General features: G+C 37.7%; 52 protein-coding genes and 1 other RNA gene (1 of these 53 cut by a window edge). 9 read left to right on the forward strand and 44 right to left on the reverse strand.

All coding sequences use genetic code 11. From position 1 onward, the window contains the following. The 6 genes from tuf to BQ5341_RS08295 all read right to left on the reverse strand — a co-directional run. A protein-coding gene (gene tuf, locus BQ5341_RS08270; protein ID WP_071131531.1) for an elongation factor Tu crosses the window boundary here: on the reverse strand, positions 1–84 show its 5' portion. 1,104 nt of this gene lie to the left of the window's left edge; the window shows 84 of its 1,188 coding nt (coding positions 1–84); its start codon is at positions 82–84; its stop codon lies off the left edge, out of view. A 268-nt stretch (positions 85–352) separates the two neighbouring features. Beyond that, positions 353–802, reverse strand: a complete 450-nt coding sequence (locus BQ5341_RS08275; protein WP_071131532.1) for a NanQ anomerase/TabA/YiaL family protein — start codon at positions 800–802, stop codon at positions 353–355. A gap of 138 nt (positions 803–940) precedes the next feature. Next, entirely contained in the window at positions 941–2,287 is a 1,347-nt protein-coding gene (locus BQ5341_RS08280) for a glucose-6-phosphate isomerase (RefSeq protein ID WP_071131533.1), read from the reverse strand. A 102-nt stretch (positions 2,288–2,389) separates the two neighbouring features. Beyond that, a complete protein-coding gene (gene gdhA / locus BQ5341_RS08285; RefSeq protein WP_071131534.1) occupies positions 2,390–3,760 on the reverse strand; it encodes an NADP-specific glutamate dehydrogenase in 1,371 nt (456 codons plus the stop codon). A 33-nt stretch (positions 3,761–3,793) separates the two neighbouring features. Continuing rightward, positions 3,794–4,546 (reverse strand): type I 3-dehydroquinate dehydratase, encoded by a 753-nt coding sequence (locus BQ5341_RS08290; RefSeq protein WP_071131535.1) that lies wholly within the window; start codon positions 4,544–4,546, stop codon positions 3,794–3,796. Then, a complete protein-coding gene (locus tag BQ5341_RS08295) occupies positions 4,543–5,703 on the reverse strand; it encodes a class I SAM-dependent rRNA methyltransferase (RefSeq protein WP_071131536.1) in 1,161 nt (386 codons plus the stop codon). The genes BQ5341_RS08290 and BQ5341_RS08295 overlap by 4 nt, the downstream gene beginning before the upstream one ends. A gap of 254 nt (positions 5,704–5,957) precedes the next feature. Between BQ5341_RS08295 and BQ5341_RS08300 the strand changes: the two genes are divergently transcribed. Further along, complete coding sequence (locus BQ5341_RS08300; protein WP_071131927.1) at positions 5,958–8,036, forward strand: LTA synthase family protein; 2,079 nt, start codon at positions 5,958–5,960, stop codon at positions 8,034–8,036. A gap of 256 nt (positions 8,037–8,292) precedes the next feature. Next, positions 8,293–8,829: a hypothetical protein gene (locus BQ5341_RS08305; RefSeq protein WP_158661764.1), complete on the forward strand. Its 537-nt coding sequence runs from the start codon at positions 8,293–8,295 to the stop codon at positions 8,827–8,829. Here the strand turns inward: BQ5341_RS08305 and BQ5341_RS08310 are convergent. Together BQ5341_RS08310 and BQ5341_RS08315 are read right to left on the reverse strand one after the other, a co-directional pair. Further along, on the reverse strand, positions 8,826–10,316 hold the full coding sequence (locus tag BQ5341_RS08310; protein WP_071131538.1) for an ATP-binding protein: 1,491 nt from the start codon (positions 10,314–10,316) through the stop codon (positions 8,826–8,828). The genes BQ5341_RS08305 and BQ5341_RS08310 overlap by 4 nt on opposite strands. Next, entirely contained in the window at positions 10,313–11,029 is a 717-nt protein-coding gene (locus BQ5341_RS08315; RefSeq protein ID WP_071131539.1) for a winged helix-turn-helix domain-containing protein, read from the reverse strand. The genes BQ5341_RS08310 and BQ5341_RS08315 overlap by 4 nt, the downstream gene beginning before the upstream one ends. A gap of 150 nt (positions 11,030–11,179) precedes the next feature. Here BQ5341_RS08315 and BQ5341_RS08320 point away from each other — a divergent pair, with 150 nt between their 5' ends. Together BQ5341_RS08320 and BQ5341_RS08325 are read left to right on the forward strand one after the other, a co-directional pair. Beyond that, positions 11,180–11,950: a Cof-type HAD-IIB family hydrolase gene (locus BQ5341_RS08320; RefSeq protein ID WP_071131540.1), complete on the forward strand. Its 771-nt coding sequence runs from the start codon at positions 11,180–11,182 to the stop codon at positions 11,948–11,950. Between the two features lie 65 nt (positions 11,951–12,015). Further along, positions 12,016–12,450 carry a hypothetical protein gene (locus BQ5341_RS08325; protein ID WP_071131541.1) on the forward strand — a complete coding sequence of 145 codons (435 nt, stop codon included), beginning with the start codon at positions 12,016–12,018 and terminating at the stop codon, positions 12,448–12,450. Positions 12,451–12,635: 185 nt separating this feature from the next. Here BQ5341_RS08325 and ssrA read toward each other — a convergent pair. The 7 genes from ssrA to BQ5341_RS08360 all read right to left on the reverse strand — a co-directional run bounded on the left by ssrA (position 12,636) and on the right by BQ5341_RS08360 (position 16,584). Beyond that, positions 12,636–12,998, reverse strand: a transfer-messenger RNA (tmRNA) gene (ssrA, locus tag BQ5341_RS08330). Between the two features lie 72 nt (positions 12,999–13,070). Continuing rightward, a complete protein-coding gene (locus BQ5341_RS08335; RefSeq protein ID WP_071131542.1) occupies positions 13,071–13,568 on the reverse strand; it encodes a YehS family protein in 498 nt (165 codons plus the stop codon). Positions 13,569–13,811: 243 nt separating this feature from the next. Beyond that, positions 13,812–14,432, reverse strand: a complete 621-nt coding sequence (locus tag BQ5341_RS08340; protein WP_071131543.1) for an FMN-dependent NADH-azoreductase — start codon at positions 14,430–14,432, stop codon at positions 13,812–13,814. A 124-nt stretch (positions 14,433–14,556) separates the two neighbouring features. Then, a complete protein-coding gene (locus tag BQ5341_RS08345) occupies positions 14,557–14,751 on the reverse strand; it encodes a YwbE family protein (protein WP_071131544.1) in 195 nt (64 codons plus the stop codon). A 38-nt stretch (positions 14,752–14,789) separates the two neighbouring features. Continuing rightward, positions 14,790–15,719, reverse strand: coding sequence for an SDR family NAD(P)-dependent oxidoreductase (locus BQ5341_RS08350; protein ID WP_235836390.1), 930 nt, complete (start codon positions 15,717–15,719; stop codon positions 14,790–14,792). Between the two features lie 81 nt (positions 15,720–15,800). Then, positions 15,801–16,154 carry an OB-fold protein gene (locus BQ5341_RS08355; protein WP_083378651.1) on the reverse strand — a complete coding sequence of 118 codons (354 nt, stop codon included), beginning with the start codon at positions 16,152–16,154 and terminating at the stop codon, positions 15,801–15,803. A gap of 10 nt (positions 16,155–16,164) precedes the next feature. Next, positions 16,165–16,584, reverse strand: coding sequence for a MarR family winged helix-turn-helix transcriptional regulator (locus BQ5341_RS08360; protein WP_071131546.1), 420 nt, complete (start codon positions 16,582–16,584; stop codon positions 16,165–16,167). A 382-nt stretch (positions 16,585–16,966) separates the two neighbouring features. Between BQ5341_RS08360 and BQ5341_RS08365 the strand changes: the two genes are divergently transcribed. Continuing rightward, positions 16,967–17,953: an aldo/keto reductase gene (locus BQ5341_RS08365; RefSeq protein WP_071131547.1), complete on the forward strand. Its 987-nt coding sequence runs from the start codon at positions 16,967–16,969 to the stop codon at positions 17,951–17,953. A 251-nt stretch (positions 17,954–18,204) separates the two neighbouring features. Here the strand turns inward: BQ5341_RS08365 and hxlB are convergent, their stop codons facing one another. After that, positions 18,205–18,747, reverse strand: coding sequence for a 6-phospho-3-hexuloisomerase (gene hxlB, locus BQ5341_RS08370; protein ID WP_071131548.1), 543 nt, complete (start codon positions 18,745–18,747; stop codon positions 18,205–18,207). Further along, positions 18,744–19,370: an orotidine 5'-phosphate decarboxylase / HUMPS family protein gene (locus BQ5341_RS08375; RefSeq protein WP_071131549.1), complete on the reverse strand. Its 627-nt coding sequence runs from the start codon at positions 19,368–19,370 to the stop codon at positions 18,744–18,746. Before BQ5341_RS08375 ends, hxlB begins: the two co-directional genes overlap by 4 nt. A gap of 246 nt (positions 19,371–19,616) precedes the next feature. On the opposite strand from BQ5341_RS08375, the gene BQ5341_RS08380 reads away from it, so the two are divergent. Next, the gene (locus tag BQ5341_RS08380) at positions 19,617–20,606 is read left to right on the forward strand and encodes a LacI family DNA-binding transcriptional regulator (protein ID WP_071131550.1); all 990 of its coding nucleotides are present in this window, start codon (positions 19,617–19,619) and stop codon (positions 20,604–20,606) included. 166 nt (positions 20,607–20,772) lie between these two features. Here BQ5341_RS08380 and BQ5341_RS08385 read toward each other — a convergent pair whose 3' ends face one another. Beyond that, entirely contained in the window at positions 20,773–21,507 is a 735-nt protein-coding gene (locus BQ5341_RS08385; protein WP_071131551.1) for an ABC transporter permease, read from the reverse strand. Beyond that, positions 21,485–22,393: an ABC transporter ATP-binding protein gene (locus BQ5341_RS08390; RefSeq protein ID WP_071131552.1), complete on the reverse strand. Its 909-nt coding sequence runs from the start codon at positions 22,391–22,393 to the stop codon at positions 21,485–21,487. The genes BQ5341_RS08385 and BQ5341_RS08390 overlap by 23 nt, the downstream gene beginning before the upstream one ends. A gap of 520 nt (positions 22,394–22,913) precedes the next feature. On the opposite strand from BQ5341_RS08390, the gene BQ5341_RS08395 reads away from it, so the two are divergent. Both BQ5341_RS08395 and BQ5341_RS08400 read left to right on the forward strand, forming a co-directional pair. Further along, complete coding sequence (locus BQ5341_RS08395; RefSeq protein ID WP_071131553.1) at positions 22,914–23,111, forward strand: type II toxin-antitoxin system HicA family toxin; 198 nt, start codon at positions 22,914–22,916, stop codon at positions 23,109–23,111. A gap of 32 nt (positions 23,112–23,143) precedes the next feature. After that, on the forward strand, positions 23,144–23,530 hold the full coding sequence (locus BQ5341_RS08400; protein ID WP_071131554.1) for a type II toxin-antitoxin system HicB family antitoxin: 387 nt from the start codon (positions 23,144–23,146) through the stop codon (positions 23,528–23,530). Positions 23,531–23,689: 159 nt separating this feature from the next. Here the strand turns inward: BQ5341_RS08400 and BQ5341_RS10765 are convergent, their stop codons facing one another. Next, entirely contained in the window at positions 23,690–23,941 is a 252-nt protein-coding gene (locus tag BQ5341_RS10765) for a transposase (protein WP_106396189.1), read from the reverse strand. A 269-nt stretch (positions 23,942–24,210) separates the two neighbouring features. Next, entirely contained in the window at positions 24,211–26,040 is a 1,830-nt protein-coding gene (gene lepA / locus BQ5341_RS08405; RefSeq protein WP_071131555.1) for a translation elongation factor 4, read from the reverse strand. A 139-nt stretch (positions 26,041–26,179) separates the two neighbouring features. Between lepA and BQ5341_RS08410 the strand changes: the two genes are divergently transcribed. Next, positions 26,180–26,857 (forward strand): DUF2238 domain-containing protein, encoded by a 678-nt coding sequence (locus tag BQ5341_RS08410; RefSeq protein ID WP_071131556.1) that lies wholly within the window; start codon positions 26,180–26,182, stop codon positions 26,855–26,857. 55 nt (positions 26,858–26,912) lie between these two features. Here the strand turns inward: BQ5341_RS08410 and BQ5341_RS10720 are convergent, their stop codons facing one another. The 23 genes from BQ5341_RS10720 to alaS form a co-directional block, all read right to left on the reverse strand. Next, on the reverse strand, positions 26,913–27,038 hold the full coding sequence (locus BQ5341_RS10720; RefSeq protein WP_268873199.1) for a hypothetical protein: 126 nt from the start codon (positions 27,036–27,038) through the stop codon (positions 26,913–26,915). 80 nt (positions 27,039–27,118) lie between these two features. Beyond that, complete coding sequence (gene clpB / locus BQ5341_RS08415) at positions 27,119–29,737, reverse strand: ATP-dependent chaperone ClpB (protein WP_071131557.1); 2,619 nt, start codon at positions 29,735–29,737, stop codon at positions 27,119–27,121. Positions 29,738–29,853: 116 nt separating this feature from the next. Then, positions 29,854–30,885, reverse strand: coding sequence for a lysylphosphatidylglycerol synthase transmembrane domain-containing protein (locus BQ5341_RS08420; RefSeq protein ID WP_071131558.1), 1,032 nt, complete (start codon positions 30,883–30,885; stop codon positions 29,854–29,856). 9 nt (positions 30,886–30,894) lie between these two features. After that, positions 30,895–31,164 (reverse strand): DUF1294 domain-containing protein, encoded by a 270-nt coding sequence (locus BQ5341_RS08425; RefSeq protein ID WP_071131559.1) that lies wholly within the window; start codon positions 31,162–31,164, stop codon positions 30,895–30,897. A 15-nt stretch (positions 31,165–31,179) separates the two neighbouring features. Continuing rightward, positions 31,180–32,424 carry a peptidase T gene (pepT, locus tag BQ5341_RS08430; protein WP_071131560.1) on the reverse strand — a complete coding sequence of 415 codons (1,245 nt, stop codon included), beginning with the start codon at positions 32,422–32,424 and terminating at the stop codon, positions 31,180–31,182. Positions 32,425–32,456: 32 nt separating this feature from the next. After that, on the reverse strand, positions 32,457–33,446 hold the full coding sequence (locus BQ5341_RS08435) for a Nif3-like dinuclear metal center hexameric protein (RefSeq protein WP_071131561.1): 990 nt from the start codon (positions 33,444–33,446) through the stop codon (positions 32,457–32,459). Further along, positions 33,443–34,138, reverse strand: coding sequence for a tRNA (adenine(22)-N(1))-methyltransferase (locus tag BQ5341_RS08440; RefSeq protein ID WP_071131562.1), 696 nt, complete (start codon positions 34,136–34,138; stop codon positions 33,443–33,445). Before BQ5341_RS08440 ends, BQ5341_RS08435 begins: the two co-directional genes overlap by 4 nt. A 114-nt stretch (positions 34,139–34,252) precedes the next feature. Continuing rightward, positions 34,253–34,675 carry a hypothetical protein gene (locus BQ5341_RS08445; RefSeq protein WP_071131563.1) on the reverse strand — a complete coding sequence of 141 codons (423 nt, stop codon included), beginning with the start codon at positions 34,673–34,675 and terminating at the stop codon, positions 34,253–34,255. A 225-nt stretch (positions 34,676–34,900) separates the two neighbouring features. Next, positions 34,901–35,830, reverse strand: a complete 930-nt coding sequence (gene dnaI, locus BQ5341_RS08450; RefSeq protein WP_071131564.1) for a primosomal protein DnaI — start codon at positions 35,828–35,830, stop codon at positions 34,901–34,903. A gap of 4 nt (positions 35,831–35,834) precedes the next feature. Next, positions 35,835–37,178 (reverse strand): DnaD domain protein, encoded by a 1,344-nt coding sequence (locus BQ5341_RS08455; RefSeq protein ID WP_071131565.1) that lies wholly within the window; start codon positions 37,176–37,178, stop codon positions 35,835–35,837. 4 nt (positions 37,179–37,182) lie between these two features. Further along, positions 37,183–37,650: a transcriptional regulator NrdR gene (gene nrdR / locus BQ5341_RS08460; RefSeq protein ID WP_071131566.1), complete on the reverse strand. Its 468-nt coding sequence runs from the start codon at positions 37,648–37,650 to the stop codon at positions 37,183–37,185. A 131-nt stretch (positions 37,651–37,781) separates the two neighbouring features. Next, positions 37,782–38,387: a dephospho-CoA kinase gene (gene coaE, locus BQ5341_RS08465; RefSeq protein WP_071131567.1), complete on the reverse strand. Its 606-nt coding sequence runs from the start codon at positions 38,385–38,387 to the stop codon at positions 37,782–37,784. 3 nt (positions 38,388–38,390) lie between these two features. Further along, positions 38,391–39,218, reverse strand: a complete 828-nt coding sequence (gene mutM / locus BQ5341_RS08470; protein WP_071131568.1) for a DNA-formamidopyrimidine glycosylase — start codon at positions 39,216–39,218, stop codon at positions 38,391–38,393. A gap of 13 nt (positions 39,219–39,231) precedes the next feature. Then, the gene (polA, locus tag BQ5341_RS08475) at positions 39,232–41,877 is read right to left on the reverse strand and encodes a DNA polymerase I (protein ID WP_071131569.1); all 2,646 of its coding nucleotides are present in this window, start codon (positions 41,875–41,877) and stop codon (positions 39,232–39,234) included. Between the two features lie 80 nt (positions 41,878–41,957). After that, on the reverse strand, positions 41,958–43,295 hold the full coding sequence (murC, locus tag BQ5341_RS08480; protein ID WP_106396204.1) for a UDP-N-acetylmuramate--L-alanine ligase: 1,338 nt from the start codon (positions 43,293–43,295) through the stop codon (positions 41,958–41,960). Between the two features lie 231 nt (positions 43,296–43,526). Then, the gene (locus BQ5341_RS08485; RefSeq protein WP_071131570.1) at positions 43,527–44,393 is read right to left on the reverse strand and encodes a hypothetical protein; all 867 of its coding nucleotides are present in this window, start codon (positions 44,391–44,393) and stop codon (positions 43,527–43,529) included. Positions 44,394–44,451: 58 nt separating this feature from the next. Next, on the reverse strand, positions 44,452–46,290 hold the full coding sequence (locus BQ5341_RS08490; RefSeq protein WP_235836391.1) for a glycoside hydrolase family 13 protein: 1,839 nt from the start codon (positions 46,288–46,290) through the stop codon (positions 44,452–44,454). Positions 46,291–46,343: 53 nt separating this feature from the next. Beyond that, the gene (locus BQ5341_RS08495) at positions 46,344–48,740 is read right to left on the reverse strand and encodes a glycogen/starch/alpha-glucan phosphorylase (RefSeq protein ID WP_071131571.1); all 2,397 of its coding nucleotides are present in this window, start codon (positions 48,738–48,740) and stop codon (positions 46,344–46,346) included. Between the two features lie 9 nt (positions 48,741–48,749). Then, on the reverse strand, positions 48,750–50,192 hold the full coding sequence (gene glgA, locus BQ5341_RS08500) for a glycogen synthase GlgA (RefSeq protein WP_071131572.1): 1,443 nt from the start codon (positions 50,190–50,192) through the stop codon (positions 48,750–48,752). Then, positions 50,189–51,370 (reverse strand): glucose-1-phosphate adenylyltransferase subunit GlgD, encoded by a 1,182-nt coding sequence (glgD, locus tag BQ5341_RS08505; RefSeq protein WP_071131573.1) that lies wholly within the window; start codon positions 51,368–51,370, stop codon positions 50,189–50,191. Before glgD ends, glgA begins: the two co-directional genes overlap by 4 nt. After that, the gene (locus BQ5341_RS08510; RefSeq protein WP_071131574.1) at positions 51,360–52,502 is read right to left on the reverse strand and encodes a glucose-1-phosphate adenylyltransferase; all 1,143 of its coding nucleotides are present in this window, start codon (positions 52,500–52,502) and stop codon (positions 51,360–51,362) included. The genes glgD and BQ5341_RS08510 overlap by 11 nt, the downstream gene beginning before the upstream one ends. A 32-nt stretch (positions 52,503–52,534) precedes the next feature. Next, positions 52,535–54,493, reverse strand: coding sequence for a 1,4-alpha-glucan branching protein GlgB (glgB, locus tag BQ5341_RS08515; RefSeq protein WP_071131575.1), 1,959 nt, complete (start codon positions 54,491–54,493; stop codon positions 52,535–52,537). A gap of 293 nt (positions 54,494–54,786) precedes the next feature. Beyond that, complete coding sequence (gene alaS, locus BQ5341_RS08520) at positions 54,787–57,429, reverse strand: alanine--tRNA ligase (RefSeq protein WP_071131576.1); 2,643 nt, start codon at positions 57,427–57,429, stop codon at positions 54,787–54,789. Between the last annotated feature and the right edge of the window lie 242 nt (positions 57,430–57,671).

The following is a 57,671-nucleotide window of genomic DNA, read 5'->3' on the forward strand; positions in this document are numbered from 1 at the left end:
TAATGTTGTTTTACCATGATCGACGTGACCAATCGTACCAATATTAACATGTGGTTTTGAGCGGTCATAATGTTTCTTTGCCATTTTTCACAAACCTCCTAAAATTCATTTTGAAAAAAGATTGCGATTTCTTTTGCTTTCTTTATTCACTGTCTTAATTATAATCTTTTTACATTAAATGACAAAAATTTTGTCTCGAAAATGATGTTTCTTAAATCTATTTCTGGAGGCAAAAAAAGTCAGAGGAAAATTCATCCCCTGACCTAACAACTATCAATTGAAAAAAATGAAAATTTTTCTTTTGTTTATCGTCGCTTTTTTGAAAAATTGTTTTTTTGATTAAAAAACAGATTTAGCCAATTTTAAAGACGATTTTTTTAACAGAAACAACGGATTCTTCTTGAACGCCTGTCCGGTGAGCTTCGTGTGGGAACAAAAGTAAAAAATTATTTTTTTCATCTAAGCGAATCGTATCGGTTGGTTCACCAAAAAGTTCGTACATTTCTTTTTCTGGTTGGTAGACATCTTTTTTCAACGTGTCGTCAAAATTTAAATCCACCAGCTCAGAGCCTTCAAGAATATAATGGACGTCTACCATTTTTTCGTGCGCTTCCCAGAAACCTGCTGCCCGAGATTTTGTGTCATAAGAAATCAAGTTGGCTTTAATATTGTCGGCTACTTGAATCGAAGTGCCGGCAACAAAATCGCTCGCTTTAAATGAAGCCAAAAAGTCTTGGACCTTCTTTAATTCTGGTAAAATTTCGCTCACTTTTGTTAAATCTTTTGTACTTGAAAATAACATGAATCTTCCCCCTTAGTCATAATAACAGTATTTACTTTAGGTCAAAAAAATTGCTTTGTCAAAAAAAATTTAAGGCCATAAAAAAAAAGGACCATCAAAATGGATGATCCTTTTTTTTAAAATATTACAAAGATTTTTTTACAGACGTTCGTTCAATTCTTTAGCTAAATCTTCAAAGCCAGGTTTGCCTAAAAGGGCGAACATGTTCTTCTTATACATTTCTACACCTGGTTGGTCAAATGGATTCACAGCATTTAAATAACCAGAAACGCCAATGGCAATTTCAAAGAAATAAATCATGTAGCCTAATGTGTAGGCATCCATCTTCGGAATTTTAACTAATAAGTTCGGTACGCCACCATCTGTATGAGCTAAAAGAGTTCCTTCAAATGCTTTTGTATTTACAAAATCCATTTCTTTTCCTTGCAAATAACCAAGTCCATCTAAGTCTTCAGCAGTTTCAGGAATTTTTACGCTCTTTCTAGGTTCCTCTACTTTAATCACCGTTTCAAAAATATTGCGGCGGCCTTCTTGAATGTATTGGCCTAAAGAATGTAAATCGGTAGAAAAATTCGCTGAGGAAGGATAAATTCCTTTTTGGTCTTTTCCTTCAGATTCTCCGCACAATTGTTTCCACCATTCAGAGAAATATTGCATGCCTGGTTCGTAATTAATTAATAACTCAGTCACTTTCCCTTTACGGTATAAAATATTACGATATGCTGCATATTGATACGCTTCATTTTTTGACAAATCGTCATCCGCATATTCAACACTAGCATCAAGAGCTCCTTGCATTAAGGCATCTACGTCAGCTCCAGAAGCGGCAATTGGTAAAAGACCCACTGCAGTCAATACGGAATAACGGCCACCAACATCATCAGGAATAACAAAAGTTTCCCAACCTTGTGCGTCAGCTTCTACTTTTACAGCGCCACGTTCTTTATCTGTTGTGGCATAAATCCGTCCGTTCGCTTCTTTTTCGCCATATTTTTTTACTAGTAATTCTTTGAAAACGCGAAAAGCAATCGCTGGTTCAGTAGTTGTCCCTGATTTTGAAATTACATTGACAGAAAAATCTTTTTCGCCAATTACTTCAATCAAGTCGGCTAAATAAGTGGAAGAAATCGAATTGCCGGCAAAGAAAATTTGCGGCGCATTTCTTTTTTCACTTGGTAATAAATTATTAAAAGTATGATTTAAAAAGTCAATCGCAGCTCTAGCACCTAAATAAGATCCACCAATTCCGATTACAACGAGCACTTCGGAATCTGATTTAATTTTAGCAGCTGCTTGTTTAATCCGTGCAAATTCTTCTTTGTCATAATTTTTAGGTAAATCTACCCAACCGATATAATCGCTCCCGGCACCAGTACCTTGACGCAAAGTATTGTGAGCACTTGTTACTTGGTCTTGCATGTAGCTTAATTCGTGTTCTTTAACAAACGGAGCCACGGCTGAATAATCAAATTTAATATGAGACATTTTTTTCCTCCTCAAAATTATTTCTTACATTCCTTACATTAAAGTTTTTCGACTTATTTGACAAGCTAAAAGTCATTATTTCTACTAAAATCTTTTGCCTTTTTAAACGATTCCTTGTGAATCCATGGCAAAAGCAACTTTTTCTAGGCTGGCTAAGTTAGAGCCCATCAAAAAATTATTCGGGCAATCGTATGCGTTAGCCGTGTCACGACAAGTTTGATAAATGTTTTTCATAATCGCTGAAAGTTCTTGATCGACTTTTTCAATATTCCAAATCATGCGTTGACTATCTTGGGCCATCTCTAGTGCCGAAACTGCCACACCACCTGCATTGGCCGCTTTGCCGGGACAATAATAAATATTTTCTTGGGCAAAAAATGCGACAGCCGAGATTGCTGTTGGCATATTGGCGCCTTCTACGATAATTTTTAGGCCGTGATCGACCATGTTTTGAGCTTGCGATAAACTAATTTCATTTTGCGTAGCGCAAGGTAAAGCAATGGTAAAGTCAAAAGGTAAATCCCAAACTGATTTTTTTGAAAAATATTGAGCGTCTGGGCGATTTTTTTGATAAGCCGTTAATCGTTGGCGTTTGATTTCTTTGATTTCTTTTAAAAGGGTGACATCAATGCCGGCCGGATCATAAATTACACCATCAGAATCCGAGCAAGTTAAGACTTTCGCTCCTAGTGCCAATGCTTTTTCAATGGCATAAATTGCCACATTGCCAGAACCGGAAACGTGAACAGTATGTTGGGAGAAATCTTCGTGTAAATCTTTTAATAAATTTTCTACAAAATACACCAAACCGTAACCCGTCGCCTCTGTGCGCCCAGGAGAGCCACCATATAAAAGAGGTTTGCCGGTTAAGACACCAAAGTCCATCCCATTTAATTTTTTGTACATTCCAAATAAATAACCAATTTCTCGCGCGCCAACACCAATATCTCCGGCTGGCACATCAAAATTTTCTCCAATATGTCGTTGCAGCTCTAACATAAAGCTCTGACAAAAACGCATGATTTCCCCATCAGATTTCCCTTTAGGATCAAAATCTGCGCCCCCTTTGCCGCCGCCAATCATTAGTTGGGTTAAACTATTTTTAAAAATTTGTTCAAAAGCGAGAAATTTTAAGACAGACGCATTAACCGTTGGATGAAACCGCAAGCCGCCTTTATAAGGCCCTAATGCCGAGTTAAATTGCACGCGATATCCGCGGTTGACTTGGACTTGCTGCTGGTCATCCACCCAAGGAACCCGAAAAGAAATTAAACGCTCCGGCTCAACTAATTGACCGAAAATATTTTTTTCCAGTAAGTGTGGGTTTTTAGCGAAAAAAAGTTTGGCTGCTGGTAAAAATTCTTCGACCGCTTGCAAAAATTCTGTTTCGTTGGGATTTTGGACTTGTAATTTTTGAAAAACTTCATCAACGTACTGATTAGCTTCTTGTTTAATTTCTTGACTGACTTTCATGGTGGACACATCCTTTTATGAAATGATTTTAGGTTACTGGCTTTTTGTTTTTGGCACGACAGTGGATTGGCGGATTTTTTGAATCGTTGCTAACGTTAACTGACCGGGGGCTGCTGCTGTATTTCCAGCGACAAAAGTTGCACTTGAGGCAAATGTTTCTGGATAAATGCGACTGACCCAGCCACCATTTCCCATACCAATTATAATTTGTGGGGGATTTTTTTCTTGGCTATTTTCTGTTGCAAATATTTTTAGAGTCACCAAATCTTCTGGCTGTTGAATGGTGACGGCAAATTTTTCCACATCTGGCAGCACGGGTAAGGCGCGCATTCGTTGGCGAATCTCTTTTAAAATTACAAGTGACGGCGTGTAATCTACTTGATGAAAACTAGTAATCAATTTAACTGGAAATTTTCGGATAATCTCAATCAGTTGCGGCGCATCGACGCGATTTATTTCTAGATCAACAGATGAAAATATTCCGCTAGCTAAATATTTTTTCAAAAGCTTCTGATATATTGCAGCGCTGCCGACAAATTGGCCCCCTTCTATTTTCGTGCGGATGGTCAAAATAATTGGCATTTTCACAGGAGAAAAAATTTCCGCAAGCTCTTGTGAAGAGATTTCTTCTAAAAAACAATCGGCCCGCCACTCCACCATGGAAATTTCATTTTCACAATCTTCAGTGTTAGAAACTTGATTTTTAGAAATTTCTTCTGAAAGTTGGGCAATTTCAGCAGCTAACGCACTACAATCGGCGCCAACGAAAGAACGAATCCAAATCATAAGATGGAAACCACTACGACTTTAAGATAATTTTCTTCTGGCATTTCTTTAGGTGCTGGAAAATCAGCGGGCAAACGGAAAACTTCTTGGATCGCATACGCTTGTTTTTGGTCTTTCAACGTTGTTTCAATCATTTTTCTAAAATTCCCGTAACTAATATTGCTGGCATTTGTTGAACAAATCAGCAGCCCTTTTTTCATCACTTTCAAACTGGCTTCAATTAATTCGTTGTAATTTTTAGCCACAGAAAAAGTTTGCTTTTTATTGCGGGCAAAACTTGGCGGATCCAAAATAATACAATCGTAGTTTAATTTCTTTTTAGCCGCATAATCAAAGAAATGAAAAACACCCATGGCGTACATTTTTTCCTTGGAATCATCCAGTTCATTTACTTCAAATTGTTCTTTAGTCAAAGGCAAACTCCGCTTAGCTAGATCCACACTAGTCGTACTCTTTGCGCCGCCGACTTTGGCGGCCACGGAAAAAGCACCGGTATAACTAAAAGTATTTAGCACGCGACAATCTTTTGCCAACCCTTCTTTTAATGACTTGCGAACTTCCCGTTGATCAAGAAAAATTCCAGTCATCCAACCATCTTGCAAGTGAACATGATATTTCAAGCCATTTTCTAAAACGATAACATCTTCTGGAATCGTCCCGTCGAGAATTTCACTTTCACTGGCGGCGCCTTGATAACGATTTTTAGCGACAATTCCGACTAACTCTTCGCGAAAAGAACTAGCAAATGCTTCTTTAAATCCACGAATAATTTCTTTTTTCCAATTAGCAATCGTTTCGTTATACCAAGAAAAAACAGCATAGCCACCATAATAGTCAATAGTTAGCCCACCAAATCCATCGCCGGCACCATTAAATAATCGAAAAGCGGTAGTTTGCGCATCTCGGACTAAAAATTTTCGTTTCCCAATCGCTTCTAAAAATAAATTTGTAAAAAAAGTAGCGTCAGGCTTTTGTTGAGCGTTAGGAATCAGCCAACCGACGCCTTTATTTTGGACACCTAAGTAGCCTGCCCCAATTATTTTTCCGGCCACAGAAAATTCATGCCAGCCAGCCGAATCCGCTGAATCTTTTATACCGGCCAGATCATTTGCTTGGAGCAAAAAGCTGGTAGGTCTTTTTTTTAATTGAATTGTCAAAATATCTCCTCCTGAATCTTATTTTTACTTGGTTTCAGTATAGCAAACTTAAGGCATAAATTAAAACGTAATTTTTTCTAAACTACTAGTGAAAACAGCCATGAAAAGATGATTTACGTTGACATTTCTTGGAATGAACCGTAAAATTACTGTGACCATGAAAAAATACAGCCAAAAATTATGAATAGAAATCATTGAATAAAAGAAAGGGTGTTGATGCCTTGAAACACTTAACACAATGGGTCAATAAACGAATGGGGTTTTTCGCCTTACTCGTCGGTCTAATTTGGGCCAAATCAATTTTAGCTTATCTTGTTGATTTTAATTTAGGAATTGAAAATACTTTCCAATATTTTATTTTGTTCCTTAATCCATTTGCTACGACAATTTTATTATTATCCATCGCTTTGTACGTCCGCAAACCACTCCATTCTTATCTGACAATGCTGGTGATTTATATCGGACTTTCCGTTTTAATCTATGCAAATGCTAGTTATTACCGTGAGTTTACCGATTTTATTACTATAAATACGATGCTTGGTGCCGGCGCCGTTTCTTCTGGCTTAGGCGAATCGGCTCTGCGTTTATTACGACCTCATGATATTTTATACTTTTTAGATGTCGTGCTTATTCCTGTCTTGTTGATTTTAAAAAAAATCAAAATCGATCCAAAGCCGCTCCGCGCTCGCGTGGCCCTCGCTTTTTCGGTTTTAGGCGCTTTGTTATTTTCGGCCAACTTATCTTTAGCTGAAGCCGATCGCCCACAATTATTAGGACGAACATTTTCTAGAGATTATATGGTTAAATATCTCGGCTTGAATTTTTTCACCGCCTACGATGGCTACCAAACGTATCAAACCAATCAAGTCCGAGCAGAAGCAAGTCCGAATGATTTATTAGATGTTGAAAATTACGTCGACGATCATTACGCGGCTCCTGACGAAAATTTATTTGGCCTAGCTGAAGGAAAGAATGTTATTTACATTCATCTAGAAAGTTTCCAACAATTTTTAATTGATTATCAACTGACCGATGAAAATGGTGTCGCCCACACAGTAACGCCATTTATAAATTCTTTATATCACGACAATCAAACTTTTGCTTTTGATAATTTCTTCCATCAAGTAAAAGCTGGTAAAACTTCTGATGCTGAAACCTTAATGGAAAATTCCCTCTTTGGTTTAGCGCAAGGTTCGTTATTTACTCAACTCGGTGGGAAAAATACTTTCGAAGCAGCTCCAAATATTTTAAAACAAGAAGCTGGTTATACTTCGGCTGTTTTTCATGGTAATGCCGGAACATTTTGGAACCGGAATGAAACGTATAAAAATTTAGGCTTTGATTACTTCTTTGATGCTTCCTATTATGATGTCACTTCGGAAAATTCTTTCCAATATGGCTTGCATGATAAACCATTTTTTGATCAATCTGTTCAATATTTAGAACACTTGCAACAACCTTTTTACTCAAAATTTATTGCCGTTTCTAATCACTATCCTTACTCCACTTTTGAAAATGATGACGCCGGATTTCCAATCGCTGATACGGGCGATGAAACAATTAACGGATATTTTGCAACTGCTAATTATCTCGACACGGCCGTTGAAGAATTTTTCAATTATTTAAAGGCTTCCGGTTTATACGAGAATTCCGTAATTGTTTTATATGGTGATCACTATGGTATTTCTGATTCCCGTAATGCCTCACTTGCTGAATTATTAGGTCAAAGTGCGGAGACTTGGGATAATTATGACAATGCTAACTTGCAACGAGTGCCTTACATGATTCATATTCCTGGCCAAACTGGTGGTGGCATTAGTCACACTTATGGCGGTCAAGTAGATGCACTGCCAACGTTACTTCATTTGCTAGGCGTTGAAACGGATGATTATATTCAACTTGGTCAAGATATGCTTTCACCAGAACATGATCAAATTGTTGCCTTCCGTGATCGTAATGGCTTTATGACGGAAAAATATGTTTACTACCATAACACACTTTATTACACGGCTGATGGTTCATTAGTTCCTGAAGAAGAAGCCAACAGTGAACAAGTGCAAAAGATCCACGATGCAGTTGATCAACAATTAGCGGTCTCCGATAAAATCAATAACGGTGATCTCTTCCGTTTCTATACCGATTCAGGTTTAGAGCCAATTGAAGCGAGCGATTTTAATTATCAAAATCAATTGGAACAAATGGAAACCATCGAAAGTGATTTAGGGAGTGAATCGACTAGTCTCTATAGTCAAAATGGCGGACAGTCGACTATGGATTTGTATCAAACAAAAAGTTATCAAGAATATTTAGCACCAACGACACCAGAACAATAAGAAATATAGCATTGAATGAACGCCTTCCAGCAATGGAAGGCTTTTATTTATCCTTAAATTTTCATAAAAAGTTCACGACTTCTTTTTATAATAGACTTGAGGTGATTTTATAGTGCACATTTCTTCGACTTTAAAAAAACACTGGGCATTTTTTAGCGGCCTCAGTTTATTATTAGCTAGCCTGGCTTTTCTATTTAGTAGTCTAGTCGTCCTCCCTAAATTTTTATTGTCTCTAAGCCATTCTTATCAGCGGGAAATGAGTCAGTTTACTAGTACGACTGGCAAAATGGCTCCAGAGACATTTTTAAATTTCTTACAAGACTTGGAAAAATCGACGCAACACTTTTGGTGGTATCAACTGATTGTGATCGCCCTCTTAATTATTGGCTTAACTTTTTTTATTACCTATTACTATCACTGGCAGCGCCCTACGAAATCTTTTTGGGTAAAAAGTTGGCCAATCAATCGCTTTTTGTTATTTGTCGGACTTTTTTTATTTTGCTTATTAGTTTTAAGTCAAGAACAAATAAATACTTTTTTCAAAGACCAAATTGCCACAAATGTAGCTGAAAAAATTAATCAAACGTTACCGGCTAGTTTCACCCATGCCAATACAAATTCTGCTATGCTCCTGCCTTTTTCTTCTAAAAATTTCTTAACTCTCAATGAGTATTTACAATCAACACGACTCTCTTTGTTGCAACCTTTCGCCTTGATTTATTGTGGGGGTGTTGCCTATAGCAATCTTCTTTTATTTTTCCTACAACAAAAAAAAACCAGTGGAGCAATTTAAATTTGCTCTACTGGTTTTTTTGATTCTTGTAAATCATGGTCGGGTAAATCAATCGTAAAGGTCGTGCCTTCCCCTAGTTTTGAGTTGACGGAGATTTTTCCGTTATGCAATGTTACGAGTTGTTGAACAATCGGCAAGCCTAAACCTGATTCGCCAAATTTAGTATTTTTCCGAGACGGATCTACTTTAAAATAACGATCCCAAATATTTTTTTGCTGCTCTTCACTCATGCCAATTCCAGTGTCGCTAATAGATACTCGCGCCCCACCAGAAATATTTTCCAGCCGAATCGTAATCAGACCATCTGTTGTAAATTGAATCGCATTTTGAATAATGTTAACTAGCATTTGAATAAAGCGATCATAATCGGCATACACCGTTACGTCTTCTTGTGGTTCAAAAATAATTTGATTTCCGGCAGCTTTAGCTTTGGCTTGCATTTGCGTCACGATTGAATCCACGGCATTATTTCCGTCAAAAGCTTTAATGACCATAGAAATCTGATTGGTGCGAATTTTTTCATAGTCGAGATTTTCATTGACGAGTCGAATTAGTCGCTTCGTTTCATTTTCCATAAGATGAAGTGCTTTTTCTTTTCGCTCTTCCGGAATTGCGTTATGAGATAATCCTTCCAGCAAGCCATTAATAGTTGTCAGTGGCGTCCGCATTTCGTGACTAGCGTCGGCCATAAATTGAATCCGCCGCTCCTCTTGCTCTTCTACTTCATTGCGATAATCTGCAAGCGATTGGGCCATATGATTAAAATCATTTGCCAATTCTTCAAACTCATCGCGACGTTTCGGATTCACTTGGACATTCACTTCAAAATTTCCCGCCGCAATTTCATTGGTCGCTTTTTTCAAACGATTGATCCGCCGCACTTGCGCGGTAGCCAGCCAATAAGAAATTAGTAAAGCTACGATACTAGAAATAATAAAGGCCTTGAATAAATTTTCCGTCAAAGGCGCCAATGTATTTTCAATATTTTGCGCCGGCTGACTAACGATTAAAGCCCCCGCAAAGGCATCGTTTCCTTGTGTGTAAAATGGCTTCATAATGTAAGACGTTTCATTCCCCCGCCCAAATAAATCCGTTTTAGTGGTGGCGGCGATTTGCCCTTTAAAGTCAGCATCGGAAATTTTCGCCCAATCTTCAGCGTTAATTTGTAAAGTACTCGTTTCTTGCATCGGATAAATTACTTGTTGATCCGCATTTACAAAATAAAATTGCACATTTTGATAAGCTAAGACCGATTCGGTTAAAGAAAGGGAATCCAAAAGCGCTTCTTGCGGTGAGGAGTATCCATTTTGAGGAGCATATAAATTGATATAATTTTCTTGCATCCCCACAGCATAGCCAAAAAGCTGCGAATAATTATTTTCTTCTAGCGAGCGCCTAGTAAATTGAACAAAAGAAATCCCCACGATCAAAAGAACGACGACAATTAGTGACCAGAACGCCAAGAGCTGTTGATACAAATATTTCATGCACCGGCCTCGGAGTCGTCAAATTTATAACCAACACCCCACACTGTTTGAATGACTTGGGGTCCTACTTTCTCGATTTTTTGGCGTAATTTTTTAATGTGGGCGTCCACTGTTCGTTCATCGCCAAAATATTGATAATCCCACACGAGTTCTAGTAATTGTTCACGTGAGAAAACTTGTTTTGGTTTTTTAGCTAAGGTCAACAATAGGTCAAATTCTTTAGGCGTTAAGCCATCAATTAATTGATTATTTAAAAAAGCTTCGCGGGTTTTTAAGGAGATTTTAAAATGAGCCGTCTCCACATCAAATTCGCCAGGCTCACTTTGTTCAACGACTTGTTCCACTTGTTCAGCCCGGCGATGCAAAGCCTTCATTCTAGCAATTAAAGTTAACGGTGAAAATGGTTTCGTCACATAATCATCCGCGCCAATTTCTAAACCTAGCACTTGATCAGATTCAGAATCACGAGCGGTCAACATAATTAGCGGCACCGTTTTTGAAACTTCGCGAATTTTTCGGGCAACACTCATCCCGTCAAGCCCTGGTAAATTTAAATCCAAAGTAATCATATCCCATTTTTCTGGATCTTCTAAAAATGCAGCCAGCCCAGTCGTCCCATCGTATTTAAAAGTAGCCTCCCAACCTTCATTTAAAAAAAACATTTCCATCATTTCAGAAACTGATTCATTATCTTCAACCATTAAAATATTCATAAAAAACTCCTCCTTGTTTGTTCTAGTATACTCTATTTTCAAACATTCGGGCTAGTCAAAGCCCGCAAAGTTTGCTAGTATCAAGTAGATGACTTGATTTGATAATACGTGAAAACTTTTTTGAAAAGATGAATAAAAGGAGAATTTTTTGTGAAGCCAAAAGCAATTACTTTTTTTGATTTAGATGGAACTCTTTTAAATAAACAGTCGCAGGTCGATCCTGATGTGGCACAAGCCATGCAGACGTTGCGAAAAAATAATATTTTGCCGGTAATCGCCACCGGACGCACCAATCCAGAAATTATCGATATCGCCAAAGCCGCCGGGATCGACTCGTTTATTACGATGAACGGTCAATATGTAGAAATCGCGGGCAAAGAAGTTTATTCCGATATTCTTGATGTGGGTGTCGTGGAGCGGATGCTTCATTTTGCTCAAAGTCGCGGCGACGAGTTGGGATTTTATAATCACAAAAAAATCCGCGTCACTACCCACACAGCTCTGATGAAAAAAGCTTATGATTTTATCCATTCAGATTTGCCAGAAATTGATCCGGAATTTTTCCAAAAAGAAGAACTGAATATGTTATTGGTTCTAGGAACGGATGGCGATGACGAATATATCAAAAATTTCCCAGAGTTGAAATTTTTCCGCAACGGTCCTTTTTCTATCGATACGATTGATAAAGATGGCTCCAAAGGTCATGGCGTGCGGAAATTATTAGAGAATATGAATTATTTGGATGTGCCAACTTATGGTTTCGGCGATGGCCCTAACGATATGGAGCTTCTAGGTGCCTGCAAGTATAAAATCGCCATGGGCAATGCCCGCGATACGCTAAAAGAGCAAGCCGACTTTGTAACGAAAAAAAATACAGACGGCGGCATTGTCTATGCGCTACGTCATTTTGATTTGATTTAAATTAACAAAATTGATATAAAAAATAGCCAACAAACGAGCGTAAATAATTTTCTGGAGGAAAAAAGATGAAGAAATTTCTAGTTTTAGGATTGTTAGTTTTTTCCTTAACTGCATGCAGTAACGCCGGCGAAACTGCAGAATCAAAAAATTATGATGAAGAAAACACTGAAGCGAAAGAAACGGACGATACAGAAAATTCACGAGCGACTGCAATTGTTGAAAACGTGCTGGAAGAACATTACATGATTGATGATTTTGAAGTTAATTTTACGAATGATTCTTTTAAAGTCATTCAGATGCCCGATGACAAAAATGCAGAAACTGGCGAAGAATACAAAAATCTTTACAGCGCAATTGGCGACTATACTTACCAAGAAAAAACTTATCAGTTTGTCGCACTATACAGTTTAAAAGACGAGTCCGATTATTCAGTCCTCTATTTTTACACTCCACTTGATGAAGAAAAAAGTATTTCTGTGCCACTAGAAAGCGAAAAATAAAAAAAGATGAAACGAAACCAATAAAAAGGTTTCTGTTTCATCTTTTTTTTGAGTATTTTTCTGTAGTAGACGATGACATTGAGGCCTTTTTTTTCGGGTTAAACCAAAACTACCGAAAACAAAAAATGCTATAAAACCTATCAAAACAGGTCTTACAGCACTTAGAGCAATCTGGGAAAAACTTATTATGGAGATGGCGAGAGTCGAACTCGCGTCCAAATACGTTGCTACCACCACTTCTACGTCTATAGTTATTGATTTAAATTTCGCTAAAGGATTCGCTCAACAACCGGCATTCCCTTTAACTAGTCAAAAGGTTTCACTAATTTTGTTTGACGTGAAAATTAGCTAAGTCTGCTAAATTTGAGACCCTATCCTGCCCGCAGACAAAGAAAGACCGGATCTACGCAACTGTTTTTAGGCAGCTAAAGCGTAAGTGTTATTATTGTTTTTAGCAGTTATATTTAACTGGTAACGTTTTTTAAGAAGACGTAACCTTCTAGACGCCATGACAGCTCAACCATACCTGTCGAATCCGTAACATCCCCAGATTGGTATACATTAATTATAGCAGAATTATAGGCTTTTTTCAAGTTCCAAGTCTACTTAACGCAACGGTATTAATCTTGACGATAACGCATCGTAATTCCTTTTAGAAAATTGCGGGCATAACGGTCGCCACAAACCATATAATTTCTTTGGCCTTCTTTACGCAAAATGGCACTGATTTCACTGGGTGAAGCGTAAACTCCCGCCAAATGTAAAACGTCTAAAATATCATCACTAGTCATGGACAAAGCAATGCGCACTTTTTTAAGCAACACATTATTCACACTATCCTGATTCGTGATTTGAAAAGGTTTAGGCGGAGTCGTGCCAGGTTTTATTTCTTGTTTCCCACGTTTAAAAATGATCAGTCCATTTAAAAATGTTTCTAACGTTTTTGCATCACAAAACGCATCTCGCATCAGATCTTTGTCATCAGGTTGCTTAGTTAAAAGTTCTCCTAATTTAAGTGGATCAATTTTCATACCACCTAAATCAAAAATTTCAATCATTTCCTGATTTTTTAAATCTAAGGCATAACGTAAACGTATCAGTATATTGTTGTTGTTCATCTTTCCTCCTATTTAACTTTCTCACTTGTTTATTCAAATTAAATTTGAATATCTCATTTTCATACTATCCATGTCAATCATACATAACAAAAAAATATTTTGCAATTCAAATTTAGTTTAAGAAAATTGTATTCTAATCTATGGATAAAAAAATCTGACGCTGAAAATTCAACAAATAAATTTTAAAAAATCGCAGAGAAAAGGGATAAGTCCCTGACTCTGCGATTTTTTCATAGTTAACTCTTAAAAAGTTTTAGCTACTTCTTTGGCTTCTTTTTCGGCAGCTGCGATAATATCTTTTGCTTGGTCTGGGAAATGATCCATCCCTTCAACATTAATTTTAGCAACTCGTTTAGTTCCTAAAGATTCTAAGATAGCATGAACATACACACTGCCAGGATCTTTACCATCATATTTGCCACCTGCAGCTTGAATATGAACCATTTTTTTACCAGGTAATAAAGCAATATGACCGGTCTCAGTATAGCGGAAGGTTTCGCCCACTACAGTTATTGAATCAAACCACGATTTTAATTTACTTGGAATATTAAGATTCCACATAGGATTAGCAATAACAACTTTGTCAGCTTTTTTATATTGAGCTAAAGAAGCATTGAATTGATTTAAGTTTTTTTGAACTTGTTCAGAGAAGTCAGTAAATGCTGCTCCATTTGCCAATGCACCCCAAGCTTCAATCATTGGTCCATCAAGATCTGGAAATTCTTCGGCAAATAAATCAATTACTTCGATTTGATCGTCTTTATGTTCTGCTCTGTAGGCATCCATGAAGACATCTAAAATGTGAATCGTCCGTGATTTGTCTGCCCCGAAAGGATGGGCTTTTACTACTAATACATTACTCATAAGTTTTCTCCCTTTTAATAAATTATTTATTTGAAAAATTTCTACTTTTTTATTTTATGGTGTGTAGTCCCTATTGGCAAATATTATGATTAACTCAAAAAAGAAAATTTTTTATGTTTCTTCGTTATTTAAATACTTCTTGCACCCGTCCCACTTGCCCATCTGTCAGCATTACCTTTATCCCATGAGGATGGGTGCTACTGTTAGTGAGTAGTTTTGCAACTTGTCCTTCAGTACGTTTCCCGGTACGTTGGTCGGCTTTTAGTACAATGCTAACCTTGTCTCCGATGGCAATATTACTTCTCTTTTTACCGTCCATTAGTCACATCCTTTCAATTTTGTAGAAAAAATTATCAATTATGATGGTCCCCAACCATAAAAATTTGGATTATTTAATAATTTTGGTAAGGTTTCATCACGAACTAACTTAGTGTAAACAGCACTCATATTCCAAAGTTCCAAAGCATTTTCTTTATGATAAGAAAGCTCGGAAAATTCAATGGCCTCTGTGCTTCGGTCATAGTAATTTCCAGAAATATTCCCATAAGCATTTTCTGTCATAAGTTTAGCTAAAGCTGTTGAAGAATCTGATAGTGAACCGTTACGATCCATTAGCTTCACAAAAAATGACACTGGAATATTTGGCATAAAATTGGTATCTGTCATATAGCCTGGATTAAAAGCATTCACAGTAATGGTTGACTCAATATATTCCAACCTGTGGGCCAATTCGTAAGTAAAATAAAGATTACACAACTTAGAATAAGAATACCGCATTCCTTTATCAGCTAATTTTTCATCTGGCTTAGCTAACGCCGGCGTCCCTGTCCAACTAAGCTGTCGGCCGGGGGGATTATGCATATCACTACTGATTACCATAATCCGCGCAGACTCTGACATACATGGCAGAAGTAATGTCGTCAGCAAATAATGTCCTAAATGATTGGTTTCAAAAATAATATCAAAACCATCAGACGTTAATCCAGTATGACTGCCACTAATTCCAGCATTACAAATCAAACCATCGATCTGTGGCAATCCTAATTCTTGATATTGTTTTACAAAATTTCTTACGGATTTTATAGAAGATGTGTCTAAATCTAGATCAATAATATTTCGATTCCCCGTGCGCTCTATCAAATCATTTTTGGCTTTTTCAGCCTTTTCTTTATTACGGCACGCCAGGATTACTTGATAGTCTTCGGTCTGTTCAGCAATCTTTTCAGCTGTTGCAAATCCCAATCCGGAATTAGCGCCAGTGATAATGATTGTTTTCATTTCAGCCATAGATAAGCCCCCCTTTCCATGCGTTTAAAACGACAGTGAAATAGTTGAAATCAGCGAAACTATTTGAGTGCTACTTGACTGCTATATTACTTCTTTGACTTCACATTTTTTCATAACGACCGTTTTCTGGACAAAGCCATAGAAGTTTCCTAAAATAGTCACCTTGCTACCGATTTTTACATTTGCGTATTCTGGTTCAGCCAGGACACATAATATATTTGCACCGTCGTTCTTTGATGTTCCAAACTCGATAGACGGCAAGCCATACATATCTGGTCCGAGATATGTGGCGATTCCTTCTACTAAAATTTTTTCAGCAGATTGAGATTTTGCATCCGGACCATCTTTATAGCGATTGTAAAGTTCAGAACTCGTGATTTTTTCAAGCATCGTATTTATCTCCTTTATTTTTTTAAAATTATCATTGGTCAACATTTTTTAATAATTAGATTTCAGCGATTAATCGGTTCATTATTCTGCGTAAACTTTTTTGATCTTCTACGTCCAAGACGCTGAGTAATTTTTCTTCACTGACGTCTGGGATATAGGCATATTTTTCAACTATTTTTTTTCCAGCAGGTGTTAGAGAAAGTGCATAAGCACGACGATCATTTTCAGAAGGCTCTCTGGTGGCCAGCCCCTTTTTTTCTAATTTATCAATTACTTGTACCATCAATGTCTTATCTTTTTGCATTTTTTTAGCCAGCTCATTTTGGTTGATTCCCGAATTGGATTCAATCAATTGCATCATACTAAAATTTTTTACCGTTAAGCCCTCGGGACGTAAGGCAACTTGTAACGATTCAATCAACTTAAAATGTAATTTCAAAAATTGATAAGCCAAAATGTGATCAGCATCCCTCATCGAATCCCTCCTTGTTTAGTTCATTTTATAAACAGTTTATATACTACACTATGTATCCTATGCTGATTTTTCATCCTTGTCAACGATAAGCAATTGCTGCAATTTTTTTTATGATTTGCTGAAAAAAAATATCCTGTGCGATTGGACTTGTTTAGAATTGGAAAACGAAAAATTTATTCCTTTTACAAAACAGAAAAATTTCCCTACTCAAATTAAAAATTTTTGTCACATAATTTTTACAAATTTCCTTTAAAGCATCCTTATCAAATTTCTCACTTTGTTCAACTAGAAATTTTAATCCTTGACAGAAATTCGGATAGCGTATACAGTTTAGTTAACCGGTAAACGTAATTGGCTCACTAAAATTTAGGAGGCTATTTTTATGTATGAAGCAGCAGGTAAAAGATACGACACAATGACCTATCGCAGAGCGGGTGACACTGGTTTACAACTTCCCGCCGTTTCTTTGGGCTTGTGGCGCGGCCACGGCGATGAGGGTGTTCTAGCGAATACGAGAAATATGATTAGAACGGCTTTTGACAAAGGAATTATTCATTTTGATTTGGCAAATAACTACGGTCCTTCTGCCGGAAGCGCGGAGTCGGCTTTTGGACAAATTATGAAATTAGACATGATGCCGTATCGCGATGAAATGATTATCGCTTCCAAGGCTGGATTTGATATGTGGGATGGCCCTTATGGTTTTATGAGTTCAAAAAAACATTTAATTGCGAGTCTGGATCAAAGTTTGAAACGGACGAATCTAGATTACTTTGATATTTTTTATACCCATCGACCAGATCCGAAAACTAGTTTTGAAGAAACAGCCGAAACTTTAGACTTGATGGTTAGACAAGGAAAAGCACTTTATATTGGAATTTCCAATTATTCAGTTGCAGAAACTAAGAAAATGATTGACCTCTTCCAGAAAAAAGGTACACCATTTGTTATTCATCAAGTTTCTTACAATATGTTAAATCGGGAACCAGAAGATGGACTGCTAGAATTGCTAGCTGAAAATAATTTGGGCACAATTGCTTATGGTCCTTTAGCTGAAGGTTTGTTAACTGACGCCAGCAGCAAAAAAATTCCTGACAGTTTTCAAGCGCACCGAACGAATGCTTCCCTATTAACTCCTGCTGAAAAACCCCACACCCAAGAAAAACTACAAAGTTTGCAAAAAATTGCCGCCGAGCGTGGTCAATCCCTTTCACAAATGGCTTTAGCTTGGTTATTGCGCAATGAAGTTGTTACTAGCGTTGTTGTGGGAGCTCTCCAAGTCAAACACTTGGAAGATAATATTCAAGCTTTAGATAATTTGGCATTTTCAAAAGAAGAACTTCAGTCAATCAATCAAATTTTAAATTAAATATTACCAAAAAATCTGGAGAACAATATGCTCTCCAGATTTTTGTACACAATGATTAGACTTGGGCGGTTAAATTATTTCAAGTGACTGTTAATGAGAAAAATGTTCGTCACCAAAAACGTTACTTAAACTTTTTTTGACAAAACAGAACCCCTTCTCAGAGATAAAAATTACCTGATCAAGGGGAATTTTTCAAAAACTCGAGAGATTTTAAAATTTCCAGAGTTTCTGGTCGAAATATTTTTCGCTAATTATTCAACATTTACATGGGCTTTTAGCGCGGACTCTTTAGATACTTGATCACGTTGGGCAATTTTTTGAATCTGGGTGTCCAAAGTAATATGAACCGTTTGATCGAAAAGTGTGGAAAGCAATTGGCTTGATTGAATGCCGCTGCCGGTTTTTGTTGCTCCTGGAACGATAATGACTTGATTGGCTAATTGGGCTAGCGGTGATTTTGCCTCACTGGTGAAAACAACAATGTCTAAACCAATTTTTTGAGCAGCTTGGGTATCGGCGACAATTCCTTTGGTAGTCCCAGAGCCCGAAACAGCTACCCAAGTGTCCCCTTTTTCAATAGCCGGCGTAATGGTTTCACCCATGACATAGACTTGGTAGCCAATGTGCATTAATCTCATGGCAAATCCCTTCGCCTGAAATCCGCTGCGACCTGCACCAATTACAAAAATTCGTTTGTCCTTTTTAAAATAAGGTAATGCTTGATCTAATTGATTTTCATCTACTAATTTCATTACTTGATTGATTTCTTCCATAATACTTTCGATCGTGCTCATTTGTGGACCTCCTGGATAAATTTATCTAAGGCAATTTCAATATGGTCAGCTTTAGTAATACTGGAGCCAACGATGACAATTTCAACAATTTTTTGAGCGGCCAAAGATTTTGTCGTTTCTAAATCAATCCCGCCAGCAACCGCTAGATGCTTAATTTGTGGAAACGCGTGGTGAAAATAAGCCACCGTTTTGACTGCATCTTGATGATCCACTCGATCAATGGAATGATGAATACAAAAAATGGCCTCCTCAAATGCCAGCAGTGACGCAATCTTTTTTTCGTCAACTTCAAGTAAGTCAATCATCATGGTCTTTCCAGATTGCTGAGTAACGTCATAACAAATTTTCAGAGTGTCTAGTGAAGCGGCCCCCATGACCGTCAAAATATCTCCACCGTAGCGAAAACCTTGTTTAAATTCATAGCCGCCTTCGTCAATTGTTTTCATATCAACTAATAATTCAGATTCAGTTAAAACTTCTCGCAACTGTTCAATGGCAATTGTTCCGTAATCTTTAATTAAAGAGGTGCCCATTTCAAAAATATCTGTTTTCCCGTTGATTTTTTTAGCAATCATCAGCGCCTCTTCTAAGGTCACTCTGTCGATTGCCGTCTGCAATTTCAAAATTTTATCCCTCCGATTTTTTCAAAAATTAAGTTAGCATCTCATCTGTTAAAAATAATTCAGAAATTTCTTTAAGAATCAGATTTCTAAGCTCATGGTAAATCGGTTCACTAAATTTGTCAAGAATCTCATCAGCGGAAATTAATCCGCTAAACTCCTCATTAAATAAACCTTTTTAAATTTTACTTTACAAAACCTAGTCCATCAGATAAATTGAACACAATAGTTAAAATGGAGGTTTCCACCATGAAAAAAACAGTTACAATTTCCCGCGTGGCTGAAGAAGCCGGTGTTTCTAAGACGACCATTTCCCGGTATTTAAATGGAAAATACGAAAATATGTCGCAAGAAACAAAAGAACGAATCGCCGCCACCATTGAACAACTCGATTATCATCCCAATCGGCAAGCGCAATCGTTGAAATCAAAAAGAAGTTATCTCATTGGCGTCGTCGTTGCAGATATTTCTAATATATATTCCTCATTTTTGTTGAAAGGAATCGGCGATGTCTTGAAACAAAGTGATTATCAAATGATTATTATCGATGCTGGAAATTCCATTGAACAAGAAAATAGATTACTCCGGAAGCTGTTAGATCAAGGGATTGAAGGAATTATTTTGCAACCTTCCTGTCCAAGGACGAGCCAGTATGATTTTTTGATTCAACAAAATATTCCTTTGATTTTAGTTGATCGAGAAACTGAGCCGAATCAATGGCCGGTGATTACTATGAACAATGTTGAGGCCACTTCAAAGATTACCAATTATATTTTAGAGAAAAATTATGAAAAAATAGCTGTGGTGACTGAACCTTTAGAGGACGTCTTAACGCGGCAAATTCGTTATCAAACGATTCGGGAAAATATACAGTCCAAAAATAAAAAAGTTCAGTTAATCGAAACTCGACTAGACTCCACTTTTAAAGAAAGTATTTTAGCCGCCATTAGTAGCGAAGAAAAAACAGCTTTATTTGCCTTAAACGGAAAAGTCTTGTTAGAACTGCTAAAAGTTTTATATGAAGAAAAAATAAAATTTCCAGAAGATGTCGGGATTGCCGGCTACGATGATTGGAATTTCGCCTCTTTAATTGGACCAGGTGTGACAAGCGTTGTCCAACAATCAGAAGAAATCGGAATAGTTGCCGGTGAAAAAATGCTGGGACTTCTCACCGAAAATCTACCAATAGAATCTGAGATGATTATTCCTGCTAAAATTCATTTGCGGAATTCACTTTAATTGAATAGACCTTAAACGTTAGATCTAGACACTAACTTTTAAGGTCTATTTTTTAGGTGTATAACAAAAAAATTAAAATCCCATCGCAGTTAACTTTCTGCGATGGGGTTTCGTGGTGTAAATTATTTTTATTGATAGTCTTAAAAAATCTTCACTTTTTTTCTGACTAAGAAACATCCTCTCGTTTTCTTGAAATAAGAAACGAAATTCCCAAAAATACCACCCCGTACGAGATCATAATCAACACGGAATTTAGTGGCACCAAGCCATTTTCGATATAGCCCACAGCCAACTCTCGGAAATGATAAGTCGGAGTCAACTTGGAAATCGTTTGTAACCAACCGGGAAATTGGTCTGTCGGAAACCATAAACCACCTAACATCGCCAATCCTAAAAATAAAATATTGGCAAAGACAGAAACTGTTTTTTCATCTTTAAAGTTGCTCAGAAGAGTCCCTAGACTTAGAAAAATCGTTGCCCCAAACAACAGCAACAAAGCAGAAATGATCCATTGTTGAGCAGTCATCTCAACTTTTCTCACTAGAAATCCCGTCAGAAAGACAAGTAAAATCGCTAAAATGAATAGGAGCAGCATTTTAATTATTTTGATCAAATAAATTTCAAATGTCTTGATTGGTAGTCGATTTAAAAGAGTCCGCCAGCCATTTTTCTTGTCCTGAATGATTTCAAAAGGAAAAGTAAAAATAGAAAAGCTAGTTAAACTGAACGTCGTCATTGATATGAGGTATTCTTTCATAAATAGTTTTTGGCTTTCTGGATCAGGTATATTAATCACCGCTGTAAAGATGAGATAAAAGGCCACTGGCATCGCGATACTCATAAGCAAATATTTTTTGTTGCGGGTGATTCGCAATAGTTCAACTTTCATCAAGCTCTTCATTGCCAACGCCCCCTTTCTCATTAAAAATCGTATCTAACAAGGATGTATTGGTCAGCTCAATTTTTTCTAAAGGAAAATCGATTGCTAACAGTTCTTCAAGAATTCTACTTGCCTCTTCAGCTTGAAAGTGCCATTTCGTTAATTCATTCGTTTCCACCACGCGAATTTGATTTGCGGAAATTATTTTTTGGACTTTTTCTTTGTATGGCGAATAGTTATCCGACTCAATCCAAAGTATCTTCTCATGATCCAGCATTCGTAAGTGGTAAGGCGCGTCATCTGCAATCAGTTTCCCATCATCCAATAAAACCACCCGATCTGAACTATAATTCACTTCTTCAATATAATGTGTCGTAAAAACAATCGTAGTTTCATTTTTCATCAACTGTTGGATAATCTCCCAAAAGTGTTGCCGGGTGCTGGTATCCATGCCATTGGTCGGCTCATCCATAATCAGTAACTTAGGCTTATTGATGATCGATAAACAAAAATCAAGGAGCCGTTGTTGTCCACCAGATAATTTCGCGGCAAATTGATTTAATTGTTCAGGCGAAAACTTAAGAATATCATTTCTCTCTTCTTTTGATAAATGGTTCTGGCCATAGCTGGCTACAAGATGGATAAGTTCATCCACTTTTACATCTTCAGGAAAATTGGTCTTTTGCGGCAAAAAACCAATTTCATTTTTGGCAAAATTCATGGTCATGTTTCCGCTCGTTGGAAAATAATTTCCTAATATAATATTTAAAAGTGTACTTTTTCCGGCACCGTTTTTCCCCAATAAAGCAACACATTCATTTTCATTAATCGATAAATCAATACCGTGCAACGCAACATTATTGGAAAATTCCTTTTTTATTTTCTCAGAAACAATCACCGGCTTCATAAGATTCCCTCCTCTATCCAAACGATTTGCAGAAAAATCCTTACTTTAAGTATACAAGAGGTCAGAAATTTTTAGTAACTAAACGGGTTCTGGTTGTACAATGTGAATATGTATTATAATTTAGTGCAAAATCTTTATCAGTAGATATCAAATTTTTTTCATATTCTGATTAAATATTGCCATCTCTTCATCGCTCTGTTTGATAATCAATTTTAAAAACTGGCAAGAAAAAATTCACTAACATTAGCTTTGAAAATGCCAGTAAGTTAACAGCGCTAGCAAGTATTGAAATTGATAATCAACCTGAGTCTAGCGAGAGCTAGGCTTTTTTATTTATGCAAAAAAATCTGAGGTCAGATATTTTGCATTGCCCTGGCCTTGGCATATGCGTCCTCCTCAGACTTTTCAATACTACAATCATAACATCTTTTTTTGTGCCAAAATCCTATTTTTATGAATTAAACGTCTTGACAGTACGTCTTGGGCGTGCTACTATATTTTTGTCAGGAGGTATGTGCACATGCCAATGACAGTACGCGAAGCTGAACGACTTTTGATTTCCATAGGTTTTATTGAGGTGAAAGGTGGCAAAGGATCTCATCGCAAGTTTGAAAAAGCTGGTGAACGTCCAATAACACTGACTAGTCACAATAAAGAGCTCTCCAAGGTTGTTGAAAAAACAGTCAAAGCAGCTTTAGGTAAAGCGAGAGGGAAATAAACTCCCTCTCCATTTTAGAAAGGGTGGTATACATGATTAAAATTTATCCAGCGGTTTTTGAAACTGATCCAGTCGGATTTGGTATTTATTTTCCTGATGTTGATGGGGCCGTAACACAAGGAAACGATCTCGCAGATGCTTTAGAAATGGCCTCAGATGCTTTGGGAATTCAGTTAGCTTGGAACATCGAAAATGGTATTCCACTTCCAACGGCATCACCGCTAAATGAAATTAAAATTAATCCTGAAAAACAATTTTCAAGCCTTATTTCTGTTAATCTATCTGACTATTTAAAAGAAACTAAACCTGATAAAAAAACCATTAAAGTCCCTCATTGGCTAAATATTCGAGCCGAAAAAGAAGGAATCAACTTTTCTAAAACAATGACAGAGGCTTTGATGGAGAAGTTAGGCGTCTAACCTACAATAAGTAAATCTCACTCAATTAATTTTGGATCTTTATCAAACCTGCATGAATTCGCAAGCTTATTTACCCTGAAATATTGCCAATGAGCATATAGATAAAAATTTGATTTTAGATGAAATAAAGCACACCTTTCTAAAGTTTACGGCTCAATGTTAAATCGGACTAATATAACTATCTAAAACAGCTGAGATAGAATTCATTTTCTGTCTCAGCTGTTTTTTAATGAGATTATTGGTCAAGAAAATTCGAGCGCGCATATTGGAAAAATTTCGATAACCATAGCCGACTCTTTTCAGAACTTTAAAGTGGGTGTAGATATTTTTAAGTTTTCCATTGGGATAAGATTTTTCTAAGGATAAAAGAATACCCGCCTTTTTTATCGTTTTTGCGTCAATTCCTTGGATTTATATATTTGTGTATTTTATTCTAAGAATCTTTTTAATATCATTTGATTCTGGTATACAGATTTTCCTCTTCAGAATGTGATTGTTGCGATTCTATTCTAACGGAAAATTTGTATGCTTTTTTTTTTTATAAAAATATGGATCGATAGAATTTTTATTCTATCGGTCCATATTTTTATAGAGCCCAAAAAATCTTCGCCCAAGCAAAACTGTGGGCGAAGATTTCCTTTTTTTATAAACTTTTCCGAACTATTTCCAACAAAACCGCGCTACTTCTTAGGTTCGTCATCATCCATTTTCAAAACGGCCATGAAGGCTTCTTGTGGGACTTCGACGGAACCGATTTGTTTCATGCGTTTTTTACCGGCTTTTTGTTTTTCTAATAATTTACGTTTACGAGAAACGTCACCGCCGTAACATTTGGCTAAGACATTTTTCCGTAATGCTTTAATATCAGAACGAGCAACAATTTTTTGCCCGATAGCCGCTTGAATTGGCACTTCAAATTGTTGACGAGGAATTAATTTTTTCAATTTCTCCACAATAACGCGACCGCGTTCATTAGCAAATTCTTTATGAACAATGAAACTTAAGGCATCGACGCGCTCGGCATTCAGTAAAATATCCATTTTCACCAGTTGGCTTACTCGGTACTCTGCCATTTCATAATCAAGTGACGCGTAACCTTTAGTGGATGATTTTAATTTGTCGAAGAAGTCATAGACAATTTCAGATAAGGGAATTTCATAAATCACATTGACGCGGTAATCGTCTAAGTAATCCATCGTGATGAAGTCCCCCCGTTTCCGTTGGGCCAGTTCCATGACAGCACCAACGTAATCGTTAGGTACCATAATCTGTGCTTTGACATACGGTTCTTCCACCGAAGTAATCGTCACAGGTTCTGGAAAATCAGCGGGATTGTCCACGACAACCATGCTGCCATCGGTTTTATTGACATGATAAATTACAGATGGTGCGGTGGTAATTAATTCTAAATTAAATTCTCGTTCCAAACGTTCTTGAACGACATCCATATGCAAAAGACCCAAAAATCCACAACGGAAACCAAAGCCTAATGCTTGAGAAGTTTCTGGTTCAAATTGTAATGCTGCATCGTTTAGTTGTAATTTTTCTAAAGCCTCACGTAATTCATTGTAACGAGAATTTTCAATGGGATACAATCCACAAAAGACCATCGGATTCATTTTCCGATAACCTGGCAGTGCTTCTTTGGCCGGATTATTGGCGAGTGTTACAGTATCACCAACGCGAGTGTCTTGAACAGTTTTAATAGCGGCAGTCATATAACCAACATCGCCCACCATTAAATAATCCCGTTGAACAGCTTTTGGAGAAAAGACGCCGACTTCAGTGACTTCAAATGTTTTACCATTTGACATCATCATAATCGTGTCACCAGGACGAACGATTCCTTCCATCACGCGAATATTTAACACCACGCCACGATATGAATCGTAAAGGGAATCAAAAATCAAAGCTTGCAATGGCGCATCGAGATCACCGGTTGGCGCTGGTACTAGTTCAACAATTTGTTCTAGAATTTCTTCAATACCAATACCCGCTTTGGCTGACGCTAAAACAGCATTGCTAGCATCAATGCCAATAATATCTTCAATTTCTTGACGAACTTTTTCCGGTTCAGCGGCTGGCAAGTCAATTTTATTAATGACGGGAATTATTTCCAAATCATTATCCAACGCTAAATAAACATTGGCTAATGTTTGGGCTTCGATCCCTTGGGCAGCATCTACCACTAGAATGGCCCCTTCACAGGCAGCAAGCGAACGAGACACTTCATAAGTGAAATCCACGTGTCCAGGAGTGTCAATCAAATGAAAAATATATTTTTGGCCATCTTTGGCATCATAGTGGAGCTCGACTGCGTTTAATTTAATCGTGATGCCCCGCTCCCGCTCTAAATCCATCGAGTCTAAGAGTTGTGCTTGCATATCGCGGGTCGCCACGGTATTGGTTTTTTCTAAAATACGGTCGGCTAATGTGGATTTCCCATGATCAATATGAGCAATAATTGAAAAATTACGAATCAGTTGTTGCCGTTTTTTTAAGTCTTCCATTATTTTTCCTACTTTCCAGTTATCAACCTCTATTATACCTTGGAAAAAACACAATGGGAAGAGTTTTTATAAGTCACGCGTTTTGCTGGCGTGGTATACTATTTTTAGTTCACCATTGTTTTACAAGAAAGGAAATAGAATGCGTAAAAATTTAGAAAAAATATTTTTTTTCACCGCTTTAGCGTTTGGACTTTTTGCTTTCGGGAAAAATATTTACAGTTTCTTTACCACACCGGCCACCAACACTTTAATGCGCCGGGAATACTTAACTTTAATGGTGGAAGTGCCGCTGGGTATTTTGTTATTGTGTCTCCCTTTGCTCTTACGCCATTATTTAAAAATCAAATTGCCTCGACCAATTAATTTATATTATTGGTTTTTCATTTGGCTGTCAGTCTTTTTAGGAACCGGCTTGCGTTTAATTATTCATATTCCATTTTGGGATAAAATTTTGCATACAGCGAGTCCGATTTTGCTGACGGCGATTGGTTATAGTATTTTAGCAGGATTACTAAAAAAAGTGGCAGTGAGCGACGTGAATCTCTGGACCTTTATTATTTTCGGTTTTGCTTTTGCTAGTATGTGCGGCATTTTTTGGGAGTTCTGGGAATTTTTCTGCGACACTTTTTTAAAAATGAACTTGCAGCGTTTTGAATCCTTCACGGGCACTCCTTATGTGGGACAAAAAGCTTTACTTGATACGATGGGCGATCTATTTACCAATATGCTAGGGGCGCTGTTGATGGTTGTTTATAGTTATTTTTCTGTTGGCAAAGATCCAAATTATTTCACATTTTTTAAAATTGAGAAAATGTAGCCAAACAAAAAAACGTTGCTCAAAAAGAAAATTCTTTTTGAACAACGTTTTTATTTTAATCTTTTTTGATCCGAATTGGTTCTAATTTATTACTTGTTGCCAAGTAGCCTGTGATGGCCACCATCGTTCCTAGCAAACCGACGCCAAAAAGCGAGATTAGGCTAATCATCAACATATTCATAGACATTGCCACCTTTCATATTAAGTATAGCATGGCTCCACTTTTTTCAAATGTTTAAAGCTTGTTCTTTATTTGAAGAATTATTGAAGATGATCTTCTTCAGGGACTGCTTCATTTTCAAAAACAATTTGCCCGGCCAAAATGGACACAATAATTTTAGTATGTGGAGCAATTGTGCCGGCGATAATTTCTTTGGCCAGTGGAGTTTCGATTTCTTTAGTTATGAACCGTTTCAAAGGTCGAGCGCCGTATGCGGGGTCATAAGCTTGTTCGGCAATCCAAGTTTTCGCTTCGTCGGAAATATCTAAATACAAATCTTGTTCTGCCAAACGTTTCGCCACTTGATGTACGAGTTTACCGACAATTTCTTTGACGTTGTCTAAACTTAATGGAGTAAATAAAATCGTGTCGTCAATTCGATTTAAAAATTCAGGTTTAAAATGTCCCTTGAGAACTTCCATCACTTGATCGGCCACCGCATCAGGAATTTGGCCGTCTTCAGTGATCCCATTTAATAACAAATCACTTCCGAGGTTACTAGTCATAATTAAGACGGTATTTTTAAAATCGATTACCCGCCCTTTACTATCGGTTAGGCGTCCATCATCTAAGACTTGCAGCAAAATATTAAAGACATCTGGATGAGCTTTTTCAATTTCATCCAATAAAACAATTGTGTATGGATTGCGACGAACAGCTTCAGTTAGCTGCCCACCTTCTTCGTAACCGACATAACCTGGAGGCGCACCGACTAGACGAGAAACGGAAAATTTTTCCATGTACTCGCTCATATCAATCCGCACCATATGATCTTCTGAAGCAAATAAATCTTCCGCCAACGCTTTAGCCAGTTCCGTTTTCCCGACACCCGTTGGTCCGAGAAATAAAAAGGAACCAAGTGGACGATTAGGATCTTGCAGGCCGGCTCTTGAACGTAAGACAGCATCCACCACTGCATCAACAGCTTCATCTTGACCAATGACTCGTTGATGTAAAGTCGCCCCTAAATGGAGTAATTTATCCCGTTCTCCTTGGACCAGACGAGTGACTGGGATGCCGGTCATTCTTCCCACAACGACGGCAATTTCATTTTCCGTCACTGATTCTTGAACCATTTTCAAATCATGATCGGAGCTGACTTTTTCTAATTCTTGCAATTCTTTTTCTAATTGAGGAATTGTTCCGTGGCGCAAAACAGCGGCTTTTTCTAAATCATATTTATTTTCAGCTTCGTCTAATTGATGACGGGCTTTTTCTATTTCAGCGCGTTTGGCCGAAACTTTTTCTACTTCGAGTTTTTCTGTTTCCCACTGCATTTTTTTCTGATTGGCTTCTTCTCGCAAATCAGCGAGTTCGACTTGTAAATCAGCCAAACGTTTTTTCGATGCGTCATCGGTTTCTTTTTTCAAAGCGGCTTCTTCGATTTCTAACTGCATTAGGCGCCGCGTGACTTGATCGAGTTCAGTGGGCATGGAATTCATTTCCACTTTAATTGTTGCGCAAGCTTCATCCACTAAATCAATCGCTTTATCAGGCAAATAGCGATCGGTAATGTAGCGGTCAGATAAAGTGGCGGCGGCCACTAAAGCATTGTCATGAATGTTGACCCCGTGATGAATTTCAAATCGTTCCGTTAGTCCCCGCAAAATAGAAATCGTGTCTTCAACAGTCGGTTCATCAATCACCACGCGTTGGAAACGGCGCTCCAATGCTTTGTCTTTTTCCATATATTGCCGATATTCATCTAACGTGGTGGCCCCAATCAAATGCAGCTCCCCACGAGCTAACATTGGTTTTAATAAATTTCCGGCATCCATCGAGCCTTCTGTTTTTCCGGCGCCAACGATATTATGAATTTCATCAATAAATAAAATAATTTGTCCGTCTGCTTTTTTTACTTCTTTTAAAACAGCCTTCAGTCGCTCTTCAAATTCGCCCCGGAATTTTGCACCAGCAATTAAAGCCCCCATATCTAGCGAAAAAATCGTTTTGCCTTTTAAATTGGTTGGGACGTCCCCTTTAACAATTCTTAAAGCTAATCCTTCAATAATGGCCGTTTTACCAACACCAGGTTCGCCTACAAGGAGCGGATTATTTTTGGTTTTCCGTGACAAAATACGAATTACATTGCGGATTTCCTCATCACGACCAATAATCGGATCTTGCTTGCTACTTTGAACTTGCTTAACGAGATCGACTCCATATTTTTCTAAAGCTTTATATTGTTCTTCAGGATTTTTACTGGTCACTTTTTCTCCTCCCCGCATTTTTTTGATATTTTTTTCGATAATTTTAGCACTTATTCCTTGTTTAGTTAAATAAGTTGTCAGCGGATGAAATTTCAACTGCATTAAGGCCAATAAAATAACCTCGGTAGCAATATATTCATCCCCCATTTGTTTTTTAATTTTCTCCGCTTCTTGTAGCAAATGAAATAAATTTTGGCTCAAATTTTGACCATAATTAACATTTGCGCCGGAAACTTTGGGTAATTCTTGTAATAATTGTTGAATTTTTTCTGCAAATTTTTTTACATCAAGTCCACAATCGGCATAAAAATTTCGGGCAAATTCATTCGGCTGTAAGAAAACAGACCATAAATGAACGATATCAATTTCTTGTTGCTGTCCTTCAATTGCCACATTTCTTGCCTGTCCTAATGCTTCTTGCAAAGCTTGAGTTAAACTTTCTGGATTCATCTAAATTCCTCCTTTAGCACTCTATACATTATACTGCTAACTTTATTTTACAGCAAAAAAAAGAAATGTTAAAAACGAGAATTGCTCTCTTTTTTAACATTTCTTTAGAATTTTTTTTAGGCGTTTTTTTCAATTTTAATTTCGGCGACTTGTTCTTGTAATTTATTTTTCCGTAAAAAACCGGCCACAACCATCCCTAACAAAAACGGGAGGACGTAATTTGCAAAGCGCAACAATAACAAGGAAGAAATCGCATCAACGCGACCGACTAATGGAATAAAGAGCCAAGTGAAAACAAATTCCAAGCCGCCAATTCCGGCTGGTGTCGGAATAACACCGGCCAAAAGTAAGGCAAATGACGTATAAAATAAACTGGTGAAAAATCCCAGTTCCGGATGCTCGGGCCGTAAGACTAGATAAGGGATGATTAACCAAAACGTCACCTTAAAGACATTAAAAATAATAAGTCTAAACAATAGCCGATAATCGGATAATAAATTTTTAAATAAGACCCGCAGCGCAAATAATTTTAGCGTTAAATCATCAAAGCGGTCGCGCCATTTTTTACTTTTCAATAACTTGTTGGCTACAATCACCGTAAAAATTTGCAAATGTAAACTAATTGCCAAGGCAAAAATGGCTACAATGATTAAAAGGTTCAACAAAAGACCCACTAATACTGTGTAAAATAGAGTCGGCGACTGATTAAAAAATTGACGGCCACTTACTATAAAACCAAGAAATGCCCAGCAAAAAAGCGCCACTTTATTAAAAATCATTCGTAAACTCACCAAACCGACGCTAGTTACAGTATCGATTTTTTTTTGGCGATAATACCAAGCTTCAGCAATCAATGTTCCGGCTCCGAAAGTCACCACCCGCATAAAAGCTGTGTAAGAAATGGCATTAAAACCATTTAAAACCGTCAATTGTTCTTGATTTTTATTTAATAATAAGACCACATTGTAGCCTTCTAAAAGGGAGTAAATTAACCCCGCCAAAATAGTCCCTGTCACCACGATCCAAGAAGTCGTCGCCAATTGCGCAAAAATGGCCCCCATGGAGTGGCGTAAAATATAAATAATGACCGCCAAAATTCCTAAGAGAACTAAGAGATTAAGGGCAAATTTTTTTTTTGAACTAGACATAATGCCCTCCTATTTTCTTAGCCAGAAAATCACGATAACTAAAGCAATCCAACCAACGACATCAACGATTGTAAAATAATATTTTCGCGTTTTGTGATGAAAAAGATGACGCGCTAAAAAACTACCTACTCCACCGGAGAAAAAAGCCAGCCACAGCAAAACTTTTTCTGGAATCCGGTAACGGTGGTGGACGGCTTTGTATTTATCTAATCCAAATAAACTAAAAGTCACCAGATTTTCCAAAATAAAAATCCCCCACCCAATTGTTACCAGTGTCATTTACTCATCCTCTTTTTATTTATCATCGACATTTTTTTCGACAATCCGAACAATTACATCAGTCGCTTTTTCCATGGATTCTACTGCGACAAATTCAAAACGTCCGTGCATATTTTCACCACCGGCAAAAATATTTGGCGTTGGAAGACCCATAAAGGAAATTTTCGAACCATCTGTACCACCGCGAACGGGTTCAATAATTGGTTGAATCTCCAAATCTTCCATGGCTTCTTTAGCCAATTGAACGATAGATAAATCTTTTTCAATAATTGTTCTCATATTATAATATTGATCTTTAATCTCTAGAAAAACTCGTTTTTCTGAAAATTGAGCGTTCATTTCATCAGCAATTTTTTCCATTAATTCTTTGCGGGCGGCAAATTTTTCATCGTCATGGTCGCGAATAATATAAGTCATTTTTGCTTCTTCCACATTTCCAGTCAGAGCTAATAAATGGAAAAATCCTTCGTAGCCAGTAGTTTTTTCTGGCACTTCGTCTTGTGGTAAAGCATTTTGAAAAGCAATCGCTAATTGCAAAGCGTTAATCATCGTGTCTTTCGCGGTTCCTGGGTGAACATTTTTTCCGGCAATCGACACCACAGCTTGAGCGGCAGAAAAAGTTTCGTATTGCAATTCTCCCACTGGACCACCATCCATCGTGTATGCAAAGTCGACATTAAATTCCGCCACGTCAAATTCATCAGCACCGGTGCCGATTTCTTCATCAGGACCAAAACCCACCCGAATTTCGCCATGTTTAACTTCAGGATGGGCAATCAAATAAGCCATAGCAGACATAATTTCGGCGATTCCAGATTTATCGTCAGCCCCTAGTAAAGTGGAGCCATCCGTCGTAATTAGTGTTTGGCCAGCATAATTTTTTAATTGCGGAAAATCAGTAATATTTAATTGATATTTACCAGCTTCATCTAATTGAATTGGTGAAATGCCGTCATAATTTTCGATAATTTTTGGTTGGACATTGTCAGCATTAAAATCAGCCGTATCCATATGGGCGATAAAACCAATTTTACGGACAGATTTTTCAATATTGGCCGGTAAGGTTGCAATCACGTAACCATTTTTTTCATTGTAAATAATATTGCTTAAGCCAATTTCTTTCATTTCATCGGCCAAAGTGTGGGCAAAAGCGACTTGTGTTTGTGTCGATGGTGTAGTGGTGCTCGTTTCATCGGAACGGGTTTCTGTTTGAACGTAACGCAAAAACCGTTCAGTAAGTTGAGGATATTTATTAGACATATTGTTGTTGCTCCTTTTTTAATAAATTTAATTTAAATAATCGTAAAGGGATTGGTGTTCACCTGAGATACAATAAATTCAACATCCCAATTTTCTTGAGTTTTCCAAGTGTTAAATAGATCAGCCAATTTTTCTTTACAAAAACTTTCAATATAATGCCCCGGATCAATCACTGGCATATGGTCGGCCAGCATATCATGTCCCGTATGGTAATACACATCGCCAGTAATGTAAACATCAGCGTTTTGTTTTAGCGCGTCATGATAAAATTTTTGTCCGCTACCACCACAAATGGCTACTTTTTCTACCATTTTTTGTGGATTTTCAGCAATTAAACGCAGATCTTTTACGTCGAACGTTTTTTTAACTTTTTTGGCAAAATTTTCTAACGTTACTGTTTGCTCTAGATGACCGACGCGACCGAGCCCAAATTCCTTTATAAAAGACGATTGGGCTAAGATTTTAATTTGCAAAGTCTGGAATAGCTCTTCTATCTCAGTTAAATCTGCTCGTGGAAAAATAATTTCCTGACGGCCTTCTTGCTGGTCAATAAAAATATTCAATCGATTCAAAGCTGTCAACAGTGATTCTGGCTTTTCCGGTAAGTCGAAATTCATTTTTCCATACGGGACTTCAGCAGTGGGGGCTAAAAAATTATCTACCGTCACTCCAAGTGCCTCGCAAAACCAATCGTTCAGGCCATTTTCCACAATATCTAAATTCGTGTGGGCCGCATAGACGGCAATATTGTGGCGAATTAAATCATTGTACATCTTTGTTTGCGGATTGTCGTCAGTTAGCCTTGAAACTGGCGAAAAAATCGGCGGGTGCTTGGCGACAATTAAATCAATCTTTTGAAAAATCGCCCCGCTAACTACTTCAGGACGAACATCTAAAGTAATTAAAACTTTTTTCACCGGCTTATCCAGGGTACCAATATGTAGTCCAACCGGATCGCCAACTTCCGCTAGTGACTGGGGACAAAACCGTTCGAAGCGAGCAATAAATTCTGTGCCAATCATTTGATCCACTCCTTTATCCATTGTATTTCTTGTTGAAAGCGAGCAATTTTACTTTCTTCTACAACTTGACCGGTTTTTAGTTGGGCTAAAATTTTTTCTTTCGTTTGCAAATTCCGCCGCCATTTTTTAATGAAAATTTCTGATTTTTCTTTTAGTAAGAGCGGACCGAAAAATATTTCGTTCTCTTTTAAAGGAGTGGCCGCTGGATTTTTCTTAGCCACCATCACTTCATAGATTTTGCCATTTTCTTCAGTAATATTTTCTTGAACTAACTCATATTTATGATCACTAAGCCAATGTCTAAGCAAATCCTGATTATTATTCGGTTGCAAAACTAAAGTCATCTCCGGACGCAGCTGGTTAATTCCCGCTTCTAAAATATCGGCAATTAATTTTCCCCCCATCCCACAAATAGTAATGGCCGTAATCGGATCTGCTGGAAAAATCGCCGCCAAGCCGTCAGCTAAACGCACCGAAATTTTTTCAGTCATCTGGGCTTTTTCGATTTCTTTTTTTGTAGCAGCAAATGGACCTGGCGCCACCTCACCACAAATTGCCCCGATAATTTGCTGATTGAGTAGTAAATGCACCGGCAAATAACCATGATCTGACCCAATATCAGCTAAAAAAGATTGTCTCGGCACAAGATCGGCCACCATTTGCAATCGTTTGGATAAATTTCTTTCATTCACACAAAACACCTCAACTTAAATTATAGCAAAAAAAAGAAGATTGTCGGCAATTTTTACCAACAATCTTTTTATTTTGACTAATAATTTTTAAGTCGCGACTATTTTGAAAACAAATTATTGAGCAAGTTTCACTGAAACAATCGAGTTGCCTGGTACTTGTGGTGGAATAGACATGGTCATAATTGCTTGTTCAGTTAATTGAAACTCAATCAGACTGCCGGCTTTTAATTCAATTGTCGTTCCCACTGCTAATTGCTCTGGTTCAACGTGTAAAATAACCCCATCATTTTTCATAGAATTTAGTAAACTACCGGGATCGTTTGTGGCTGCAATGGCATTGACTGTTAAAGTAACGGTACCGTCATTTTCCGTTTGCGCATCTTGAGTGAGCGTTCCAGAAAATTTGGCGTTTGCACTAGGTTTTTCCACTTCAGTAACCTCCTTGGTAGATTCATTGGTGTCAGCATTGTTAGAATTAGTACACGCTCCCAACAAAAATAAACTGCTAAGTAATACGAAGATCGTTGTTTTTTTCATGGTGAACCTCCTTTTTTTATAATTTTCCCATAAAAAAAACAAGAACGTCAACTTAAAATTGCATGAGAATGTTGAATTAACAATGATTTAAAATAATTAAAAAACACACGTTAGCTTATTTGATCAAAAAATGTCGAAAGAAAAATTCTTCCGACACGAAATTCTTTTAACTATTATTTTAAATGGTATTCCAAAAGTTGGCCTTAGAAAAAAATAAAAGACAACTTATTCATTCCGACGATTGTCACCAATCATGGCCACTTCCGTCGTTAAAAAGCGTAGGCGCTCCATCAGGCGTTTGGCTTTCAAGGGATCTTCTTCCCCTTTTTGATTAGTCGTTAAATAATTTTTTTCCAAATCATTTAACGAAATATTAGAAGAAATAAATAACGGTAATTCTTCTTGCATCCGATATTGTAAAATTACTCCCAACACTTCATCACGAATCCAGCTGGACAAATTATCCGCTCCTAAGTCATCTAACATTAAAATAGGCACTTTTTTTGCTTGTTCAATTTCTTCAGCAACGGTTCCGCGACCAATCGCCCGTTTCATATCAAGAGCAAATGACGGAAAATGCACTAATTGAGTAGCAAAGCCATGTTTAGCTAACTCGTGGGCAATGGCGCCTAGCAAATAACTTTTCCCAACGCCAAAACTTCCTGATAAATATAAGCCTTTATGAAAAACTTCAGGGGCAGTGGCGTAATCTTCGACAAATTTTAACGCAGAATCAATCGCTTTGGCCCGTTGAGGCGTCAGTTGAAATTGATCGAAGGAAGCATATTTTATATTTTTTGGCATTTCAAACATCGAAACCCGCTTTAAAATCGCTAAGCGTTCTTGTTCTTTTAAAAGTTCGACTGTCGCCACATAAGAAACATCGATAAAATGATGATTTAAAACTAGTTCAGGTTTGTATCCTGGTGCTAACTGATTTTTTTCACCCCGGCGATATTTTTCTTTTTCTTGGACAAATTCGTATAATTTTGCATAAGAATTAAGAATTTCTTCTTCTGTGAGTTGTCCTTGGTGTTGCTGCAAAAATGCTGCAACTTCTGGATCATGCAAGACTTCTGCGACTAATTTTTCATAGACCGCTCCAACATTTCGTTTTTCAATTAGACTGCGAATTTCTTTACCGACATCTTCCATCGTTTCACCGGCTTTCTTTTAATTTTTCGATCCGTGCCTTAAAGGCGGCCTGCTCTTGTTCATCCATTGTCGTTTCTGCTACCGGTTGATCGACCCAAGTTGGCAAAGGTTCTTTTTTCTTTTTCCCGGCTGATTTCGCTCGGGTGGGTCGCTGATTGCTTTCAGAAAAATCCCGCGCTTTTTCAATCGCTTCTTCAGGCAATGTAATATGAGCTTGAGCCCACGTGTTGGCAATCGCATCTACGTAGGCGGCTGACAAATTAGCCCGATCTTGCTGACGCAAAACGACATCAATTAAAACATTAATCACACTAGCTGGTAAGACCCGCCGTTTTAATAAATTTTCCACGACATATTTTTCGGAGTTGGCCAAAAAGCCACCTTTTTGTTTTTTAATGGCTGCTAAAAATTGCAACGGGGCAATTTTTTCGCAAGCTTTAATAAATTCAATTTCTTCATTGGTAAATCCTTTAGCTAAAAGCAAGGCGAAGCGATCTTCTCCAGCAACGCTTGTTCTTTCATTTTCTACTTGTGCGCTTTGTTTCGCCGTTATTTTTGGCGCGCTTAACCGTTGTAATTTTTGATTAAAATCAGCAGCAATCGTTTGTTTTAACTTTTTAAAATCAAAAGTCTTATCCGCAAGATCGGCTGTGTCTACTACCAATTGACCTAAAGTAAGTTCGTCATAGCCATAAAGTTGGACAAATTGAATTAAGTTTTGTCGCTCTTCTTTAGTTAAATTTTTTACCAAAAGGCCAGGTTTTTCCACCACTTCTTTAAAAAATAACCAATCAAAATCCGTTTTTTCCATCACTTCCGTTTCTGGAATTTTCACCGGACTTTCAGCTGGCAAATAGGCCAACGTTTCAGGAAAAATCGATTGAAAACTTGCGGAAATATTATTATAGGAGTTGATCTTTTTTTTAGCTGGTAAAAAAATATCAATTAACCGTTGTACTTCTTGTTGCCCTACTTGCAAAACTAGAAGCTGGGTAAAAATTTCATCATGGAAAAATTCCGTGAAATTTAGTGGTGCTTGAAGTTGGTAAATAAATGTTTCCTCGTGATAAAAACTTGTTAAAAGACCAACTGCTTCTAATTTTTGACGGGTGGCCAAAAATTCTGGCAAACCAAAATCCAGCCAAGCTAAAATTTGGGCGTGTTTACCAAATTGTTTTAAATCTGCTTTTTGTTGGACAAAGAAAAATTGATATAAACTAAATCCTTTCATGCCGATAATTGGCAAATACAAAGTGCTTAAAACTGTTGACCAGTCGCTATTTAAAAAATTTTCATCAGCCACTTGTAATTGATAATTATCTTTTGGTTGGAGCTGTATTTTTTCCATGATCTTACTCACCGTTTTTCGCTTTTTCCATAATTTCTTGTAATTCTTTTAAAAACACTGACATATCTTTAAATTGCCGATAGACACTGGCAAAACGAATATAAGCAATTTCATCTAAATTAGCCAGTTCTTCCATAACATATTCGCCGATTTGGTTAGTGGAAACTTCATTTTCACTACTTTTGCGGACTTTTGCTTCCACTCGTTCCACTAAAGATTCCATTTGTTCCATGGAAACTGGACGTTTTTCTGCCGAACGAACAATACCTGATAAAATCTTTTCCCGCTTAAATTCTTCCCGTTCGCCATTTTTTTTCACAACGAGCATCGGAGTGACTTCTATTCGTTCAAAAGTAGTAAAACGAAACTGACAATTTTCACATTCACGACGGCGCCGAATTGCGCGACCTTCGTCAGTGGAGCGAGAATCTATTACCCGAGAATTATTATGATTACACCGTGGACAACGCATCTTTTCACCTCAAATTTCTTCGTGCTTTTCTTTATGCTTTTCTGAATCGTTTGCAAGTTACTTTGCTCTAATTATAACAGATAAGAGCGGTTTTGGGGATGAAAAAAAATGACCAAATAAACTCGCAGCGCTTAATGGAATCGCGCTGCGTTTTTATTTAGCCAATCGCTAATTTGTTGTTTGGTTTGCTCTTTAGTTCCACGATTATCAATGACCACATCGGCTAATTTACTTTTTTCTGCCAAGGACATTTGACTACGGATTTTTTTTTGCGCCGAGGCTTGATCAATCCCATCGCGTTTCATTAAGCGCGCCCTTTGAATTTTTTCATCCACCGCTATGACCATTGTTTCATCCGCATATTGGGCGTATTTTCCTTCAAATAATAACGGCACATCTAAAACTAAAAGCGGCACATTTTTCCTTTGAGCGTCTTTAATTTCCTTTAAAAAAGTTCCGCGAATCGCTTCATCCATTATTTTATTTAAAGCGCTAAGTTCAGCCGGATTGTCAAAAACAATCGCCCCTATCGCCTGCCGATTTAAAGTACCATCTGGTTTGATCACTTTTTGACCGAAATAATCGGCAATTTTTTTTAACGTCGGCTGCCCTATCTCTACGACTTTTCGGGCAATAATATCGCCATCAAGCACAGGAATATTTTTTTCTTGAAAAAATTGACTGACCAGACTTTTTCCTGAGGCAATGCCCCCGGTTAATCCTAAAATAAAGGTCATCAGCTACTCCTTTTGACATTGAGGACAAAAGTGCGTCCCCCGTCCGCCTACTTTTATTTTAACAATCGGCGTGCCGCAACGATCACACGGCAATCCGGTTTTGCCGTAAACGTGGAGCCGTTGTTGAAAATGGCCCTCTTCTCCGACGGCATTATGATAAGAACGAATCGTTGTTCCGCCGGCCAAGATTGCTTGTTGCAAGACAAGAATGATGGCGTCATGTAAAACGACTACTTCTTCATCACTCAATGAATTGGCTCTTCTTAAAGGGTGAATTTGACTTAGCCACAGGGTTTCGTCCACATAAATATTTCCTAAACCGACGACAATTTTTTGTTCTAATAATAAAGGTTTAATTTCTTTTTTAGATTGTTTCAGCTGAGCGGCAAAATCGGCTAGCAAAAAGTTTTCTGCTGTCGGTTCAGGTCCTAGTTTGACTAATGATTTATATTGTAATGCTTGATTTTTTAAAACCAAGACCATTCGCCCAAATTTCCGGACATCTTGATAACGTAATTGACTGCCGTCTGTAAAGGTAAACAAAATATGCGTGTGTTTGGTTATTGGTGTGGCCGCCTCATTGACTACTTGATATTTTCCTTCCATTCGCAAATGAGAAATCAAATCAAAATGAGTGAAACGGAAAATTAAAAATTTCCCTCGCCGATTAATTTCTTCGACTTTTTCACCGATTAGACTTTTAGCAAATGTGGCACCGTCCATATTTTCAATAATTTTTGGATACAAAATAATCACTTCTTGAATTGTTTTTCCAATAATCAATGGGCGGAGAGTATTTCTGACGGTTTCAACTTCTGGTAATTCTGGCACTGCGTCACTTCCTTTATTTTGCTTCGTACCACGTGTGGCCCCAGTTGCTTTCAGTCACTAATGGAATGGCAAGTTTGACAGCATTTTCCATCACTTCTTTGACTAGCGCATCTAGTTTTTCAAGTTCTTCTTCTGGCACTTCAAAAACTAGCTCATCGTGAACTTGGAGCAACATGGTGGCACTCATTTTTTCTTTTTCCAATGCTTTTTGCATATCGATCATAGCAATTTTTAAAATATCGGCGGCACTGCCTTGAATCGGCGTATTAATAGCAGTACGCTCGGCAAAACTCCGCAAATTAAAATTCCGAGAATTAATTTCTGGCAAATAACGGCGACGATGATACAAAGTTTCTACAAAGCCGGCCTCTTTGGCCTCTCGAACAACTTCTTCCATATATTTTTTGACACCAGGATATTTTTCAAAGTAAGTATCAATATAAGTTTGCGCTTGTTTGCGAGTAATTCCTAGATTTTGCGACAAACCATAATCAGAAATACCATAAACAATTCCAAAGTTCACAGCTTTTGCTTGGCGGCGCATATTTGGCGTGACAACAGCATCTTCTGCTAGGCCAAACACGCGGCGGGCGGTGGAGTTATGAATATCTTGGCCTTCAATAAAAGCTTGTTGCAAATGTTCGTCCCCTGAAATATGGGCTAAAACTCTCAGTTCAATTTGAGAGTAGTCAGAAGAATATAATAGCCAATCTTTTTGACGCGGAACAAACGCTTGACGAATTTTCCGTCCTTCTTCTAAACGAACGGGAATATTTTGCAAATTCGGATCAACGGAACTCAAGCGTCCGGTTTGGGTTAATGTTTGTTGATAGCGGGTGTGAATTTTTCCGTCTGGCGCAATAACTTTGAGCAATCCTTCCACGTAGGTCGACTGGATTTTGGCAATTTGGCGATAAGTCAAAATATCGTCCACAATCGGTGCTTGACTGCGCAATTGTTCCAGGACATCAACGGCCGTTGAATAACCGGTTTTTGTTTTCTTAATTACCGGCAGCTGCATTTTTTCAAATAAAATTACTCCTAATTGCTTAGGCGAATTTAAATTAAAATGTTCACCGGCTGTTGCATAAATTTTTTCTTCAATTGCTTCTAGCTGAATAGAAAATTCTCCTTGCATCGCCTCTAAACGCGAGCGGTCCACTGTAATGCCGGTGATTTCCATTTGTGCTAAGACGAGTGAAAGGGGCAATTCCATCTCATAAAAAAGTTGTGTTTGAGAAATTTCCGCCAATTTTTCTACCACTTGGTCTTTAACACTTAATAAGGCGGAAATTTTATGGGCAAGATGTTTTTGCCAAATATTTTTTTCTGGTAAAGCTAACTTGGCGCCTTTTCCGTAAACCGATTCATCGTTGGCAATATCGACAAAGTCAAAATTTTTGGCAATTGTTCCGAGATCGTTGGCATTTTCATTGGGATTTAACAAATAACTAGCCAATAATAAATCAAAATCAATCCCCACCGGATCGACCCCTAGGCGATGACTGGCGACAAATGTAGCTTTGGCATCAAAGACCAATTTTTTCTGTTGGGGATTTTTTAAAAAGTCTTGAAAATTTGGCTCATTCACTAGGTCTAATGAATCCAAAACATAAATTTTATCTCCATGACCAAATGCTAAACCGATTATTTCAGCCGTGTGGTAATTACTAGTCAGCATTTCAATATATAGCGCATTTTCTGCCGCGAAATATTCTGGCTTGACTGTATCAATCACTTGATAATCCAAATCCGTCAAAACAATTGGCGCGACACTTTCTGGCGCCACTTTACTTAACAAACTTTGAAAATCCATTTCTTCATAAAATGGAATGAGTTTGTCCAGATTGGCCCCACTATAACTTAAATCAGCTAGCGAAATCGTTACCGGCGCGGCTTGATTAATCGTGGCTAGTTGTTTTGACATTTTAGCTTGCGCTTCATCTCGAACAATATTTTCTTTCATTTTTGAAGCTTTAATTTGATCAAGATTTTGATAAATATTTTCCACTGAGCCGAATTGTTTCAGTAATTTAATGGCCGTCTTTGGACCCATTCCATTGACTCCAGGAATATTATCAGAAGTATCTCCGGCCAGTCCTTTAAGGTCAATAATTTGGAGGGGTGTTAAGCCATCGTATTTTTCAGCAATCGTTGCTGGCGTGTAAGGTTCTAATTCGCTGACGCCTTTTTTGGTAACTTGGACCGTCACTTGGCTGCTGGCTAGTTGGGTTAAATCTTTATCACCAGATACAACTATGACTTCAAAATTTTCAGCGGCGGCTAATTTGGCCAAGGTACCGATAATATCGTCGGCTTCGTAATTTTTCAATTCATAATGGGTAAGCCCTAAAGCGGCCGTCAGTTCTTTAATATATGGAATTTGTTCTTTAAATTCCCCTGGTGTTTTGGCCCGTCCACCTTTATAGTCGGCAAAAAATTCTGTCCGAAAAGTTGTTTTTCCTGCATCAAAAGCCACCAGCGCATGGGTAGGTTTTTCTTTTTTCACTACATTTTCAATCATATTATTAAAAGCAAAAATGGCGTTCGTGTGCAGATCACTCTTATTTTTAAATTTTTCTAAAACGGCGTGCATGGCAAAAAAAGCCCGATAAGCGACTGAGTTTCCATCAATTAATAAAATTTTATTTTTCGTCAAGCCGATAACCTCCTCGTTTACTTAAAATCCATTTTAACATAAAAAGAAAAAGACTTTATAAAAAGTCTTTTCCCAAGTGTTTATAATACATTATGAGTTGTCGTTGACAGTAAATTTTCATAAGCCGCTTCAAATTTTTGCACATCGCCGGCTCCCATGAAAATCATCACAGCATCATGATAATCTAAAAGTGGAGATACATTATCTTCGGCAATCACGCTGCCACCTTTTTTAATTTTATCCCCGAGATCTTCAATTTTCACATTGCCTTGTTGTTCCCGTGCTGAAGAAAAAATATCACATAAATAAACACGATCCGCTAAATCCAATGCTGTAGCAAAATCATCTAATAAAGCAATCGTCCGTGAGAAAGTATGGGGTTGGAAGACGGCAATAATTTCTTTGTTAGGATATTTTTGTCGCGCGGCATCAATCGTTGCTTTAATTTCTGCAGGATGATGGGCGTAATCGTCCACAATCACCATATCGGCTACTTGTTTTTCGGAAAACCGCCGTTTTACTCCTTTAAAGCTCAACATTTCAGCGGCGACTTCTTTCATATCTAATTTTTCAAAATAAGCCACTGCAATAACGCCTAATGCATTTAAAATATTATGTTGGCCGTACGCTGGTAAAACAAAATGCCCAACAAAAGTTTCATCATGATACACATCAAAAGCTGAACCTTTTGTCGTCCGTTCAATATTTTTAGCATAAATATCGTCTGTTTCGTTTAGACCATAATAATAAATTGGTGTCTCAGTTTTTAATTTCCGCAAATAAACATCGTCCCCATAAGCAAAAATCGCTTTTTTCACTTGCGTGGACATGGTTTGAAACGCATTGTAAACATCTTCAATACTTGTATAGTAATCAGGATGATCAAAGTCGATATTCGTCATAATCGCATAATCTGGTGAATAAGCGAGAAAATGACGACGATATTCACACGCTTCAAAGCTGAAAAATTTAGCATTCGGATCACCATGACCGGTACCATCGCCGATTAAGAAACTTGTTGGAGCAACGCCTGACAAAACATGGGCCAAAAGTCCAGTCGTTGAAGTTTTTCCGTGGGAACCAGTAACGGCGATACTTGTATAAGGCTGAATAAATTCGCCAATAAAATCATGGTAACGGACGACTGGCACATTGAGATGCATCGCTTCTTGAATTTCTTCATGGGTATCTGGAAAGGCATTGCCGGCGATCACCACCATCCCTGGTTTAATATTTTCAGCGGCAAAAGGCATCATAGGAATGCCGGCCCGCTCTAAATCTCGTTGGGTGAAAAAATATTTTTCCACGTCGCTTCCTTGAACGCGATATCCTTTTTCATGCAAAATAATCGCAAGTGAGCTCATTCCTGAACCTTTAATGCCTACAAAGTGAAATAATTTAGATTTATCGGTAATCATTTGATTTTCAGTCATTGTTGTCCCTCATTTTTTTAAATTTTAAACCGCGAAAATGCGGAAATTTCTCTAAGTATTATCGTACAAATTACTTGTTTATGCAAGGTGTGAAACTTATCTTCACAAAAAAACAAGGAAGTTGGCTCCCTTGTTTTTGAAAAATGCGCTGATTGATTTTTTGTTTTTGTTAAATTAATTCATCTAATTTTTTTTCGTAAAGTTGCTTTGGCAGACTTATTGATCAAAGTACCGATTGTAAAATGGTGGTTGTTCTTCTTCAAAAATACTTTTTAATCCTTTTTCTAAAACGCCTTTTTTACTTTTGTCGGTCATTGGAGCATTTTCCGCAGTTTCTAGTACTGATTCCGGGAAAATTTCTGGTCTATTTTCTGGCAGATCTTCTAGCCTTTGTTCTGAATGCTCTTCTGCCATCATTTCTGCTACATCATCTGTTTCTTCTTGTTGGTCACCAAATAACAAAAAACTTTCTGGCGTTTTTTGCATACTATCATATAATTCTTTGGCCGAAATTTTTGGAGTTTCTTCTTCAACAATTAATGAAGCTGGCACGTATTTAGGGACAAAATAATTTCGTTGCGCCGTTAGATTGCGAATAATATTTTTCCGATGAATGACTGAATCTTCCACCGGAGCACTTTCCCCTTTAACAATTGGAAAATCACGTTTCGTCGGTAAAGCAAAAGAATTTCCAGCAGGTTGAAACGACGGCTGACCTTTTTTACTTGGCGCATAAGTAGAAAAACTTGTTGGTTGACGTTTCACTTTTCGGTCCACCACCACATCAAGCGCTTCAGGAATGTCTGGGTTGTATTCAGCCTTTGTTTTTGACAATGCTGGATTTTCATTGGCCTGATGAGTCGTTTGCTGACTTACCGAGCTCATCTTTGCCGCTTGATTATTATTATTACTATTAAATAAATTGTCTTCATTTTTTTCTAGCGCTTGACTCGCATGAGCACTAATCAGTTGCTCGGCTAAAAAATTATCGGTGGTTTTTCCATTGTCCAGCTTGACCCCTTCAGAATCAGAAAAAGCCGGAAAGCGAAAATTACGTTTATCTTGGGCCATAAAATCACTCATTTCTCTTCATATACTTAAATTTTAGCACAAAGCGCCAAAAAATACTGTCGAAAAAATTTTACAGCTTAGCAAATGGTCCACTAATGAAAAAATCGGCCTGTCCGTCAATTTCCACGTCTTTTAAAAGTTCCATTAACTGTTGACTTTCAAAAGGACTTTTGCCAGAAAAATCAAATTCTGCCACGTCTAGCTGGCGGCTTCCTTCCGTACAATTCACTAAGTAAAGGGCAAAATTTTCTTCATCATAACGACAAACCCCAAATAAATCTTGGGTAAAAATAGGTAAAAAGTCGCCCGTTTGTAAAACCGTCAATTCTTTTCGCCGCTCAATCCATTTCTCATATAAAGCAGTGAGCTTTGTCCTTTCCTGTCCCCAAGGAAAAAATTTGCGATTTCCCGGATCTTTGCCACCAGTTAATCCCGCTTCATCTCCATAATACACGCAAGGAACACCAGGCAAAGTAAATAATAAACCACACGCTAGTGCCATTAATTCCTCTTTTTCACCGACTAATGAAAAAATCCTCTCCGTATCATGGGTACCAAGATTGTTGAGATTATTTAACAAAACATCTGGCGGATAATTTTCTTTTAAAGTCATTAATTGTTCAGCTGCGACGCTTGGTTTTTCCTGTTGAGTCACCCGCTCGATAATTATCTCCCGAAATGGATAATTCATCACCCCATGGAGCGAATGATTTAAAATATAATTGCGTCTTTTGCCATAAGAAATTTTATTAGAAGCATCTTCCCACACTTCACCAATTAAAACATGCTCCGGATTTACCGCTAAATATTTGCGAATGCCATTAATAAAACTATCTGGCAACTCGTCGGCGACATCTAGACGCCAACCATCTACGCCAAATTCTTCCCATTTAGCTAAGACAGAACCCTCATCACCATAAATAAATTCTTGAAAATCTTGATTTTCTTTGCGCACCTCGGGCAAATCTTTAATGCCCCACCAAGTTTTGAATTCATTTGGATAATCCGTAAAAGTAAACCAAGGAAAATAAGGAGAATGAATATTTTTACTAGCCCCAACGAGCTCCCCATACTCGCCACTTTCATTAAAATAAATCGAATCTTTACCGACATGTGAAAATACACCATCCAAAATCACGTAAATTCCCGCATCATGCAGCGCATCCACCAATTTTTTAAAACCCGCTTCATCGCCTAACATCGGCTCGACTTGTAAATAATCACTTGTATCGTAGCGATGATTACTTTTGGCCAAAAAAATCGGATTTAAATACAACGCATTAATTCCCAGCTCTAGCAAATAAGGAATCTTTTGCTGAATTCCTAAAAAATTCCCACCATAAAAATCCCAACGTAAAATTTCTCCAAGATTATTTTTTATATACAAGGGATCATCTGACATTTGCCCATAAATGAAACTATTTTTTTTCGGTGCATTAATTTTTTGCCCAGGATTGCCATTGTTAAAGCGATCTGGAAAAATTTGATAAAAAACACTTTTCCGATACCAAGCTGGTGCTGGATCATTTTTCACATAGCTAGTCAACTGGTAAGGAACAACATCATATTCGCTCCCGTAAAGTTGACCCTCGCCGCCTAAATTTTGGCGACTCCCATAATAATAAGTTTGAAATCCTTGATCGTGCTCGACGGTCACTTCAAAAAAATAAAAATAAAGAGCCGGCGCTTTTTTTATTTTATAAGGACAAGTGAAATGATTGTCGTCAATTCTTTTCATGGGATAGCTTTCTTTTCCCTGATCTTGATCACTAGGACGCATCACTAGCAAGACTTCTGTCGTTTCTTGGGGGACATAAATCGAAAAATCCACCGTCGTTTCTGGCACGACTGCCCCGAATGGATGTTTATGAAATGGCAAATAGGAATTGTAATAAATATTTTGGACCAACGTGCTACCTCCTTAAAAAAGCGCTGAATTGCTTCAACGCTTTTCAGACATATTTAAAAAATAGGATCAATTTGCCAAATATCTTCAGCATATCTCGTAACTGTTTTGTCCGCTGAAAATTGCGAAGCATTAGCGATATTTAAAAGGCTCATTTTTTGCCAAACGTCACGGTCAGCATAATGTTGAGAAATTTTTTCTTGAGCGGAACAGTAAGCCGCAAAATCTCGTAAGACAAAATATTCATCATTATAGGTCAAAAGTGACTCGTAAATCTCGCGACCTTCTCGTTGAATATTAGGAATCGTTCCATCGATAAAACTATTAAGCACTTTTTGGATAATCGGATCCTCATCGTAAATCTTTTTAGCATTATAATCCCGACGTTTGTAATAACCATACACTTCTTGTTCATCAAGTCCAAAAATAAAAATATTTTCTGAGCCAACTGCATCACGAATTTCTACATTCGCGCCGTCTAAAGTTGCCACGGTGATGGCGCCATTGAGCATTAATTTCATATTTGAAGTTCCCGATGCTTCTTTCGTAGCTAGGGAAATTTGTTCACTCACATCAGCTGCTGGAATAATTAGTTCGGCTAAAGAAACATTGTAATTTTCCAAAAAGACAACTTTAATTTGACCAGAAATACTTTTATCGCCATTAATTAAGTCGGCCACTTCATTAATGCATTTAATAATTGTTTTTGCATAATCGTAACTTGGCGCAGCTTTCGCCCCGAAAATAAACACGCGCGGAATCATTTTTTTTGCAGGATTTTCTTTTAAATCAATATATAACTTAAGAATATGCAATAAATTCATCAACTGGCGCTTGTAGGCGTGGAGTCGTTTAATTTGCACATCGAAAATCGCCGCTGGACTGACTTCAATCCCTTTTGTCTCCATAATAAACTGAGATAAACGTTCTTTATTCGCCCGTTTGGCTGTCGCTAATTTTTCCCAAACAGCAGGATCGTCTTGATAAGCTTTTAAAAGAACTAAATCATCAATATTTTTTCGCCAAGATCGACCAATTGTTTCGTCTAACACTTGACTCATTTGTTCATTGGCCAGTTGCGACCAGCGACGAATAGCGATGCCATTGGTTTTATTATTAAACCGTTCCGGATAAAGTAAATAAAAATCGTGAAGCACGACATTTTTTAATAAATCCGAATGCAATTTAGCAACACCATTAGTCGAATGACTGCCAATAATGGCCAAGTTTGCCATATGGACGTGATCATTTTGCAAAATACGCGTCCGATGCACTAAACTAGGACCGACTTGCGGCGTTTTTTCGGCCACAAAGCGGCGATCGATTTCTTGAATGATTTGGCAAAGTCGTGGTAATAAATCATACACCATTTGCGTCGGCCATTTTTCTAAAGCTTCTTGCATAATCGTATGATTCGTATAACTCATGGTTTTAACAGTGATGTCCCACGCTTTTTCCCAACTAAGTCCATCAACATCCAGCAACAAGCGCATCAACTCCGGCACACAAAGCGCCGGATGGGTATCATTAATATGAATTGCCACATGGTTAGGAAATTGACTTAAAGGCAATCCTAAACTCAAAAAATAATTATGAATACTTTGTAATCCCGCTGAAACAAAAAAGTATTCTTGTTTTAAACGCAGCAAGCGTCCTTCGTAGTTGGAATCATCCGGATACAAAACAGCGGTAATATCTTCTACGGCCCGCCGTTTTTCTACTGTTAAATAATTTCCTTCTTCCGTCACAGGAATTTCAACCGTCCATAAACGCATCACATTAGTTACATCATTTTCAAAACCTAACATGGGCGTATCGTATGGAATGGCGCGCAAAATTTGTTGATTTTCATAATGAGGTTTTAAATTACCTAACCCATCATCAACCATATATACTTGACCAGAAAAGCCAACATTCACCGCTTTATTTTCTTTACGAACTTCCCAAACATTTCCGCCTTTAAGCCAAGAATCAGGTAATTCTACTTGATAGCCGTCGACAAATTTTTGTTTAAATAATCCATAATTGTAGCGAATTCCATTGCCGTTCCCTGGAAAATTTGATGAAGCTAAAGCATCCATAAAACAAGAAGCCAACCGTCCTAAGCCACCATTTCCTAACGCCATATCCGGTTCTGCTTTTGCAATTTCATCTAAGTTTAAAGATAAATCTTTCAGACCAGATTTAACCGTTTCTAAAATTCCTAAAGAAAGTAAATTACTTTTCAACATTTTCCCCGGTAAAAATTCAATCGAAAAATAATACGCTTGTTTATTTTTATCTTTTTTCAAAACTTCCGTATTACTTTTCCATTCAGCAGAATAATACGCCCGGGTTAAAGCCCCTAAAGACATATACAACTCGTAATTTGAAGAGTCTTCCACCGACAAAGCAAAGCGCTGTTGCAGTTGGCGGAGAAAATCTTCGGTAAATTGCTCTTTCGTTAATTTCATATGGGCTCCTTAGTTATGAAGTAATTGCTGATACAAGTCAATATAAAGTGCGGCCTTGCTTTCCCAAGAAAAATCTTGAGCCATAGCATTTTTTTGTAAGGTCACAATACTGGCTGGGTCATTCCAAACAAGATTTGTGGCGACATTTAAAGCATAATTTAATCCTTCTTCATTGAAAACTTCAAAAGAAAAACCAGTCGCTCCGGTGTTCTCTTGATGGGGATGAAATCCTTTAACCGTGTCTTTCAAGCCGCCAACCGCATGAACAATCGGCAACGTGCCGTAACGCATGGCAATCATTTGCGATAAGCCGCACGGTTCAAAAGCAGAAGGCATTAAAAATAAATCCGCCCCAGCATAAATTTCTTGAGCAAAGCGAACATCGAAAGCTAAATTTAATTTGAATTTCTCGGGATATTTTTCTGCATAATAAGAAAATCCATGCTCTAACTCTGGCATCCCGGTACCAAGAACAACTAGTTGAACATCTTGAGCTAGTAAAATAGGCAGATTTTGTAAAACCAAATCAAATCCTTTTTGCAAAGTTAGTCTAGAAACAATCCCAATTAATGGCACTTGCTTATCAACAGGCAGGCCAACTTTTTTTTGTAAGGCTGCTTTCAAGCGTGCTTTTCCAGCTAGATTTTTACTGGAAAAATGTTCTGGCAATTTAGGATCCGTTTCAGGATTATTGACGGTGTAATCAATGCCATTAAGAATTCCTGATAATTTAAAATCAACCAGTCGCAAAATACCATCTAAACCCCAACCGAACGCTGGTGTTTGAATTTCTTTAGCATAAGTTGGACTTACCGTATTTACCAGATCGGCATAAAAAATTCCGGCTTTTAAAAAGTTCACCGCCGAACCCATCCGCACGGTGCCATCATAAAAGCGTTCCATCCCAACACCAAATAAATCCGGTAAAACATTAGGATCCATCGCCCCTTGAAATTCAATATTATGAATGGTCAAAATTGTTTTAATTGAATCATAGTACGGATCACCGCCGAATTTTTCCTTTAGTAAAAAAGGCATCATCGCGGTATGAAAATCATTAACGTGTAAGACATCCGGCTTAAAGGCCAATTGTTTCATTAAAGCCAAAACGGCTAAAGAAAAAAAGGCCCACCGTTCTCCGTCATCATAATAACCATATAGTTCATGGCGACCAAAATAAAATTCGTTATCTAAAAAATAATACAAGACGCCCTCTTGTTTTAATTTTTTTACCCCTACATATTGTCGGCGCCAACCGACTTGAACAAAGTCATAAAAATCATCTGCAATAACTTCTTTAAAACGTTCTGGCATTTTGGAAAAATAAGGCAAAATCACCGCCACTTCATGACCTTGACGAGCGAGTTCTTTTGGGAGCGCATAGGCAACATCCCCTAAGCCCCCCGTTTTAAAAAAAGGGGCGGCTTCTGCGGCTGCAAATAATATTTTCATAAGTGTTTTACGCCTTCTTTTTCCACTAAGACATCAATGCCGTAAACATCTTTTATAATCCGGGCGCCTTTTGGAATCACTACTGGATTTTCAGGTGTTCCGATAATTTTTACGTGGGCATCCACAATAACATTTTTGTCTAAAATCGCATATTCAATCGTCGCGTCTTCTAAAATTTTGCAATTGGACATGATAATGGCGTTCTTTACTTTAGCACCATCCATCACATTGACTTGGCGACCGAGTAAAGAATTTTCCACCCGACCTTCAATCATTCCACCAGTTGCGGATTGGGAATTTTTTACGACTGAATTTGGCGCATAGTAAGTGGGCACTTCATTTTTAATTTTCGTGTAAATTTTTTGATTGGAATATAAAAGCGCGCTAAATTTCGTCGGATCTAACATATCCATATTTGCTTTAAAGTAGGCCGTAATCGATGAAATATTACTTAAGTAGCCTGTGTATTCATAAACTGTTGTCGGTACTTTGGCCAAATAGGCATCCAATAAATAACTCACCGCCGGCTCCCCTTGATCTCTTTCTGCTTGTTGCAAAAAGTCAATTAACCAAGTGGTATCGGCAATAAAAATATCCATACACAAATTTTCTTTTTCATGGGCATCTTCTTTTTCATTGAAAAGATGAGAGGCGCTAATTTGATTATTTTCATTTAAAGTTAAGACCGTATCATGATCATCAATCATTTCTGGTTCCACTTTTTTATAAACTACCGTCAAGTGATTATTTTGTTTTTCATGAACCCGCAAAACACTGCGCAAATCAATATTACATAGCATTTTGCTTCCCATAATTACCGTATAAGGCGCTTGAGATTTTTGCAAATAATCAACTAAGCTGGCGTAATAATTTTCCCCTCGCGCCCGTTTTTTTTCAAACTCTTGGTAAAAATATAAAAAGTAGCGATTTTTTAACGTATCTAAATTCCACTCTTTACCGCCGCGAATATGATCAAAAACCGATTGTGTTTCTCCTTCATTAAAAACCATAAAAACGGAATCAATGTTGGCGTTGCGGACTGCCGACAAAGGAAAATCAATTAAGCGGTATTTACAATCAAATGGCAATGTGGCAATCGGGCGTTTAGCAGTTAACGGTTCTAATGCTTCATAGCGATGGACATTACCTAAAATGGCACACATTTTATTAGTTTTCATCTATTTGCACTCCAATCACTTCTTGATTTCCCACAACAGCAATTTCTGTTTCCCCAATCACTTCAGCGTTATCGCCAATAATGGCATTTTCGCCGATAATCGCATTTTTTATCGTCACATTTTTCCCAACAGTCACACCGGGCATCACAAAGCTATCTTCAATAAAACTACCTTCTTTGACTTGCACCTCACTAGAAAGTATCGAATGAACCACTTTTCCGGCCACATAACAGCCATCATTGACTAAAGAATTTTCAACTTGGGCCGTATCCGTTATAAAATGCGGCGGTGAAATTAAATTTTTTGAATAAATTTTCCAAGCGCGATTAGAAATATCTAACGGATTGTCTAAAGCAATAAATTCCATACTAGCTTCCCACAAGGAGTCAATCGTCCCCACATCTTTCCAGTAACCATCAAAACGATAAGCAAAAACATTTTCGCCACTTTCTAAATAAGCTGGAATCACATGTTTGCCAAAATCTAACATTTGATCGTCTTTGGAATAAGAATTAACCAAAAGTTTGCGCAAACGGCCCCAGTTGAAAATATAAATCCCCATGGAAGCAAGATTACTTTTCGGTTCTTCTGGTTTTTCATCAAATTCAATAATACGATCATTTTCATCGGTATTCATAATCCCGAAACGGCTGGCCTCTTCAATTGGCACTTCAATCACGGCCACCGTGAGACTAGCTTTATTTTCAATATGTGATTCTAACATCACATCGTAATCCATTTTATAAATATGATCCCCAGATAAAATTAAGACAAATTGCGGATCCATTTGGTCAATATAGGCGATGTTTTGGTAAATGGCGTGGGCGGTTCCTTCAAACCATTTGCCACCATCTTGAGAAGAATACGGTTGTAAAATGGTCACCCCGGAATTAATTCCGTCTAGACCCCAAGATGATCCGTTTCCAATATGAGCATTTAAAGCCAGCGGTTGATACTGAGTGACGACGCCAACATTTGAAATATTGGAATTGGCGCAATTACTTAAAGTAAAATCGATAATTCGATAACGACCACCAAATGGTACTGCTGGTTTGGCAATATCTTTGGTAAGTTTTCCTAGCCGAGTCCCCTGACCACCGGCTAAAATCATGGCAAGCATTTCTGTTTTCATATATTCCGGGATAATCCCGTATTCCTCCGTTTCTATTTTGGATTTTCTTTTGAACTTCCTTTTTGATTTTCTTTTTTACTTCCGGTAAAAGAGCGGGTAATAATTTTCTTTGGTTTAATTAAGACAGCTCCAAAAGCAGGCACTAAGACATCAATTTGCTGCGAGAATTGTTTAAATGAAAGATCCATTGTTTTCATTTCTGGATTGCCTTGCGTAAAGGTCCCGCCAAATTCAGTCATTTCGCTATTTAAAATTTCTTCGTACGTCCCCGAATATGGCACGCCAACTTTAAAATGTTGCCGTTCAACCGGAGTGAAATTAAAAATACCAATGACAAAATCATTTTTGCGACTCGATTTCCGGATAAAACTTAGAACCGTTTGATCAATATTATCGGCATCAATAATCTCTAAACCTGCTGGATCATGATCCAATTCAAACAGTGCTTTTTCATTTTTGTATAAATGATTTAACAAGCTGGTGAAATGAAGCATTTTTTGATTTAACTCATCTTCTAAATCCACCCACTCAAGACCTTCTTGGAATTTCCATTCCAGAAATTGACCCCATTCATTTCCCATAAAATTTAATTTTTTCCCGGGATGCAACGTCATGTACGTATACAAATTACGTAATTGGGCTTTTTGTCGGTAACGATCGCCCCACATTTTATGCATCAAGGATTTTTTTCCGTGGACCCCTTCGTCATGGCTCAACGGTAAAATATAATTTTCATTAAAAGTGTACATAAAAGAAAATGTCGTCAATGAAAAATTCTGTTTGCGATAAATGGGATCCATTTCAAAAAATTTCAAAATATCATTCATCCAACCCATATTCCATTTGTAATCAAATCCTAAACCGCCACTTTCCAGCGGTCCGGTAATTTTAATTTGATGGGAACTTTCTTCAGCCGCAATTAAGGCAGTTGGATGTTTCAGATGAACGACAGCATTCATTTTTTTCAAAAAGTGCAGACCTTCATAATTTTCATTACCGCCGTCGACATTAGCGCTCCAAGGCCCTTGATCAAAATCGCGATACAACATATTAGAGACCGCATCAACGCGAATGCCATCTAAATGATACGTATCTAGCCAAAAAAGAATCGAAGAAATTAAAAAACTTTGGACTTGCGGTTTGCCTAAATCAAAATTCAAAGCGCCCCAACCAACATTTTTTGCCCGCTCGCCGTCTTTATATTCAAATTGAGCTGTACCGTCAAAGTAAGCCAGCATATCATCATTTGGACAAAAATGACCTGGCACCCAATCCATAAAGACGCCAAGATTATTCAGATGACAAGCTTCCACAAAATCTTGGAAATCTTCCGGTGTGCCAAAACGACTCGTTAAAGCAAAATAACCAAAACTTTGATACCCCCAAGAAGCATCTAGCGGATATTCTGTTAAAGGTAAAAATTCCAAATGCGTGTAGCCCATATCTTTGACATAAGGAATCAGATGTTTCGTCAACTCTTTCCACGTATAAAAACTACCATCTTCGTGTTGTTGCCAAGAATTAGCGTGAACTTCATAAATATTTAGCGGCCGTTTAAATAAATTCTGCCTTTTCTTGCGACCAAACCATAAGCCGTCTTTCCATTTTTTTGGTGCAATGGAATAGACACAAGCCGCATCGTCTGGACGCAACTCATAAACAGTAGCGAAAGGATCCGTTTTTAAAATCGTTTCCCCTGTTGCTCGTTTTACTTTAAATTTGTAAAAATCATTCAGCTGAGCCTGTTCATTCACGCATGACCAGATGCCAGTGTCGTGATTTTTTTCCATCACTTGACCATTCGTCCAATCAGTAAAGTCGCTCACCAATGAAACTGCAAGAGCATTAGGCGCCCAAACATTAAATTGAAAAGCATCTTTTCCATCTTGAGTGACTTTTTGGCATCCTAAAAATTGTTGCGCGTAAAAATTTTCCCCCGTCAAAAAAGTGCGGGCTGCTTCTTTTTGATCGGTCATACTGTAATTTTCCATAAACAGGCCTCCTTTTTAAGTGAATCCATAAAAGACACGTTGTCATTTAATAAGAAACGCTTTATCTTAATTAATCATAGCACATTTTTAATAATGTGGGCGATTTTTTTTACAAATTTTATTGATTTTCTGGAATTTATTTTTCGTTTTAAGCCCGAAATCTTGGGGTTTGTTGTGAAAACTTATGAAAACTTTTCAGTAAGCATAACTATGAGATGAAAATGAAAAAAAGATGAGTAACCAATTCAAATCGAATTGATTTACTCATCTTTCATTAAATAACTTTCGTTTTTTTATACGTGTTCATCTTGTAAATATTCTTGCGCTTTTATTAATGCCGCTGTAATTCCAGCTGGATTTTTTCCACCGGCTTGCGCTAAATCAGCACGGCCACCGCCGCCACCGCCTACTAGTGGGGCAATATTTTTAATCAAATCGCCCGCTTTAATCTGGTGTTGATTGGCCTTTTCATTGGCAGCTACTAAGAGGTTGACTTTTTCGCCACTAGTTGCTAGTACCAAAACATCAGACGCTTGTTTTTGTTTCCATTGATCGGCAATTTGGCGCAATTGATTCATATCTTTGACTTCGACTTTGGCTGTAATAAGACTTAGCTCACCAATTTGTTTTACATCAGAGAAAATGTCGCCTGCTTGTTCATTGGCCATTTTATGGAGTAATTTTTGATTTTCTTTTTGAAGTTCTTTTAATTGTTCTTGTAAAGCTGCCACTTTGATTGGCGTATCTTTTGTTTGTGGTGCTTTCACTAAGCCCGCTGTTTGTTTCAAATTATTTTCTTCCACTAGAAATGCTTCATAAGCTTCTTTACTAGTCACAGCTTCAATCCGGCGGACGCCAGCGCCAATCCCAGATTCGGCAATAATTTTAAAGAGGCCAATTTCTGAAGTGTTGGCTACATGATTTCCCCCACATAATTCTAAGGAATAATCACCAATTTCTACCACTCGCACTTCATGTCCGTATTTTTCGCCAAAGAGGGCCATCGCACCCATTCCTTTAGCCGTATCGATATCTGTTTCTACTGTTTCTACCGGAATTTCAGCCCAAATTTTTTCATTAACAATCCGTTCCATTTGCACAAGTTCTTCTGTTGTCACTTGGCCAAAATGGGAAAAGTCAAAACGTAAATGTTCTGGTGCCACTAAAGATCCTGCTTGATTGGCGTGATTGCCTAAAACATCTTTTAACGCCCGATGCAATAAATGCGTTGCCGTGTGGTTTTTAATAATTTTATGGCGTTTTTTACCATCCACAACTAATTCATAAGTAGCGCCTTCCACCATTGGTAAAACAACTTCAACCGTATGCAAATGTTGTCCGTTTGGTGCTCTTTGCACGTCTTTCACTTTTGCTACAACTTGGCCATCACTATTAAGAATGGTCCCAGTGTCGGCCACTTGTCCACCCATTTCTGCATAAAATGGTGTTGCGTCAAAAATAAATTGCGCACTGCCAGTATTTACTTTAGAAACAAGTTCTTGTTCTTGAATCATGACTTCTAAAACAGCTTCAGATTGTAACGTATCATAACCGATAAACTGGCTAGCCACTTTAACTTCTGTCAGTAAATTATTTTGCACACCCATAGAAAACTCATCGCTACGAGCAGCACGAGCCCGCGTCCGTTGTTCTTCCATTGCTACTTCAAAACCAGCGTGATCCACTGTTAAGCCTTCATCTTCGGCAATTTCTTCAGAGAGTTCTACTGGAAAACCAAACGTATCGTACAATTTGAAAATTTCAGCGCCGGTTAAAACTGTTTGACCATTTTCTTTAGCTTTAGCAATCGTTTCATTTAAAATAGCTAAGCCTTCATTAATTGTTTCATGGAAGCGAAGTTCTTCATTTTTAATAATTTTTTCAATAAACTCTTTTTGATCCAAGACTTCTGGATAATAACTATTCATAATTTGACCGACAACAGGCACCAATTTATATAAGAAAGCTTCATTAATATCTAGTTTTTTCCCATGCATCACCGCCCGGCGCAACAGCCGACGTAAAACATAGCCACGACCTTCATTACTAGGTAGCGCACCATCGCCAATTGCAAAACTTAACGCACGAATATGATCGGCAATCACTTTAAAAGAAATATCAATAAGCTTGTCGTTGCCATATTTTTTACCAGACATTTTTTCAACTTCATGAATAATTGGTAAGAAAAGATCCGTCTCAAAATTCGTTGGTGCATCTTGAATAATAGAAACCATCCGTTCTAAGCCCATGCCGGTATCAATGTTTTTATGAGGCAATGGTTCATAAGTTCCTTGTGGCGTATGGTTAAATTCTGAAAAAACAAGATTCCAAATTTCTAAATAACGTTGATTTTCGCCACCAGGAAAGTTTTCCGGATCATCTTTTGGAATATCTAAATATTGTTCCCCACGGTCGTAAAAAATTTCCGTATCAGGACCACTTGGACCGGCGCCAATATCCCAAAAATTATCTTCAATTTCAATAATATGATCTAATGGCAGGCCCACTTCTTCATGCCAAATCCGTTTTGCTTCAGTATCTTTAGGATAAACCGTCACATAAAGGAGCTCTGGATCAAAGTCAAACCATTTTTCATCGGTTAGTAATTCCCAAGCCCAATGAATCGCTTCTTTTTTGAAATAATCGCCAATGGAAAAATTTCCCAACATTTCAAACATCGTATGATGGCGAGCGGTTTTGCCGACATTTTCAATATCATTAGTGCGGATTGATTTTTGTGCGTTAGTGATGCGCTTGTTATCAGGCACAACAGAGCCGTCAAAATATTTTTTTAAAGTAGCCACGCCGGAATTGATCCATAAAAGTGTTGGATCGTTCACTGGAACTAAAGATTGGCTAGGTTCAACGGAATGTCCTTTTTCTTTGAAAAAGTCGAGATACATTTGGCGCACTTGTGCACTGGTTAATTTTTTCATCTAATCATCCTTTACTTTTTTAAAATTAAAATAAAAAAACACCCTTGCAAGCTAAGGACGTTTTACCGCGGTACCACCTTAGTTGCAATGATGTTTGTCATTACCTCTTTTACTTCTTAACGCGAAGACACGATACAGTAGGGAGCAACGCAAGATGTTGTTTTGTCTGGTTCCACCGTCACAGACTCGCTTTTAAAAACCTTCATCATGGTCATATCCTATTACTGGTAGTTTAGAAAAAA

Source organism: Enterococcus timonensis, from assembly GCF_900104595.1.
GTDB lineage: Bacteria > Bacillota > Bacilli > Lactobacillales > Enterococcaceae > Enterococcus_J > Enterococcus_J timonensis.

Excerpts from the sequence above, each read along its gene's own strand:
- BQ5341_RS08340 (WP_071131543.1), bottom strand. The coding sequence starts at position 14,432 with ATGAGTAATGTATTAGTAGTAAAAGCCCATCCTTTCGGGGCAGACAAA.
- gdhA (WP_071131534.1), bottom strand. The coding sequence starts at position 3,760 with ATGAAAGTCAGTCAAGAAATTAAACAAGAAGCTAATCAGTACGTTGAT.
- BQ5341_RS08420 (WP_071131558.1), bottom strand. The coding sequence starts at position 30,885 with ATGTCTAGTTCAAAAAAAAAATTTGCCCTTAATCTCTTAGTTCTCTTA.
- BQ5341_RS08385 (WP_071131551.1), bottom strand. The coding sequence starts at position 21,507 with ATGAAGAGCTTGATGAAAGTTGAACTATTGCGAATCACCCGCAACAAA.
- pepT (WP_071131560.1), bottom strand. The coding sequence starts at position 32,424 with ATGTCTAATAAATATCCTCAACTTACTGAACGGTTTTTGCGTTACGTT.
- BQ5341_RS08345 (WP_071131544.1), bottom strand. The coding sequence starts at position 14,751 with ATGGACGGTAAAAAGAGAAGTAATATTGCCATCGGAGACAAGGTTAGC.
- BQ5341_RS10720 (WP_268873199.1), bottom strand. The coding sequence starts at position 27,038 with ATGAATATGTTGATGATTAGCCTAATCTCGCTTTTTGGCGTCGGTTTG.
- BQ5341_RS08390 (WP_071131552.1), bottom strand. The coding sequence starts at position 22,393 with ATGAAGCCGGTGATTGTTTCTGAGAAAATAAAAAAGGAATTTTCCAAT.
- BQ5341_RS08300 (WP_071131927.1), top strand. The coding sequence starts at position 5,958 with ATGGGGTTTTTCGCCTTACTCGTCGGTCTAATTTGGGCCAAATCAATT.
- BQ5341_RS08335 (WP_071131542.1), bottom strand. The coding sequence starts at position 13,568 with ATGAACAACAACAATATACTGATACGTTTACGTTATGCCTTAGATTTA.
- glgB (WP_071131575.1), bottom strand. The coding sequence starts at position 54,493 with ATGGAAAATTACAGTATGACCGATCAAAAAGAAGCAGCCCGCACTTTT.
- nrdR (WP_071131566.1), bottom strand. The coding sequence starts at position 37,650 with ATGCGTTGTCCACGGTGTAATCATAATAATTCTCGGGTAATAGATTCT.
- BQ5341_RS08495 (WP_071131571.1), bottom strand. The coding sequence starts at position 48,740 with ATGAAATTAACGAAAGAGCAATTTACCGAAGATTTTCTCCGCCAACTG.
- glgA (WP_071131572.1), bottom strand. The coding sequence starts at position 50,192 with ATGAAAATATTATTTGCAGCCGCAGAAGCCGCCCCTTTTTTTAAAACG.
- BQ5341_RS08455 (WP_071131565.1), bottom strand. The coding sequence starts at position 37,178 with ATGGAAAAAATACAGCTCCAACCAAAAGATAATTATCAATTACAAGTG.
- BQ5341_RS08325 (WP_071131541.1), top strand. The coding sequence starts at position 12,016 with ATGAAGAAATTTCTAGTTTTAGGATTGTTAGTTTTTTCCTTAACTGCA.
- BQ5341_RS08485 (WP_071131570.1), bottom strand. The coding sequence starts at position 44,393 with ATGAGTGATTTTATGGCCCAAGATAAACGTAATTTTCGCTTTCCGGCT.
- dnaI (WP_071131564.1), bottom strand. The coding sequence starts at position 35,830 with ATGGAAGATGTCGGTAAAGAAATTCGCAGTCTAATTGAAAAACGAAAT.
- BQ5341_RS08355 (WP_083378651.1), bottom strand. The coding sequence starts at position 16,154 with ATGTTGACCAATGATAATTTTAAAAAAATAAAGGAGATAAATACGATG.
- BQ5341_RS08395 (WP_071131553.1), top strand. The coding sequence starts at position 22,914 with ATGCCAATGACAGTACGCGAAGCTGAACGACTTTTGATTTCCATAGGT.
- BQ5341_RS08290 (WP_071131535.1), bottom strand. The coding sequence starts at position 4,546 with ATGATTTGGATTCGTTCTTTCGTTGGCGCCGATTGTAGTGCGTTAGCT.
- BQ5341_RS08275 (WP_071131532.1), bottom strand. The coding sequence starts at position 802 with ATGTTATTTTCAAGTACAAAAGATTTAACAAAAGTGAGCGAAATTTTA.
- glgD (WP_071131573.1), bottom strand. The coding sequence starts at position 51,370 with ATGAAAACTAATAAAATGTGTGCCATTTTAGGTAATGTCCATCGCTAT.
- hxlB (WP_071131548.1), bottom strand. The coding sequence starts at position 18,747 with ATGAGCACGATCGAAAGTATTATGGAAGAAATCAATCAAGTAATGAAA.
- BQ5341_RS08350 (WP_235836390.1), bottom strand. The coding sequence starts at position 15,719 with ATGGCTGAAATGAAAACAATCATTATCACTGGCGCTAATTCCGGATTG.
- BQ5341_RS08400 (WP_071131554.1), top strand. The coding sequence starts at position 23,144 with ATGATTAAAATTTATCCAGCGGTTTTTGAAACTGATCCAGTCGGATTT.
- BQ5341_RS08360 (WP_071131546.1), bottom strand. The coding sequence starts at position 16,584 with ATGAGGGATGCTGATCACATTTTGGCTTATCAATTTTTGAAATTACAT.
- BQ5341_RS08305 (WP_158661764.1), top strand. The coding sequence starts at position 8,293 with ATGAGTCAGTTTACTAGTACGACTGGCAAAATGGCTCCAGAGACATTT.
- clpB (WP_071131557.1), bottom strand. The coding sequence starts at position 29,737 with ATGAATCCAGAAAGTTTAACTCAAGCTTTGCAAGAAGCATTAGGACAG.
- lepA (WP_071131555.1), bottom strand. The coding sequence starts at position 26,040 with ATGGAAGACTTAAAAAAACGGCAACAACTGATTCGTAATTTTTCAATT.
- coaE (WP_071131567.1), bottom strand. The coding sequence starts at position 38,387 with ATGACCTTTATTTTAGGATTAACCGGGGGCATTGCCTCAGGAAAAAGT.
- BQ5341_RS08510 (WP_071131574.1), bottom strand. The coding sequence starts at position 52,502 with ATGAAAACAGAAATGCTTGCCATGATTTTAGCCGGTGGTCAGGGGACT.
- alaS (WP_071131576.1), bottom strand. The coding sequence starts at position 57,429 with ATGAAAAAATTAACCAGTGCACAAGTGCGCCAAATGTATCTCGACTTT.
- BQ5341_RS08280 (WP_071131533.1), bottom strand. The coding sequence starts at position 2,287 with ATGTCTCATATTAAATTTGATTATTCAGCCGTGGCTCCGTTTGTTAAA.
- BQ5341_RS08425 (WP_071131559.1), bottom strand. The coding sequence starts at position 31,164 with ATGACACTGGTAACAATTGGGTGGGGGATTTTTATTTTGGAAAATCTG.
- BQ5341_RS08410 (WP_071131556.1), top strand. The coding sequence starts at position 26,180 with ATGCGTAAAAATTTAGAAAAAATATTTTTTTTCACCGCTTTAGCGTTT.
- BQ5341_RS08380 (WP_071131550.1), top strand. The coding sequence starts at position 19,617 with ATGAAAAAAACAGTTACAATTTCCCGCGTGGCTGAAGAAGCCGGTGTT.
- BQ5341_RS08310 (WP_071131538.1), bottom strand. The coding sequence starts at position 10,316 with ATGAAATATTTGTATCAACAGCTCTTGGCGTTCTGGTCACTAATTGTC.
- BQ5341_RS08315 (WP_071131539.1), bottom strand. The coding sequence starts at position 11,029 with ATGAATATTTTAATGGTTGAAGATAATGAATCAGTTTCTGAAATGATG.
- BQ5341_RS08435 (WP_071131561.1), bottom strand. The coding sequence starts at position 33,446 with ATGATTGGCACAGAATTTATTGCTCGCTTCGAACGGTTTTGTCCCCAG.
- murC (WP_106396204.1), bottom strand. The coding sequence starts at position 43,295 with ATGATTACCGATAAATCTAAATTATTTCACTTTGTAGGCATTAAAGGT.
- BQ5341_RS08445 (WP_071131563.1), bottom strand. The coding sequence starts at position 34,675 with ATGAAAAAAACAACGATCTTCGTATTACTTAGCAGTTTATTTTTGTTG.
- BQ5341_RS08365 (WP_071131547.1), top strand. The coding sequence starts at position 16,967 with ATGTATGAAGCAGCAGGTAAAAGATACGACACAATGACCTATCGCAGA.